Source organism: Prescottella subtropica (genome assembly GCF_005434945.1).
In the GTDB taxonomy this organism is placed as follows: Bacteria; Actinomycetota; Actinomycetes; order Mycobacteriales; family Mycobacteriaceae; genus Prescottella; species Prescottella subtropica.
This window is the reverse complement of sequence record NZ_SKCH01000003.1, coordinates 1-57,671: the sequence shown is the minus strand read 5'-3', so window position 1 is coordinate 57,671 and position 57,671 is coordinate 1. Positions and strand designations below refer to the sequence as shown.

Sequence of the window (57,671 nt, the reverse complement as noted above, 5' to 3'; positions counted from 1 at the left end):
CGACGCGACGATCGACGGCGGCGTCGACGCCGCGGTACCGGCCGGCCGCACCTCGTAGGCGATGGTGAAGTCGACGGCCCGGATCTGCTCGATCCACATCAGCACGTCGAGGGGGCTGTCACTGTGCCGCAGCTGGCCGCGGTAGCGCACGTGCAGGTCGGCGATCACCGCACCGTCCCGCAACGTCACCGTCGGGGCGTCGTCCTCGAACAGCCACGGGATCCGCGCCTCCTCGAGGAGCGTCACCATCCGTGCGTGGTTGACGTGCTGGAACGCGTCCATGTCGGACCAGCGGACCACCACCGTGGTGTGGAACCCGACCGGCTCCGCCGCGGCCGGTCCCCCGACCTCGACTCCGTTGTGCGCGACGTCCTGCGCTGTCACCTTCCGACCTCCGATCTGGTGCCCACACCCCGCACCATGCTGCGAACCTGACGCGCCGCCACCGAGAGCGTCGCGAGGTCCAGCGTCCCAGACTCGGAGATCTCCGCGAGCGCGGACCTCGCCCGGGCGAGCCGCGACGCATTCGTCGACTCCCAGTAGTCGATCTTCTCCTGCGACGTCTCGGTCGGTTCACCGCCCGCGAGGACCTCGAGGGTCAGGGATCGCAGCGACCCGTACAGGTCGTCGCGCAACGCCAGCCGCGCCAGAGAATGCCAGCGGTCACCGCGCGCCAGATCGGAGACCGCGGTGAGCAGCCAGTCGATCCCGAGGTGCGCGTCGAGCGCGAAGTACAGTTCGGCGACCTCGTCCCCGTCGCGTTCGCAGATGTCGGCGACGTCGACGATGTCGAGCAGGCTGTACAGGTCGAGCAGCCCGTACACCTCGCGTGCCAGCTCCCGCGGCACCCCCCGGTCGACGACGGCCTGTGTCCGCCACTCCAGTTCGGTCGACCGGTGCCCGCGCAGCCACCCCGGCACGTGCGGTGCCAGTTTACGGAACTCGGCCGAGTACCGGCTGATCTCGGCGCCCACCGCGACCGGCTGCGGCCGGTTCGACAGGAACCAGCGCGACGACCGGTCCAGGACCCGCCGGGACTGCAACATCAGCGTGTACGCGACGTCGGCCGGGATGTCGGCGGTGTCGATCCGCTCCCACACCGCCGGGAGCTCGAAGATCTCGGTGACGGCCGCGTACGCGCGGATCGCGTCGGAACTGGACGCGCCGGTGTGCTCGGACAACCGGTAGACGTAGGTGATGCCGCCGTTGTCGACCGCCTCGTTGGCGAGCATCGTGGCGACGATCTCGCGGCGCAGCGGATGCGCCCGGATCGACGAACGGAACCGGGACCGCAGCTGCACCGGGAAGTAGCCGGGCAGCCGGGCCGCGAAGACCTCGGTGTCCGGCAGGTCGGTGGCGAGGAGATCCTTCGCGAACGCGAGTTTGACGTGCGCCATCACCGTCGCCAACTCGGGTGAGGTGAGACCGATCCCGGCCTGGACGCGTTTGGTGAACTCGCCCTCGGTCGGCAGCGCCTCGATCTTGCGGTCGAGCCCGTACTGCGCGATGAGCATCGCGATCAACCGGCGGTGCACCCCGAGCATCTGCGCCGCACTCGCCCGCGACATGCCCAGCTGGATGTTCTGGGAGACGTTGTCCGCCAACACCAGCCGGGCGACCTCGTCGGTCATGGAGGCGAGCAACGGGTCCCGGTCGGCGACGGCCAGCTCACCGCTGCTCACCAGCGCGTCGAGCAGGATCTTGATGTTCACCTCGTGGTCGGAGCAGTCCACGCCGGCCGAGTTGTCGATGGCATCGGTGTTGATCTTGCCGCCGTGCAGCGCGTACTCGATCCGGCCGAGCTGGGTGACGCCCAGGTTGCCGCCCTCACCGATCACCCGGGCCCGCACGTCGGCGCCACGCACCCGCACCGCGTCGTTGCTCTTGTCACCGACCGCGGCGTCGGACTCGGTCGACGCCTTCACGTACGTGCCGATGCCGCCGTTCCACAACAGGTCGACGGGTGCGGTGAGAATCGCCTTCATCAGATCGGGCGGGGTCATCTCGGTGACGTCGTCGCCGAGGCCGAGCGCGGCGCGCACCTGCGGGCTGATCGGCACCGCCTTCACCGTCCGCGCGTACACGCCGCCGCCCTCGCCGATCAGGGCCGTGTCGTAGTCCGCCCACGACGAACGCGGGAGTGCGTACAGGCGCCGGCGTTCGGTGAACGAGCGGGCCGCATCCGGGTTCGGATCGAGGAAGATGTGCCGGTGGTCGAACGCGGCGACGATGCGGATGTGCTCGCTGAGCAGCATCCCGTTGCCGAACACGTCACCGCTCATGTCACCGATCCCGACGGCTGTGAAATCGTCTGCGGAGACGTCGATTCCGAGTTCCCGGAAATGCACCTTGACGCTCTCCCACGCGCCGCGGGCCGTGATCCCCATCTCCTTGTGGTCGTAGCCGGCCGACCCGCCGGACGCGAACGCGTCCCCGAGCCAGAACCCGTACCCGGCGGCGACGTCGTTGGCGATGTCGGAGAACGTGGCGGTGCCCTTGTCCGCGGCCACCACCAGGTAGGAGTCGTCCGCGTCGCGCCGCACCACCCGATCCGGGTGCACGATCGCCCCGGTGCCGCGGTCCACGTTGTCGGTGACATCGAGGAGCCCGGAGATGAATTCGCGGTAGCAGGCGACACCCTGGTCCCGGACCGCCTGCCGGTCCACGCCCGCATCCCCGGTGGGCGGGACGGGCCGTTTGACGACGAATCCGCCCTTCGCACCCACCGGGACGATGACAGCGTTCTTGACCGCCTGCGCCTTCGCCAGCCCGAGGATCTCGGTACGGAAGTCCTCCCGACGGTCCGACCAGCGCAGCCCGCCGCGGGCGACCGCACCGAACCGCAGATGGACCCCCTCGACCTCGGGCGAATACACGAACACCTCGAACCGCGGCCGCGGCTTGGGCAACTCCGGGATACGGCCCGGCTCGAACTTCAGGGACAGGAAACCGCGCGGGTTCCCGTACCCGTCACGCACGAAATGGTTGGTACGCAACGTCGCCCGCACCAGACCGAACAGCGCCCGCAGGATCCGGTCCACGTCGAGGCTCACCACCTCACCGATCGCGACGCCGAGCGCCCGCTCGAGTCCGTGCGGATCCGGGCGTGCCCCACCGTGTCCGGCATCGGGATCGAACAGCGCCTCGAACAGTTCGACGAGCCCCCGCGCGATCTCCGGGTGCCCGAGCAGCACCGTCTCGATGTGCACCTGGCTGTACGCGAACCCGGCCTGCCGCAGGAACTTCACGTACGCCCGCAGCACCGTCACCTGCCGCCAGTCCAGCCCGGCCCGCAGCACCAACTCGTTGAACCGGTCCGCCTCGCACCGGCCGTGCCACGCCGCGGTGAACGCCTCCGTGAACCGGCCGCGCAACTGCTCGTCCGGCCCCCCACCGCGCAGGTCGGCGACCGCGTCCCGCAGAACCGACGCCGGCACCTCGAGACCGAAATCATAGATCCAGCAATGCATTCCGTCGGGACGCACGATCTGGTAGGGGCGCTCGTCGAGAACCTCGACGCCGAGACTGTGCAGCACCGGCAGCACGTGGGACAGCGAGATCCCCTCACCCGCGAAGTACAGGGCGAACTGCCACCGCCCGGCCACCTCCGACGGGTCGTGGTAGAGGCTCAGATCGATCGAATCCACCTGTAGCGCAGCGAGCCGGGCGATGTCAGCGAGAGCACGTTCGGGTGCGAAATCCTCCTTGTACCCGTCCGGGAACGCCGGAACGTACGGTGCGACCACCGCCGGATCCGTCGACGGGTCCACGGCCGCGGCGTCCGCGAACCGGTCGTCCCAACTGCGGCTCGCGGCGGCCAGCCGGCTCTGGAGACGCAGCCGGTTCGCCTCGGAAGTGTCGACGTGCACGTCCTGCCGGCCGGCCGGTTTCCGGATCGTCACGTGCAGCATCGCGAGATCACCCTCGCTCACCCGCACCGTGTAGTCGAGCGAACCACCGCCGAGCTCGGCGAGCAGGATCTTCTGCATCCGCAGCCGCACCAGCGTCGTGTACCGGTCCCGCGGCAGGTACACCAGGCACGAGACGAACCGCCCGAACGTGTCTTCCCGCATGAACAGCCGCACCTGCCGACGCAGACCGATGTTGAGGACCGCCGTCATCGTGCCGACGAGGGCATCGGTGTCGATCGAGAAGAGTTCGGTCCGCGGGAACGACTGCACCACCTCGAGCATCGCCTGCCCGGAAAACGAGTCGATATCGAATCCGGCGCGGGCGATCGCCGTACGCACCCGACGCTCGATCACCGGGATGTCGAGGACGTTCTCGTGCAGCGCGGTCACCGTGAACACTCCGAGGAACCGGTGCTCGCCGACGATGGTGCCGTCGTCGGCGACGATGCTCACCCCCACGAAGTACGGGTACACCGACCGGTGCACGGTCGCCGGCGCGGACCCCTGCGTCAACACCAGCAGCGGCTGTTCGGGCAGCCCTGCCGCGCAAGGGATCTGGATGCCCTGATCGGTGGGGCCGTCGGTACGGAGCACACCGAGACCGCTCGCCGCGACGGGCACCGCGTGACAGCCCCCGCCGCACTCGTAGCGTCGGTAGCCGAGCACCGTGTAGTGCCCGTCCGCGAGCCACCGCAGCAGGTTCGCACAGTCCCGGATCTCGTCGGCGGTCCGTCCCGGGGGCGGGGTCGCGGCACGCGTCTCGAACTCGGTGGCCAGGGACCGCTGCAGCGTGCGCATCGTCTCGGTGTCCTCGACCACCTGCGCCACATCCGTCAGGACGCCGACGAGGGCACCCTCGAGCGAGTCGAGGACCGCGGTCTCGGTCGCGGGATGCAACTGGACGTGCATCCACGACTCGGCGGCCACCCCGTCCGGCAGATCCCGGACCGCCGTCTCGGGCAGAACCCGGTGGAGTGTGCCGTCCGGGCCGCGGTCGACACCGAGGATCGGATGCACCACCTCGCTGATCGACGCGTCGAGGCGACCGAGGAGTGCGGTGACCGACTCGACGAGCAGCGGCATGTCGTCGGTGACGATCTGCAGTGCCGCGCCGACCCCGGTGGAATCCGCGGGCCGGTGGACGCGGGTGACGGCGGCGCCGGGCGGGCGCTGCAGCGCCAGACGGAGATGTTCGCGGAGGATGGCGTCCGCACGCTCGTGCAGGACACTGTCGGGTTCGTCGGCCGACGTGTGCCGGAAGTAGGCGGCCCGCAGCAGCGGCAGTTCGGCCCGCACCTGCGCGGGCAGGTCGACCGCCCGGCCGGAATCGAGTGAATCCGTCATCGCGACACTCCGTCCTGTTCCAGGTCACCGCGGATGGCTCTGCAGCGAGCCTAACCGCGGTGACCTCGAATCGCGTGCGAGACGGAGACGTCGCGACCGATTCCTACCGTTACGCGAGAGCGGTGGCCGGCAGATACCGGCCCAGAACCTCACGTTCGACGTCGGACAGCGGACGGGATGTCTCGGTGCGGACGTCGAACGCCACCAGCAGAGCGTCCCCGGCTGCGCAGACGTTGCCGTCGACGTCCTCGACGACGTGCCGCATCGTGAACGACGACGTGCCCACGTGCACGATCGACACCTCGACCCGGACCGGGCCGGACGCATCCGTGATCGGGCGGAGGAACTCGGCGTCCATCTTGCGGACGACGACCGCCCCGGCCCGGCCACCGCCGGCACGCACCTGCTCCTTCAGGAACAGGGCACGCGCTTCCTGCATGAACTCGACGACGCGGGCGTTGTTGACGTGCCCGAGCCGGTCGGAGTCACCCCACCGGATCTGGACGTCGCAGCTGTAGATCTTCGCTTCGGACACGACGATCAGTCGCGCGTCAGCTTGCGGTGCGTGACGCGGTGCGGGCGGGCGGCATCGGGGCCGAGGCGCTCGACCTTGTTCGCCTCGTAGCCCTCGAAGTTGCCCTCGTACCAGTACCAGGCCGCCTCGTTGTCGCCGAAGCCGCCTTCCCACGCCAGGATGTGGGTGCAGGTGCGGTCCAGGAACCAGCGGTCGTGCGAGATGACCACGGCGCAGCCGGGGAACTGCTCGAGCGCGTTCTCCAGCGAACCGAGGGTCTCGACGTCCAGGTCGTTGGTCGGCTCGTCGAGCAGGATCAGGTTGCCGCCCTGCTTGAGCGTCATCGCCAGGTTGAGACGGTTGCGCTCACCACCGGAGAGCACCCCGGACGGCTTCTGCTGGTCGTGGCCCTTGAAGCCGAACGAGCTGATGTAGGCGCGCGAGGGCATCTCGGTCTGGCCGACCACGATGTGGTCGAGGCCGTCGGAGACGACCTCCCACACTGTCTTGGCCGGGTCGATTCCGGCGCGGTTCTGGTCGACGTAGCTCAGCTGGACCGTCTGACCGACCTTGACCTCGCCGGCATCCGGATCCTCGAGCCCGACGATGGTCTTGAACAGCGTCGTCTTACCGACACCGTTGGGGCCGATGACGCCGACGATGCCGTTGCGCGGCAACGTGAACGACAGGTCCTTGATCAGGACGCGGCCGTCGAAGCCCTTGTCGAGGTTCGAGACCTCGACGACCACGTCGCCGAGGCGCGGCGGCGCCGGGATCTGAATCTCGTCGAAGTCGAGCTTGCGGGTCTTCTCGGCCTCGGCGACCATCTCGTCGTAACGGTCGAGTCGGGCCTTGTTCTTGGCCTGACGGGCCTTGGCACCCGAGCGGACCCAGGCGAGCTCCTCCTTGAGGCGCTTCTGCAGCTTCTGGTCCTTCTTGCCGGACACCTCGAGGCGCGCGGCCTTCTGCTCCAGGTACGTGGAGTAGTTGCCCTCGTACGGGTACAGGCGGCCGCGGTCGACCTCGCAGATCCACTGCGCGACGTGGTCGAGGAAGTAGCGATCGTGGGTGACCGCGAGGATGGCGCCCTGGTAGGCCGCCAGGTGCTGCTCGAGCCACAGCACCGACTCGGCATCGAGGTGGTTGGTGGGCTCGTCGAGCAGCAGCAGGTCAGGCTTGCTCAGCAGCAGCTTGCACAGTGCCACACGACGCTTCTCGCCACCGGACAGGTGGGTGACCATCTCCTCCGGCGGCGGGCAGCGCAGCGCGTCCATCGCCTGCTCGAGCTGCGAGTCGATCTCCCAGGCATCCGCGTGGTCGAGCTTCTCCTGGAGCGTGCCCATCTCCTCCATGAGCTCGTCGGAGTAGTCGGTGGCCATCAGCTCGGCGATCTCGTTGTAGCGCTTGAGCTGCACCATCGTCTCGCCGAGGCCTTCTTCGACGTTCTCGCGAACAGTCTTGGTCTCGTCGAGCAGCGGCTCCTGCATCAGGATGCCGACCGAGGCGCCGGGAGCGAGGAACGCCTCACCGTTGCCCGGCTGATCCAGCCCGGCCATGATCTTCAGGATGCTCGACTTACCGGCGCCGTTCGGGCCCACCACACCGATCTTGGCGCCCGGATAGAAGCTCATGGTGACGTCATCGAGGATGACCTTGTCGCCATGCGCCTTGCGCACCTTCTTCATCGTGTAAATGAACTCAGCCACCCAAAGGCTCCCATCTGGACCGGAAAATGTGCAGCTCACGGGCTGCGAGAATGCACGACTCGGGTGCCAGCCTACCGCGCCCGGACCGGTGCCTCCGCCCGCGCTCGACGCTCCCTCCCCCTTGGCTGAAGGGACCCTTCGGTCGCTACGAGCGCACGAAGGGCACCTTCAGCCGGAAGCCGGGATCAGCCCAGCAGCCGCTGGACGAAGGGGGTGGTGTCGGGCAGGGAAGCGGCCATGGTCTCGCTGTGTCCGGTCGGGTAGGTGCGGTAGGTCGCGTCGACGGCCGCGATGGCGAAGTCGACGGCCAGCTTGAACGAGAACGGTGCCGGGACGACGGTGTCGAACAGTCCCTGTGCGACGAACAGCGGCCTGTCGTAGCCGTTGGACGGGACACCGAGGTATGCAGTCATCGCGTCCCGGAACGCCGGTTCGGCGAGCGGTCGGGCGAGGAGTTCACCGACCGAGACGCCCGCGACCGCCTCGTCCTGTGTGTCGTAGCAGTTGACTTCGGCGGCGTCGACGAGTTCCCGGCCGCGCGGCGTCAGATAGCTGTCGACGTCGACCTGCGGCATGGTTTCGCGCATACCCGCCAGGATGTAGGTGGTGAACGATGTGAGGCCGTCGAATCCGAGGTTCGGGATCCAGGGTCCACCGATCACGAAGCCGTGCTCGAGGTTGGACGGGGCGCCGGTGGTGACCGCGCCGCGGTAGTCGAGGTCGGGTGCGTACGTCGTGGCCTTGTGGGCGGCGGCGAGGGCCGCGTGCCCGCCCTGGGACTGGCCGATCACCGTCCAGCGCGGCGACAGTTCCGGGACGGCCGCGCGGCCGGCGCGAACCATGTCGATGACGGCGTTCGCCTCGGATTCGGATTCGAGGTACGGATGCACGCCCGGGGTGCCGAGCCCGATGTAGTCGGTGGCGACGATCGCGTAGCCCTGCGCCAGCCAGTGGCCCAGGTAGGTGGCGTCCCGTTCCGTCCGCGCATTGCGCGACGGCGCGCACGAGTCGCCCAGACCGACGGTGCCGTGCGCCCACGACACCACCGGCCAGCCGCCCTCGGGCGGGGTGCCCGACGGCACGAACACCACGCCGGTGCTCGACGCGGGACGCCCGGCGGCGTCCCGCGTCGTGTACTCGATCCGGTACTGCCGGGCCGCGCCGGCCAGCCCGAGTTCGGCGGGTAGCTGCTGCACCGATTCGACGTGACCGGGTGCGGCCGGTACCGCGTCGGCCGAGGCGGTGGCCGGGGCGAGGGCGGCGAGCGCGAGTGCCGCTCCTACTGCGGTGGAACGGCGCAGTGCTCCCGCGGCGGAACCGCGCAGTGTCTTCGAACGTGATCGACGCATACCAACTCCCGAGTGTTGTGAATGTCCGGATCGGATGTCGATCACTGTGTCAGACCGTCGCACCGGCGTGGACCGGATCCGTTCAGCCGACGAGTGCGGGCTCCACGTCGACGAGTCCCGCACCGTCTGTCACATCGTCCGATCCAGATCCCGGTTCCTGGGCCGGCGCTTCCTCCGACGGGGCCGCGGGACGCGCCCGTCCGGTGCGGTCGAGTTTGACGCTGCACCGGGACAGGTCGGGGCCGACGGCGGTGGCCCGCATCTCGAGTCCGCTGCGCGGTTCGCCGTCGCGGGTGATGTATTCGTTGGTGCGCAGTTCCCCGTACGCGATGATCGGGTCGCCCTTCATGAGGGATGCGGCGACGCCCGAGACGAGCCGGCGCCAGCAGCTGACGGTCAGGTACAGGGTGCCGCCGTCGACCCATTCCCCGGAGTCACGGTCTCGGCGGCGGATGTTGCTGGCCATCCGGAAGCTCAGCACCTCCTCTCCCGACACGGTTTCGCGTTTGACCGGATCGGTGATCACGGTGCCGACGACAGCGGCGTGGGTCTCGTACATGGTGTCCCCCTCGAACTGTGTGCGGCGTCCCCGCTGAATGCGGCGAACGCACCGCCCGGATGGGGCGGTGCGTTCGACGATGCCGGGGATGCGGCGGCGGGGACAGGGGTTCACCGGATCTGTGGATGAACAGAAGTCGTATCCACAGCCCACCCCGAAACGGCCGGTTTCGGGGTGTTCCCGTCGGAGCCGTGTGCTACAGGCCGGCTTCCCGGTCGCGGCGGGCGAGTTCGGCGAACATCGCGTTGTGGGCGGCGAGGTCGGCGCCGTCGTCGCGTTCGGCGGCCCGGTCGACGCGTTTCGCGGTCCGCTGGTCGCTGCGCGACCACTGCACCAGCAGCGCCAGCATGATGATCACGAGCGGCATCTCACCGGTGGCCCAGGCGATGGAGCCGCCGAGCTGCTGGTCACGCAGCAGGTCGTCGTTCCAGCCGAGCCCGAGGGACCGGTAGAAGGTGGCACCCATGACCTCGCCCATGCTCATCAGCGCGATGCCGAAGAACGCGTGGAACGGCAGCGACCCGAACACCACGCCGAGTTTCGTCACGGGCTGCAGGTTCCGCGGGGCCGGGTCGACGCCGATGATCACCCAGTAGAAGAGGTAGCCGCTGAGGATGAAGTGCAGGTTCATCACCAGGTGCGCGGCGTGGCTGTCGACGGCGGCGCTGAAGATACCGCCGAGATACAGCGCGTAGAACCCGCCGACGAACAGCACGGCCGCAACCAGCGGTTGCGTCAGGAACCGCGAGATGGGGCTGTGCAGGAAACTGAGCAGCCATTCACGCGGGCCGGGGACACCGTCCTTCCCGGCGGGCCGCAGCGCCCGCAGCGCGAGTGTGAACGGGCCGCCGAGTGCGAGCAGGACGGGCGCGAGCATCGACAGCGCCATGTGGGCGCCCATGTGGACGCTGAACACGGCCGGTGCGTACCGTCCGACACCCGACGACGTCGCGAGGAGCAGGACGAGGCAGCCGAGCAGCCACGAGATCGTCCGGCCGACCGGCCAGGAGTCGCCGCGTTTGCGGAGGGTGCGCAGGCCGACGATGTAGAGCACGGCGAGCACGATCGCCGCGGTGCCGAACATGAGGTCGAAGCGCCAGTCGAACATCAGGCGCGCGAGGGTCGGCGGTCCGTCGAGGTTGTAGCCGAGTTCGACCTCGCTGAGGGTGGGGATCGACGACGGCGGCGGGGGCGGGGTGCGGCCGAGTCCGACGGCGAGGCCGATGGTGGCGGCGAACACGAGGACCTCGGCGCCGGCGAACCGGACGAGCGCGCCCCGGGACTGCGGGTCGGCGACGAGCGCCGGCAGCGACCTGCGACGCTGCAGGAAGCCGAAGACGCCGAGAAGAACGAGGGCGACGGTCTTCGCGACGACCAGACGGCCGTACGTGGTGGAGAACACCTCGTCGAGCGGCATCCGGACGAGGGCGTTGACGATGCCGCTGACGGCCATGGCGACGAAGCAGATCGTCGCGACGAACGAGAAGCGGCGGGCCGCGACGTCGGTGTGGGCGCCGCCGCGGCGGGCGTGCGCGAGCAGCGCGAACAGGCCACCGGCCCAGAACGCGGCCCCGACGAGATGCCAGATGAGGCTGTTGGTGGCGATGTCGTGGGAGCCGCCGGACGACGAGTGCCCGGTCAGAGCGAGCGGCATCATCGCGGCGATGCTCAGTAGTAGCAGGAACGGTGTCCACGACCAGCGCAGTGCGATGCGGGTCAGGACGGTGAGGACGAGTGCGAGTCCCGCGGTCCACACCCAGGCGACCGCGTTCTCGACCTGTCCGATCGCCGACCACAGGTTGTCCGGCTGGATCGCCACCGAGAACGGCTGCCCGGACGTGTCCGACAGGGTCAGCGGCACGAGGATCACCGCGCACAGCGCCCACGCGAGGGCGGCGTGCGACGCGGTGCGGACCGCGCGGTAGCCGTCGACGTCGAGGACCCCACTCTTCTGCGGCGGCACCATGAACGCCGCGAACAGCAGGGAGCCGACGGTGACGACGGCCGCGATCTCGCTGACGGCGCGGATCGCGGGCAGCCCGTAGGTGGTGAACGGGCCGGGGTCGGGGATGCCCATGAGGACGAGCGCCTGCGACGCCGACAGGGCGACGACCAGCGCGGCGACCACTCCCGCGAGGACACCGCTGACGGCGTAGACGGGCCCGGAACCGGTGTGGGGAGGGGAAACGGGAGCGCGATCGGACTGCTCTCGCAGGGGTGTTGCCATAGCCACCAGGGTAGGACCTACGACGATGCGTCGGACTCAGGCCTCGACCGGTCCGGGTACCGACCGGTTCGTGGTGGCGGCATCGACGGCGCCTCCGGCGATGTCGCAGACCGGATCGGACAAGCCGTCACGCATCGGAACACTCCACCCCTTTCGGCCGTCGCCGCAGGTAGGACGGCCGATTCCCGGATGTCGATCTCGCGTGGGACGTAAACTCGGCGGTGTGACACCCGCTCAGCTGCGAGCCTATTCCGCGGTGGTGCGGCTCGGCTCGGTCCGGGCGGCGGCACGGGAATTGGGCATGACGGATTCGGGTGTCTCGATGCACATCGCGCAGCTCCGCAAGGAACTCGGCGACCCCCTGTACAGTCGTGGACCGTCCGGTCTGGTGTTCACGCCGGGCGGGTTGTGTCTCGCCGGGCGGGCAGTGGAGATCCTCGGCCTGCAACGGCAGACGGCACTCGAGGTGGGGCAGGCCGGGCACGGGCGGCGCATGCTGCGGATCGCGGCGTCACCCCTGTTCGCCGAGCATGCCGCCCCCGGACTGGTCGACCTGTTCGCGTCGGCCGCGACGGACCTGTCGGTGGAGATCAGTGTCCATCCGGCGCGCCGGTTCGCCGACCTCGTCGCCTCCCGGACCGTCGACGTCGCGCTCGGCCCCCGCGCCTCCGACCATCGCGGCCAACTGTCGGTGTGCCCGTTCCTGCACTACGAGGTGCTGACGGTGTGCGCGTCCGACCATCCCCTCGCCCGTACCGGTCCCCCACTGTCGCGGCTACAGGAACAGCAGTGGTTCCTCGGCCCGTCCGCCGCCGCGGGCGACGGGCCGATGCGGCGGATGCTGCGCGACCTCGCCGTCCCGGACACCCGTAAACGCGTCTTCCCCAGCGACGCCGCCGCGATCGAAGCCGTCCGGCAGTCGACGGCACTGACCCTCGCCCTCCGCTACGCCGTCGGCGACGACCTGTTCGACGACAGCCTCGCCGTCCTCGACGGACCGGACCTGCACGCCGACGACGACTGGTGTGCCACCACCCTTGCACCCCGGCACCTCCAACCGGCCACCGTCGAACTGCTGCACGTCATCACCACCCCGCACTGCCGGCAGGCCATGACCCGCCCCGCCGGCGCCGACATCACCCACTACGCACCCCACACCCACGTCACCCGATGGAGCTGACGACCGGGTTCGCGGAAGCGCCCCCGTCTGCAGGTATGCTTCTGCCCGCGCCTCCGTAGCTCAGTTGGATAGAGCAAGAGCCTTCTAATCTCTAGGTCGCAGGTTCGATTCCTGCCGGGGGCACCATCTGACCTGCGGCTATGGGTCAAACTCCCCACTCGAGTGGATACATATCGCCGCCGATCGAATACTCGCGAGGCCCTGTTCTCGGCCTGAACGTGGGTTTCGAAACAGAGGTGATCGACACCGTCGCTCAGACACACCGACGGCCCGCCCCCGAAACCCGGGGACGGGCCGTCGCGTCACGAGAACCGAACTGCTACTTCACGTTCAGCTGCAGGGTCTCGCCGGATTCCGGGGTCTCCACGCCGAGCAGCTTCTGCTCGCCGGTGACACCCGGGTCCGGGGCGTCGCCGGTGCCGCGCGACATGAGTCCGGCACCGAGGTCGGTGCGCATGTAGATGACGTTGTAGCGGTCCCACGTGGTGAGGACGAAGTGCAGGTCCTTGCCCTGCGACCACGGGTGCATCAGTCCGCCGTACAGCGACGGCAGCGCGACCGAGCTGACGATCGTCTGCTTACCGCTCCACGGGCCGATCGGCGAATCGGACTGACGCATCACCAGGCCGTTCACGTCGGTGTACATCGCGATGTACTTGCCGAGATAGTCGTTCCACTGCACCGACAGCTCGCTGACCTTGCCGTTGATCACCGGCTTCGCGGCACTGATGTCGGCCGACCACGTCGATCCGGTCCAGTACTCGTACTTGGTCAGGTCCACCATGTCGGCCGACGTCGCCAGAACCCGCGCCAGGCGGGCCTCACCGGAGCGGCCGGACGGGGTACCGAACTCGTAGACGTACTTGTCGTCCGCACCTCGTCCGGGGACGAACGCGCTCATCTGCCAGTTCTTGTTGGCCGAGGCCAGCGCGGGAACCCCCGGGAGGTCGATGCCGTCGAACACGCCCTCACGGTTGAGCCGCACCGTCTGCGGCAGCGTCTTCCACGTGTCGCCGTTGTCCGAGGACTCCGCCAGACCGGAGTAGTTCGTCGTCCACTCGCCCGGGGTGTCCCAGGAGCGCACCGACATCCAGCGCACGTACTGCTTGCCGTCGACGGCGACACCACCGGTGGGGATGACGGTGAACTCGGGGAAACTCCCCGGATTCTGGCCCAGCAGCCCCTGGATCACCTGCCGGGAGAAGTTCGGCGGCGGCGGGGTCGCCAGCGGCGAGTTGTCCAGTCGCATGCCGTCGGCAAGGTTCCGGTCGCTGCTGCGGAACAGCACGTTGCTGCGCCACTGGTCGCCGGGCTCGTCGCAGTCGCCGACGGTGTCTCCGAACGCCATCAGCACCTGGCCGGCCCCGTTGTCCCACATGATGCCGAGGTCGGTGCCGGAGACGCTGAACCGTTCGATCGTCTTGTTGGGGCTGCCGGGCCCGGTGACCATCTCGATGGCCTTGGTCTTGCCGGACAGGATCGGCAGCGCGCCGTCGGGCGCACCGGTGATCCACGGCAGCGAGTTGGCGAGCGACCCCGTCGCACTGCCCAGGCTTCCCGCACCGAGACTGCCCATGAGGCTGCCGGTCAGCCCGGAACTGCCGAGGCTGCCGCTGCTCCCCGAACTACCCCCGCTGCCAGAGCTGCCGCTGCTCTGCCCGCACGGGCCACCGACCGCACCCGCCGGCGTCGCCATCGCAACCGACAGACCGACCGTGACCGCGGTCGCCGACAAGGCGGCCGCCCATCTCCGTGTCCCTGCACTCACTGACTGTGTCCTTCCCACCCATTTGAGGGGAAGACGATCCGCACATGTCCACCCGACCGGATGTTTCCCCCGAAGCATGTATCGAGCCATGATCGAACCACGGCCACCCGACATCGATGGGCGTTACGCGCCGGAAACACGGAATCACCGACGTTCGACCCCCTCCACACGGCTCCTGATCGGTACAGATACGACATTTCCGCGCCGGACCCGACCTCCGAACCCACCCGTTGGTATGCAGATCTTCGCAACCGTGTAACACGATGTTTACACGTGGCTAATCTCACTTTCCCCTGGTAACCGTCGGAACCGACACTCTGCCCGGCTTACGCTGTGACGGCAAGGTTTCAAACTTCTCACGGAAATCAGGTAGGTGAACGTGTCTGTACGCGACCGCGTCGAGGAGATCTACAAGCAGGTCCTCCTTCGCAATGCTGGCGAGCCCGAATTCCACCAGGCGGTCGCCGAGGTCTTCGAATCGCTCACCGTCGTGCTCGATCGGCATCCCAACTACGCCGACAGCGCGCTGATCGAGCGTCTGTGCGAGCCCGAGCGGCAGATCATCTTCCGCGTGCCGTGGCAGGACGACAACGGAAACGTCCACGTCAACCGCGGTTTCCGCGTGCAGTACAACAGTGTGCTCGGCCCCTACAAGGGCGGCCTGCGCTTCCACCCGAGCGTCAACCTCGGCATCGTGAAGTTCCTCGGCTTCGAGCAGATCTTCAAGAACTCCCTCACCGGTCTGCCCATCGGCGGCGGCAAGGGCGGCTCGGACTTCGATCCCAAGGGTCGTTCCGAGGCCGAGATCATGCGTTTCTGCCAGTCGTTCATGACCGAGCTGCACCGCCACATCGGTGAGTACACCGACGTGCCGGCCGGTGACATCGGCGTCGGAGGCCGCGAGATCGGCTACCTGTTCGGCCAGTACAAGCGCCTCACCAACTCGTACGAGTCGGGCGTCCTCACCGGCAAGGGCCTCACGTGGGGCGGCTCGATGGTCCGCAAGGAGGCCACCGGCTACGGTGCCGCCTACTTCGTCGCCGAGATGCTGGCCGCCAAGGGCGACTCCATCGAGGGCAAGAAGGCCGTCGTGTCCGGCTCCGGCAACGTCGCCATCTACGCGATCGAGAAGATCCACCAGCTCGGTGGCACCGCCATCGCATGCTCGGATTCGTCGGGCTACATCCTCGACAAGAACGGCCTCGACCTCGATCTACTCAAGGAGATCAAGGAGGTCCGCCGCGGCCGTATCTCCGAGTACGTCGACGAGCGCGCCGACGCCGAGTTCTACCCGGGCGGCAACATCTGGAACGTGCCGTGTGACATCGCCCTGCCGTGTGCCACGCAGAACGAACTGGACGACGTGTCCGCGAAGACGCTGGTCAACCACGGTGTCAAGGCTGTCGCCGAGGGCGCGAACATGCCCACCACCCCGGGCGGTATCACGGTGTTCCGTGAGGCCGGTGTCGCGTTCGCTCCGGGCAAGGCCGCCAACGCCGGCGGTGTCGCCACCTCCGCACTGGAGATGCAGCAGAACGCGTCGCGTGATTCCTGGAGCTTCGAGTACACGGACGAGCGCCTGTCGAAGATCATGCGTGACATCCACAGCCGCTGCTCCACCACGGCCGAGGAGTACGGCAAGCCGGGCGATTACGTCCTGGGCGCCAACATCGCCGGCTTCGTGAAGGTCGCCGACGCGATGTTCGCCCTCGGCGTCATCTGATCGATCCCACTACGACATCGGCCCCGGCACCTCATCGGAGGTGCCGGGGCCGATCTCGTTCGCCCGCACCCCGATTCGGCTACCGTGACGCCATGACCACCGATTCCCGGATCGACCGCATTCCCGTGGGCGCGTGGACGTTCGACGTCACCGTCACCGGCCCCGACGACGGCACCCCGATCGTGTTGCTGCACGGGTTCCCGGAGAGTTCCGCGTCGTGGCGTCCGGTCACGCCGCGTCTGGCCGCCGCGGGACTGCGGGTCCTCGCACCGGATCAGCGCGGCTACTCGCCCGGCGCCCGACCCGGGAGCGTCGAGGACTACCGGTCGGACCGTCTCGTCGGCGACGTCGTCGGCCTGCTCGACGCGTACGGTCTGGGCTCGGCGCATCTCGTCGGCCACGACTGGGGCGCCGCGGTCGCGTGGCAGGTCGCCGGGCAGCACCCGGAGCGGGTGCGCAGCCTCACTGCGGTGTCGGTGCCGCATCCGTCGGCGTTCGGGTGGGCGCTGCGCACGGACGCCGACCAGCAGCGCCGCTCCGGATACTTCGGCCTGTTCCGTGAGGACGGGAAAGCGGAAGCGGTTCTCCTCGAGGACGATTCGCGCCGCCTGCGGGCGATGTTCGGCGGTATCCCCGATCCGGGTCTCGTCGACGAGCACGTGCGGTTGCTGTCGCAGCCGGGTGCCCTGACCGCCGCTCTGAACTGGTATCGGGCCATGACCCACGGGTTCGGGGAACTCGCGCCGGTGACGGTGCCCACCACCTACGTGTGGAGCACCGCCGACCCCGCGCTCGGACCGGCCGGGGCGCAGCGGTGCGGCGAGTTCGTCGACGCCCCGTACCGGTTCGTCGTCCTCGACGGGGCGAGCCACTGGATCCCGGAGGAACGCCCGGACGCGTTGGCCGACGCGGTCCTCGCCCGCGTCGCGCAGTCCTGACCCCACTGTGGCCGAATGTCACATGCGTTCAGTCGAACTGAACCGGTGTGACATTCGGCCGCACGTCCGGCGCCTGTATCACCAGCAGGGCGGCGAGTCCGACGGCGAGGACGACGAGCAGTCCGACGATGCCGGCGCGGTCGGCGTCGAACCACCAGGCGAAGAATCCGAACAGGGTGGGGGCGAGGAACGAGACGGCGCGGCCGGTGGTGGCGTAGAGCCCGAACAGTTGGCCTTCGCGGCCGGGTGGGGTGAGCCGGGCGAGGAAGGTGCGGGACGACGACTGGGCGGGGCCGACGAACAGGCACAGCAGCAGTCCGAACACCCAGAACATGGCGGGCCCGGACACGGCCAGCAGCACGACGCCGACGACCAGCATCGCGGTCAGGGACACCACGATGACGGCCTTGGGTCCGGCGCGGTCGTCGAAGCGTCCGGCGACGATCGCACCGAGCGCGGCCACGACGTTGGCGGCGACACCGAACAGTAGGACGTCGTCGGCGGCGAGTCCGTAGACGGTGACGGCGAGGACGGCGCCGAACGTGAACACGCCGGCCAGTCCGTCGCGGAACAGGGCGCTGGCGATCAGGAATCCGACGGTGCGCCGGTCCTGGTGCCACAGGTCGCGGACGTCGCGGCCCAGCACCCGGTAGGAGTCGAGGAATCCGGCTTTCGCGGCGCCGGGGTCGGCGGCGGTGCGCGGCGCCTCGGGGACGGCGACGAGGACGGGGATCGCGAACACTGCGAGCCACACCGCTGCGAGCAGTGCCACGAGTCGGATGTTCAGGCCGCCGTCGGTGGTGATGCCGAGCAGTCCGCGGGTGTCGCCGTCGCCCGCGATGAACCCGAGGTAGCAGATCAGCAGCAGCACGATGCCACCGAAATAGCCCATGGCCCAGCCGAATCCGGAGACCCGGCCGATGGCCTCCGGGGTGGACACCTGCCGGAGCATCGCGTTGTAGGGGACGCCGGCGAGTTCGAAGATCACCGATGCGACGCCGAGCAGGGCGAGCCCGAGCCACAGGTAGTGGTAGTCGTCGACGACGAAGAACATGCCGGCCATCGCGGCGACGGTGAGGAACGTGAGCACCGCGAGGGAGCGTTTGCGGCGGCCGGTGGCGTCGAATCGTTGCCCGCTCACGGGGGCGAGGACGGCAATGAAGAAGCCGGCGATGCCGAGGGACCAGCCGAGCCACGTGCTCGCCGAGATCGAGCCGGGCAGGTCGTCGCCGACCGCGTCGGTGAGGTAGACGGAGAACACGAACGTGAGGACGACGGCGTTGAATGCCGCCCCGCCCCAGTCCCACAGTCCCCATGCCGCGACCTGACGCCGTGTCGCCGCCTGCCCGATACCCGCTTCGCCCGCCACGCCGGTGCTCATGGCGGGGAGCCTAATCGGACGGACCCCTCGATTCGCGGTGACAGCACACCGATCGGTCTATTCAACTGGTTGCATATTCTATGCAGTGCATAGAGACTGTGGGTGTGGCACTCGAACACGCGATCCTCGTGTCCCTCTCCGAACAGTCCGGTTCGGGGTACGAGCTCGCGCGCCGGTTCGATCGGTCGATCGGGTTCTTCTGGAGCGCCACCCACCAGCAGATCTACCGCGTACTCAAGCGGATGGACGACGCCGGCTGGGTCGTGGGTGAGGCCGTCGCACAGGACGGCCGTCCCGACAAGACGGTGTACCGGGTGTCGAGTGCGGGGCGGGCCGAGTTGTCCCGCTGGATCGCCGAACCCACCGAACCCGGGCATCTGCGCAACGAGCTCGCCGTGAAGATCCGCGGCGCGTCGTCCGGCGATCTGACGCCACTGCTCGCCGAGGTGCGCCGGCACCGCGACGAGCACGCCGCCCGCCTCGCGGTGTACCACCGCATCGAGGCGCACGATTTTCCGCCGACCCGCCGCCGCACCGGCCGCACCCTGCACCAGTACCTCGTCCTGCGCGGTGGGATCCGCGTCGAGGAGGGGTTCGTCGCATGGTGCGACGAGGTGCTGGCCGCGCTCACCGCCGCCGACTGACGAAAGAGTCCGCCATGATGCCCCCGTTCCCGCACCTGCTGTCCCCGCTCGACGTCGGCCCCACGACACTGAAGAACCGCGTGATCATGGGGTCGATGCACACCGGTCTCGAGGACCGGGCGAAGCACACCGGCCGGCTGGCCGCGTTCTACGCCGAACGCGCCCGCGGCGGTGTCGGCCTGATCGTCACCGGCGGATACGCGCCCAACCGGACGGGGTGGCTGCTGCCGTTCGGCGCCAAGCTCACCCACCGGCTCGAGGCGCGACGGCACCGCCGGATCACGGCCGCCGTGCACGACGCGGGCGGGAAGATCGCGTTGCAGATCCTGCACGCGGGCCGCTACAGCTATCAGCCGCTGAGTGTGAGCGCGTCGTCGATCAAGGCGCCCATCAATCCGTTCCGGCCGCGCCGGCTCACCGATCGCGGGGTGCGGTGGCAGATCCGCAACTTCGTCCGCTGCGCGACCCTCGCCCGGTCGGCCGGGTACGACGGCGTCGAGATCATGGGCGGCGAGGGCTATTTCGTCAACCAGTTCCTGTGCGAGCGCACCAACAAACGATCGGACGCGTGGGGCGGCACCCCGGAGAAGCGGCGCCGCCTGGCCGTCGAGATCGTCCGCCGCACCCGGGCTGCGGTGGGGCCGGACCTCCTGATCCTGTTCCGGCTGTCGATGGCCGACCTCGTCGAGGGCGGGCAGAGTTGGGACGACATCGTCACGCTCGCACGGGAAGTCGAGTCCGCGGGCGCGAACGTGATCAACACCGACATCGGCTGGCACGAGTCGCGGGTGCCGACCATCGTGACGTCGGTGCCGCGGGCCGCGTTCGCCGACGTCACCGAGAAACTCGCGAAGCACGTGAGCATCCCGGTCGTGGCGTCGAACCGGATCAACATGCCCGAGGTGGCCGAGGAGATCCTGGACCGCGGCGGCGCGCAGTTGATCTCGATGGCCCGGCCGATGCTCGCCGACCCCGACTGGGTCCGCAAGGCCGCGGCCGGCATGTCCGACGAGATCGCCACGTGCATCGCCTGCAACCAGGCGTGCCTCGATCACGCGTTCGCGAACAAGCACGTCTCGTGCCTGCTCAACCCGCGGGCCGGACGCGAGACCGAATTGACGCTGCTACCGACCCGCCGGACGAAGAACGTGGCCGTCGTCGGGGCCGGGCCGGCCGGGCTGTCCGCGGCACTGAACCTGGCCGAACGCGGGCACACCGTCACCCTGTTCGAGGCGCGCGACGACCTCGGCGGGCAGTTCGCGATCGCCCGGAGGATTCCCGGCAAGGAGGAGTTCGCCGAGACGATCCGCTACTACCGGCGCCGACTCGACCGCACCGGCGTGGACGTCCGGCTCGGAACCCGGGTCACCGCAACCGAACTGGTCGACGCCCGATTCGACGAGGTGGTCGTCGCCACCGGCGTCGTCCCGCGGATCCCGGCCATTCCCGGTATCGACCATCCGTCGGTGCGCTCGTACGCCGACGTGGTGCGCGACGGCGCCCCGGTGGGGCGTCGGGTCGCGGTGATCGGGGCGGGCGGGATCGGCGTCGACGTCAGCGAGTTCCTCACCCACGACCACTCCCCCACCCTGGACCTCGCGGCGTGGAAGCGGGAGTGGGGCGTCACCGACCCCGAGAGCGCGCCCGGTGCGCTGACCACCCCGCAGCCGGCGCCGTCGCCGCGGGAGGTGTACCTGCTGCAGCGCAGCCCGGGACGGATCGGTGCGGGCCTCGCGAAGACCACCGGCTGGGTGCACCGGGCGGCCCTGAAAGCCAAGGGTGTTCATCAGCTGTCCGGTGTCACCTACGACCGTATCGACGACGAGGGCCTGCACATCACCGTCGACGGCAGGCCGCGCCTGCTGACGGTGGACAGCGTCGTGATCTGCGCGGGCCAGGAGTCGGTGCGCGACCTCGTCGACGAGTTGACCGCCGCGGGTGTGACCACCCATGTGATCGGCGGCGCCGACGTGGCCGCCGAACTCGATGCGAAGCGGGCCATCGAGCAGGGCACCCGGCTCGCGGCCCGGATCTGAACACGACATACCTGCCGACCCGCTACGCTGGCCTGTCGTGAGCCTGCCGCATCCCCGCCCTGACGCCCGCGCCGTCGTGACCGGTGCCTCCTCCGGTATCGGTGAGGCCCTCGCCGCCGAACTGGCCGCGCGTGGGCACTCGCTGATCCTCGTCGCCCGCCGCGGCGACGTCCTGGAGACGACCGCCGCCGACCTGCGCGACAGGCACGGTGTCGAGGTCGAGGTCCGCGCCGTGGACCTGTCCGACCGGGACGGCCGCGCCCCGCTGGTCGCCGAACTGGCGGAGCGGGAGATCTCGATCCTGTGCAACAACGCGGGCATCGCGACGTTCGGTCCGGTCGTCGACCTCGATCCGTCGTACGAACGTGACCAGGTGGAACTGAACTCCGTCGCCGTGCACGATCTGACGCTCGCGGTGCTGCCCGGTATGGTCGAGCGCCGCTCCGGCGCGATCCTCATGGTCGGGTCGGCGGCCGGCAACATGCCGATCCCCAACAACGCCACCTACGCGGCGACCAAGGCGTTCGTGAACACGTTCTCCGAGTCGCTGCGCGGTGAACTCAAGGGCAGCGGCGTGAACGTCACGCTGCTCGCCCCGGGTCCGGTCCGCACCGAGATCCCGGACCCCGCGGAGGCGTCGATCGTCGACAAGCTGGTCCCCGATTTCCTGTGGATCTCCAGCGAGTACGTGGCGAAGGTGTCGCTCGACGCGCTCGCCGACAACAAGATGCGGATCGTGCCCGGCATCCTCAGCAAGGGCATGTCGATGGCCGGCCAGTACAGCCCGCGCGCGGTGATCGCCCCGATCGTCGGCACCTTCTACAAGAAGCTCGGCGGCTGACCGGAGCGTCAACCCCGCGTCAGATCCGGCGGCGACGGCGTCAAACAGCCGTCAAGACGCCGTCCGGACGTCGCGCACCGGCGTACGCCTGACAGGGAACCCACACCCCCAGGAGTACGCCGGTGACCCTGCTCGATCTCTTCCCGTCCCTGCGCGCCGCGATGGTGCCGCGACTCGATCCCGCACTGTGGCCCGTCACCACCGGCCACGACGACCGCGGCCGCATCACCGTCGGCGGCGTCGCCCTCGACGACATCGCCGACGAGTACGGCACGCCGACGTACGTGCTGGACGAGGACGACGTCCGGCACCGCTGCCGCACCTACCGCAGCGCGTTCCCGGACGGCGAGATCGCCTACGCGGCACAAGCACTGATGACCCGCGGCGTCGCGGACTGGGTGACCGGTGAGGGCCTGGCCCTCGCCGTGGGCTCGGTGGGCGACCTCGCGATCGCGCGCGCGGCCGGCATCGATCCGCGGCGGATCGTCTTCCGCGGCAACGCGACGACGGCGTCCGACCTACGCACCGCCGTCGCCGCCGGAGTGGGACGCATCGTGGTCGGCACCCACACCGAGATCCGGCTCCTCGCGTCGGTCGTGCCCGGACGCCGGCAGGTTCTCGTCCGCGCCACCCCCGACACCGACGTCGCCGCCGCGGCCCGGCTCGTCGTCGAGCAACCGCGACTCGACCCGGTGGGCCTGCACTGCCGTCTCGGTTCCCGGATCACCGACAGCGACGTCTACGCCACCGCGGTCGCCGACCTGATCGGGCAGATGGAGCAGATCCGCCGCGACCACGGCATCGTCCTCACCCGTCTCGATCTCGGTGGCGGGCACGCGGTCCCGTACCGCAGCGGCGACCCGCACCTCGATCCCGCCGACCTCGCCCGCGCCGTCGACGACGCCCTCGACGACGCGTGCGCCCGCAACCGGTTCCCCCGTCCGACTCTCATCCTCGAGCCCGGGCGCGGTGTCGTCGCCCGCGCCGGCGTCACCCTGTACCGGGTGGTGTCGGTCGAAACCGGTCGCGACGGAACGACGTTCGTCACCGTCGACGGCGGCGTGGGCGACCACCCGCAGGTCTCGATGTCCGACGCCCGCTACGACGTCGTCGTGGCCAACCGGCATCCTGTCGCCGTCGGGATCCCCGCCACGGTGCTCGGACGGCACGGGGACGCCGGCGACGTCCTGGCCCGCGACGTGCCGTTGCCCGAGGATCTGCACCCCGGTGACGTGCTGGCGGTGCCGTGCACCGGCGCCTACCACCACGCTCTCGCGTCGTCGTACGGCGGTTTCGGGCGGCCGCCGATCGTGGCGGTGCGCGGCGGCGTGTCCCGTCCGCTGATCCGCAGGGAGACCGCCGCCGATCTGTTGGCCCGAGAGGTCGGCGTCCGACACCCGTTCCGGTGAGTGAGATCACCGTCACATTTTCTGGCCTACCGGACGAATAGTGATGCGGAGCACATCGTTCCGCATCATCAGGAGGATCCCCCGTGAAGACCCGCGCCGCCGTGATCACCGAAGCCCCCGGCACCTACAAGGTGGTCGACCTCGAACTCGAGGGCCCCCGTCAGGGTGAGATCACCGTCAAGATGGTCGCGTCCGGACTGTGCCACTCGGACGACCACATCGCCAAGGGCGATCACGGGGTGGGTCGCTACCCGATCTGCGGCGGCCACGAGGGTGCGGGGATCGTCGTCGAGGTGGGCCCGCACACCCTCGGCTGGGAGGTCGGTGATCACGTCGTGTTCTCGTTCCTCGCCGGGTGCGGCCGCTGCCGCTGGTGCGCCAAGGGCCTGCAGAACCTGTGCGATCGCGGCGCCGCGATCATGACCGGGGGACGACCCGACGACCCCGACAGCTACCGTCTCACGCTCGACGGCGCACCCGTCGCACAGACGTGCGGCCTCGGCACGTTCAGCGAATACACCACTGTCAGCACCGATTCCGCCGTCAAGGTCGACAAGGACCTGCCGCTCGACAAGCTGTGCCTGCTCGGCTGCGGCGTCGGCACCGGCTGGGGTGCGGCCGTGAACTCCGCCCAGGTGTATCCGGGGCACACCGTCATCGTCATGGGTGTCGGCGGCATCGGCATCAACGCCGTGCAGGGCGCCGCGCACGCCGGCGCGGCACACGTCATCGCCGTCGACCCGGTCGAGTTCAAGCGCACCACCGCCCTCGACTTCGGCGCCACCCACGCGGTCGCCACGATGGAGGAGGCCACCGAGATCGCCCGCTCGTTCACCAACGGGCAGGGCGCGGACTCCGCGATCGTCACCGTCGGCGTCACCACCGGCGAGCATGTCGCGCAGGCATTCTCGTCGATCCGTAAGGCCGGGACGTGCGTGGTGACCGGCCTCGGGAAGATGGAGGACATGGGTCTGCCGATCAGCCTGCTGGAGCTGACGCTCTACCAGAAGCGCATCCAGGGTTCCCTGTTCGGCTCGTCCGCCCCGAGCGCCGACATCCCGTGGATGATCGAGCTGTACCGCAGCGGCAAGCTCGAACTCGACCGGCTCGTCACCGCCACCTACACACTCGACGACATCGCGCAGGGCTTCGTCGACATGCACGACGGCAAGAACATCCGCGGCGTCGTCCTGTTCGACTGACACACCCGACAGCGGCCCGGTCCCGGTCGGCGACACCGCCCGTGACCGGGCCTGACTACTGTGTTTCCTGTGCAGGACAAATTGGTATGGATCGATTGTGAAATGACGGGGCTGCAGCTCGGGTCGGACAAGCTCATCGAGATCGCCGCTCTGGTGACCGACAGCGACCTGAACATCCTCGGAGAGGGCGTGGACATCGTCATCCACGCCGACGACGCCGCGCTGGCCGCGATGCCCGACGTCGTCACCGAGATGCACGCCCGCTCGGGGCTCACCGAGGAGGTGCGGGCGTCGACGGTGACCCTCGCGGAGGCCGAGCAGCAGGTGCTCGCCTACATCCGGCAGCACGTGCCCGTGCCCGGGACGGTGCCGCTGGCCGGTAACTCGATCGCCACCGACCGTGGCTTCATCACCCGGGACATGCCCGCGCTGGACGCGCACCTGCACTACCGGATGATCGACGTCAGCTCGATCAAGGAACTGTGCCGACGCTGGTACCCGCGCATCTACTTCGGCCAGCCGGAGAAGGGTCTCGCGCACCGTGCGCTCGCCGACATCAAGGAATCCATCCGGGAACTGAAGTACTACCGGCAGACCGCGTTCGTCGCGGATCCGGGCCCGTCGACCAACGACATCGCCGCCGTCGTGAAGGACCTGGGACCGGCCTGACCAGCGGATTGGCACTTTCGCCGATCGTCAGGCTAATATTTGACTCGCTGCAGCAACCGGTACCGCCGGAAGCGACAGTGATGGTGACTGTAGTTCAGTTGGTAGAGCACCAGGTTGTGATCCTGGCTGTCGCGGGTTCGAGTCCCGTCAGTCACCCCGAACAAACGCCCTCCGGCATTGCCGGAGGGCGTTTTTCGTTGTGCCGGCCAGAGCCCTCCCGCGTTTCGCGCACTTGTCGCGACGCCGAGCCCCCGACACCCGCGTTTCGCGCACTTGTCGCGCGGTTTCGGCCGCTCCGGGCGCGACAAGTGCGCGAAACGCGAGGCCACAGGGCGCGTGGGGCAGATCACAATTTTGACACTCAGTGTCACGGCAAATCGCCCTGAGCAGGAAAAATACGCAAAGTCCCGCTGAGTGGGACTGGCAATTAACTGTTTGTTCATCGCGAATCTACTGTGACGCACAGCATCTTCGATGCACCGGCATGACACATGTCACTGCCGCTGTTTCCCTTACTAAGGAGATCCGACATGGGTTCTATCGACGCTGACACCATGGGCCTCATCAAGCAGATCCAGCCGGTCGTCCAGGGCGTCGGCGGCGTCCTCTCCGGCGCTGCTGCGATCCTCGGGCTCGTCGGTGCGGTGAGCACCCTCAGCACCGCTCTCTGAGACTTCGCACTCCGGCGGGCATCTCCACCGGAAACGACTGAAGCCCCCGCCTCGGCGGGGGCTTCAGTCGTTTCACGAACGATCTCAGTCGAACAGCGTCGGCGCCTCGCCGGCGTCGTCGGCGGCCGGTGTGACGCGGGCGCCGGGTTCGGCCTTGCGGACGACGGTCAGCGTCGTGGTGCGACGTGACAGCCGGTGGCCGTCCGCGTGTTCGAGCAGTGCCATGCCGTGGCGTACTTCGAGTACCGTCCACGGTCCGGCGTGCCCGACTGTCTGAACGAGATCTCCGACTTTCACCGCTCCCACGTTGCGCTCCCGTTCATCCGGTCGATTCGGTCACATTCAGCGTAGACGGCTCCTACGCGTTTCCGGCGCTCCAGGTCTCCCACGGAATGTTCCAGTCGCCGAGGCCGTCGGTGCCGGACAGGGTGCCGCCGACGGTGTTCTCGACGACGACGACGTCACCGCGTTTGGTGTTGTCGAAGATCCATTTGGCGTTCGACGGGCTGAGGTTGAGGCAGCCGTGGCTGGTGTTGGTGTTGCCCTGTTCGGCGATCGACCACGGTGCGGAGTGGAAGAAGATGCCGCTGTACGACATCCGCGTGGCCCAGTCGACGGGGGTGCGGTAGCCGTCGGACGAGTTGATCGGCACACCGTACGTGGACGAGTCCATGATCATGTGGTCGAAGCGGTCGCCGATGATGTAGACGCCGTTGTCGGTGGGGGTCGCGTTCTTGCCCATCGAGGTGGGCATGGTCTTGACGGCCTTGCCGGCCACGTCGACGGTCACCTGCTTGGTGTCGTCGTCGACCCGGATGATCACCGCGTCGCCGATCGTGAACGACGAGTGCACGTCCTCCTGCCCGAACAGGCCCTTGCCGAGGTCGCGGCCGTACGCCTCGACGTCGACGGTCACGGTGGTGCCGGGCGTCCAGTAGTTCTGCGGACGCCAGCGCACCTCCCGGTTGTTCAGCCAGTAGAAGGCGCCGTCGACGGGCGGATTCGTGGTGACCGTGATGGCGTCCTCCGCGGCCTTCCGGTCGGGAATGTTCTCGTCGAACTGGACGGCGACCGGCTGTCCGATGCCGACGACGCTGCCGTCACCCGGCATGACGTACGGCTTGGTGAGGTTGCCGGGGGCGCTGGTCGTGAACGACATCGTCGTGGTGGTGGCACCGCCGAGCCCGTACGCCTCGGCCTGCAGCGTGTAGGTGCGGTTGTAGCCGAGTTGTTCGGTGGTGGCCCACGACAGCCCGTCGGGGGCGACGGCACCGTCGACGACCTTGCCGTCGGGATTGGTCAGCGTCACCTCCGTCAGGCGTCCGTCGACGACGCCGACGGTGACCGGGTCGCCGGGGGACGCGCCGACCGCGCCGTCGACGACGGACGTCGTCAGCTTCGGTTGGATGAGGGCGACGAGCGGATTCGAGTCGACGGGGTCGGAGGAAGTGGACGCCCCGGCCGCCCCGGTCGAGATCGTGCAGCCCGTGACGAGCATCACCGCCCCCAGTGCCGCGGCACCGGCCGCGAGTACCGCCGGTAACCGTCGTCTCGCCGTCCCGGTGTCGCTCCGACGCGGACCGCCGCCCCTGATACCCATGAAAACCCCACTTCGCACTGCATGAACCACTTCGACACACCACGGAGGACCGGCCCTGCCGATCACCCACGTCACTGCATGATGCCAGTTTTGTCCGACCTTGCCGACCGACGTGCCGGGCCGGTGAATAACGGTCGAATACCGATCGCCACCTGGGGCGGAAGGGTTGCAGGGAGGCGGATTTGCTTTCGCTCGAAGCCGTCCGCTAATGTTCTCTTCGCACCGAGCGAGGGACACCTCGCGACGAGCAATGCGCCTATAGCTCAGTTGGTAGAGCAAGTGACTCTTAATCACTGGGTCCGGGGTTCGAGTCCCTGTGGGCGCACGCTGGTTCACTGGCAGCTGGTTCGCCAGCGGTCGGTGAGCAGCATATGGGCATGCGCCTATAGCTCAGTTGGTAGAGCAAGTGACTCTTAATCACTGGGTCCGGGGTTCGAGTCCCTGTGGGCGCACCGAGAAAGCCCCCGCACGCATCGCGTGCGGGGGCTTTCGCCGTCTCCGGGTAGACCCGTGAACGCCGAACGAGACACCACGGCACGTTCCCGCGAGGAAAACGTGCCGTGGTGTCCCGTTCGGCGGACGAACCCGCTTCTAGCGGAAGATCTTGCGCAGCACCACAAGCCCGACGACCGCGCCGACACCGACGAGGGCGGCCTTCACCTTCGGATCCCCCAGCTTGACGAGGACGCTCGCCTTGGTGGTCTCCACCAGACGCTTGGGGTTGGTGCGGACAGCGAGCACGTCGAGCGTCTGTGCGAGCTGGTTGCGGGCGCTCTCGATGTCCCGCTCGATGGCCTCGGTGTCCCTGGGCACGTGTCCTCCAATAAGTGAATCGGTGCTGCTGTCGCCGGTCACGCTACCGGCAAGCTCGGTCCAACCGTAGAACAGAAGACACCCGGCGGTTTCGGTAGCCTCACTGGCTGTGACCGACAACAAGCTCGCCGCCGGCGAGGACAACAGGCTCGTCCCCGGCGACACCGCCCCCGACTTCACGCTGCCCGACGCCGACGGCACCGAGGTGTCGCTCGCCGACTACCGGGGCCGCAAGGTGATCGTGTACTTCTACCCCGCCGCGAGCACACCGGGCTGCACCAAGCAGGCGTGCGATTTCCGCGACAACCTCGCCGAGTTGAGCGGCGCCGGTCTCGACGTCGTCGGTATCTCCCCCGACAAGCCGGCCAAGCTCGCGAAGTTCCGGGATGCGGAGGCGCTGACGTTCCCGCTGCTGTCGGATCCGGAGAAGACGACGCTGGCCGCGTGGGGCGCGTTCGGGGAGAAGAAGCTGTACGGCAAGGTCGTCCAGGGCGTCATCCGGTCGACGTTCCTGATCGACGAGAACGGCCGGGTCGAGGTGGCGCAGTACAACGTGCGCGCCACCGGTCACGTCGCGAAGCTGCGCCGCGACCTGTCCGTCTGACCGGTCAGCCTGCCCGACCACCGAGGCCCCGCAGGAACAGTGCCTCGGCGACGGCGAGGTTCTCGATCTCCGACGGGTCCACGCTCTCGTCGGGTGCGTGGATCAGTGCCCGCGGTTCCTCGGCGCCCATGAGCACGATCTCGGCGTCGGGGAACTGCTCGGCCAGCACGGTGCACAGCGGGATCGTGCCGCCCTGCCCGGCGACCACCACATCGGTGCCGTACGCGGCCGCCAGAGCCGCGGTCAGCGCCGTGTAGCCGGGCCCCGACGTCCGGGCCCGGAACGGCGCCCCCACCGCTTCCCGGTCGACGGTCACCCGGGCACCCCACGGGGCCGCCTTCTCGAGATGCGCGACGAGCGCGTCCTGCGCCCGGACCGGGTCCATGCCGGTGGGCACCCGCAGGTTCAGCCGGGCCGACGCGCGCGGCTGGATCGCGGCCGCGGACCCGACCACGGGCGGTGCGTCGATACCGAGGATCGTCAGCGCGGGCCGCGCCCACACCGCGTCGGCCACCGAATCCGATCCGGTGAGCCGGACCCCGTCGAGCACACCGGCGTCGGCCCGGAACTGCGCCTCCGGGTACTGCACGCCGTCCCAGATCTGCGCGGTGTCGAGTCCGTCGACGACGGTGTTGCCGCCGAGGTCGCGCAGCGTCGACAGCATCTGCACGAGGGCGGCGAGCGCGTCCGGCGCCGATCCCCCGTACATCCCCGAATGCAGTTCGCCCGTCAGGGTTTCCACATGGACGACGACGTTCGCGATGCCACGCAGGCTGGTGGTGAGCGTCGGGGCGCCGACCGCGACGTTGCCGGTGTCGGCGATGACCACGACGTCGGCGGCGAACAGGTCGGGCCGGTCCCGCACGAGCTGTTCGAGCCCACCTCCCCCGGTCTCCTCGCTGCCCTCGGACACGATCCGGATCCCGACCGGCAGCGGCTCACCGCCCGCAGTGAGCGCCCGCAACGCCAGCAGGTGCATGACGAGGTTGCCCTTGCAGTCGGCGGCGCCGCGCCCGTACCAGCGGCCGTCCCGCTCGGTGAGCGTGAACGGCGGCGACGCCCACAGCGCCTCGTCACCGGCGGGCTGGACGTCGTAGTGGCTGTACAGCAGGACGGTCGGCGCGCCGTCGGGTCCGGGCCGGTGCCCGACGACTGCGGTGGATCCGTCGGACGTCTCGATCAGCTCCACCGCTCCGATGCCGGCGCCGCGGAACGCGTCGGCCACCCATCCGGCGGCACCGGCGCATTCCTCCGGCGGGGCCTGCCGCGGGTCGGCGATGGACCGGAACGCCACCAGCTGCGCCAGTTCGGCGCGGGCCGCGGGCATCTGCGCCCGCACCCGCGACCGGATCTCGCCCGTCTGTTCCGCCGCCTGCTCCACCATCACAGCCACCTCCGGCACTGTCGACACGTCCCCTCGAGACTACGAGCACCCGCCCGGCAGCGGGCGTCCGAGACCGACTTTCCGGTACCGCGAGAAACACCAGAACGGGAACTTCGTCGAATCCTGTCCGAATCCCCGATAACCTGTGCTCGTGGAGTCCACTACCAGCCGCCGTCCGCCCCGCCGGGTGGACCCCGCGTTGGAGGTCCAGAGCGACCCCCAGGAGCTGGTGCCTCGGCGGCGCCCGACCCAGGAACGCAGCCGACGCAAATTCGACGCCCTGCTGACCTCGTCCCGTGAACTGCTCGTCGACGTCGGATTCGAGTCGTTCACGTGTGAAGAGGTCGCGGCGCGCGCCGAGGTGCCGATCGGCACCCTGTACCAGTTCTTCGCCAACAAGTACGTCATCGTGTGCGAACTGAACCGGCAGGACCTCGTCGGCGTCCAGCAGGAACTCGAGACGTTCAGCGGCGAGGTGCCGTCCATCGACTGGCTGCGGTTCCTCGGCAAGTTCGTCGACCACATGGCCGGACTGTGGACGTCGGATCCGTCGCGGCGCGAGGTGTGGCTGGCGATGCAGTCGACGCCGTCGACCCGCACCACCGGCATGATCCACGAGAAGGCGTTCGCCGAACAGGTGTCCCGGATGCTGGCGCCGCTCACCCCGCACACCCCGTGGGAGCGGCGCACCATGATGGCCGAGGTGCTCGTGCACGTCGTGTACTCGATGCTCAACTTCTCGGTGCAGGACGGGCAGAGCCACGCCGATGCCGTCGCCGAACTCAAACGACTCATGGGCGCCTACCTGATGGTGGCGGAGAAGGAAGCCCGCTCGACGGAGTAGCCCCCGGGGTGGAAGAAACGACGAGGCCGGCCGACGGATTGTGTCCGTCGACCGGCCTCGGTTCTTTTCCGTGCTCGATCAGCCGTTGGGCGCGATCGGGTCAGGTTCTTCGATCACCACCATCGCGCCCGCGACGTCGCCGTCGTGGGTGAGCGACAGGTGGATCTTGGCGCTGGGCAGGAACTCTGCGGCCTCCCCGTGCAGCTTGATGGTGGGCCGGCCCCACGCGTCGTTGACGACTTCCACCAGTTCGTAGGCGTTGTCGCCGACGGCGGGGGGCCGCGCGAACCGCGAGGCCGCCCACGCCTTGATGACCGCTTCCTTCGCGGCCCAGCGGACCGCGTAGTGCCGGGCCGGGTCGGTACTACGGGATTCGCAGTACCGACGCTCGGCCGGGCGGAAGCTCGACTTCATCGCGGTGCCGGGCATTTTCAGCTGCTCGGCGAACTCCGAGATCGTGACGACGTCGAAGCCGATGCCCAGGATCGCCACTACCGGCACCCGGGCTTTCCGGTGCGGTACACGCTGTCGGCGCCGAGACGCGCATCCTCGTCGAGGAGCATGTCGGCCTCGAGCTGACGCGACACCTTCGCCGGCACCGAGTCGCCGCCGAGGCGACGGTCGGCGGGACGCTCGTACAGGTCGGTGCCACCGCACATCGCGGACGCCAGGCGGCGCTGTCCGTCGACGGTGCGCTGCTGCGCCTGCGCGAGGTAGGTCGCCCGCCGCTCCGCCGGGATCGACTCGACGAACGCCTGCGGGTGCACGACCGCGATCAGGCCCGACACGTGACCGAAGCCGAGGCTGGTCAGCAGGCCGGCCTTGAGCGGCAACCGGTCACCGAACCGCAGCGGGGTCCGCGGCCACACCAGGTGCGAGAACTCGGCCATCTTGTCGTCGACGCAGTCGAGGCTGCGGTTCGGCGGGACGATGCCCTGGCCGAGGACCTGGCACAGGCCGATCAGCTGGAACGCTGCCGCGCCACCCTTGGCGTGACCGGTGAGCGTCTTCTGCGAGACGACGAACAGCGGGGCACCCTCGCTGCGGCCCAGGGCCGCCGCCAGACGCTCGTGCAGTTCGGCCTCGTTCGGATCGTTCGCCGCGGTCGAGGTGTCGTGCTTGGAGATCACCGAGATGTCGTCCGCGGTGACCCCGAGCGCCGCCAGCGACAGCGCCAGCTGCGAATCCTGGCCGCCGCGACCGGCGCCGAGCGCACCGATACCGGGGGCCGGGATCGACGTGTGGACGCCGTCCGCGAACGAACCGGCCCACGCGACCACACCGAGCACCGGCAGACCCATCTCGAGCGCCACGTCGCCGCGGGCCAGCAGGATCGTGCCGCCACCGGCGGACTCGACGAAGCCGCCGCGTCGACGGTCGTTGGCCCGCGAGAAGCGCTTGTCGTCGATGCCCTTGGCGGCCATGTCCTCCGACTTGGCGGTCGCCGACATGTCACCGAAGCCGACGATGCCCTCGATGCCGAGGTCGTCGAAGCCGCCGGCGACGACGAGCTGCGCCTTGCCGAGCTTGATCTTGTCGACGCCCTCCTCGACGGAGACCGCGGCCGTGGCGCACGCCGCGACCGGGTGCACCATCGCGCCGTAGCCGCCGACGTACGACTGGACGACGTGCGCCGCAATGACGTTCGGCAGGGCTTCCTGCAGGATGTCGTTCGCGCGGGACTCGCCGAGCAGCGTGTCGATGTACAGCGAGCGCATCGACATCATGCCGCCCATGCCGGTGCCCTGCGTGTTGGCGACCAGCGACGGGTGCACCCAGCGCAGCAGCTCCGACGGGGTGAAGCCGCCGGTGAGGAACGCGTCGACGGTGGTGACGATGTTCCACAGGCCCACCCGGTCCACGGAGCCGGCCATGTCGGCGGGGATGCCCCACTTGGTGACGTCGAACCCGGTGGGGATCTGGCCACCGACCGTGCGGGTCAGCTTCACCTTGCGCGGCACCCGGATCTCGGTGCCGGCCTTGCGGGTGACGGTCCAGTCGCCGGACTCCGGATCGCAGGCGGCGACCGTGTTCTCCGGGTCGGAGTCGACGAACGCGCGGGCCTCGGCCTCGGAGCCGACGACGAACGACAGGTCGTTGTCGAGGAACACCGACGTCAGCAGCGGCGCCGTGTTGTCGACCATCGCGCCCTCGTCGACGTACGTGCGGATGCCGCAGCGTTCGACGACGGTGTCGTGGTAGCGGTCGGCGATCTCCGCCTCCGGGACCAGGTCACCGGATGCGACGTCGTACCAGCCGGGGGTGGGATCGTTCTCCCACGCGACCAGCCCGGTGTTCCACGCCAGTTCGAGGACGCCGGCCGCCGACAGCTGCTCGTCGACCTCCATCTCGAAGCGGGTGCGCGACGATCCGTAGGGGCCGAGCTCACCGGCGCCGACGATGACGACCAGCTCGGACGGGTCGACGTCCAGCTCGGTCCACGCCGGGACGGGGGCGTCCACCGCGCGCGGCGGGGACGGCAGGGCCGCAACGGTATTCGCGTCCTTCTCGGAAGACTGTGCCTCACCGGCCTGCTCGGCGGCCTCTGCGGCCTCCTTCGCCAGCGCGGGCAGATCCAGGTCGACCTCGGCGAGACCACCGGTGAGGTCCACCAGTCGCGGCGCCTGCGCGGCGGCCGCCTTGGCGTCCGGCGTGCACGAGCTCAGCAGTTCGGTGGCCATCTCGTCGGTGGACCAGGTGCGCACACCCTTGGCCTCGACGGCCTCGACCATCGGGTCGTTGCCGCCCATCAGCCCGGTGCCGCGCACCCAGCCGATCAGGGCGTGGACGAGGGTGACCCGCTCGGCCCACGTGCGCTCCGCCGACCAGCGGCCGACGACCGCGTCGAGTGCGGCCTTCGACTCGCCGTAGGCGCCGTCGCCGCCGAACAGGCCACGGTTCGGGGAACCGGGCAGCACGACGTGCAGGTGGGTGTCGACGTCACGGTCGTAGCCGATCTGCGACAGGCCGCCGATGAGGCGTTCGACCGACCACAGCAGGACCCGCATCTCCATCTCGGCGCGGGCACCCGCGTCGGACAGCTCGCCGGCCACGCGCGGCGCGGCGAACGGGAACAGCATCGTCGGCGTCATCGCCTCCTTGACGAGCTTCTTCGCGCCACCGGCCGATTCGGTCTGCACGCCCCCGACCCACTCGACGAGCGCGTCGACGTCGGTGTACGACGCCATGTTCGCGGGCACCACCCACAGGGCGGCACCGGCGCGAGCGTGCGCGGCGTACAGCTTGCGGTAGAAGCCGAGACGGCCACTGTCGAGACGCGACGTGGTGACCACGACCGTGGCACCGCCGGCGAGGAGCTTGCCGGCGACCGAGGCCGCGATCGAGCCCTTGCTGGCGCCCGTGACGACCGCGATCTCACCGGTGTACTGCCCGGTCTCGTCGGCCGGGGCGATCGCGAGTTGCGCGATGCGGCCGTAGATCTCGGCCAGGTCGGTCCGGGACTCGGCGGCGGCACGCTGCTGCCACCACTGGGCGTGGGCGGCGACAGCGGCACCGGCACCGTCGAAACGGTCCGCGGTCAGCTCGGTCTCGCCGGTCCAGGCGCGGGCCAGGTCCTCGCGGGCGGTGGCCCAGCGGTCGTCGACGAGGACGGCCTTCTTGGCATCGAACGCGGGGGCGACCAGACGCGGCCAGTCGGAGCCGAGCTCCGCCGACACCAGGTCGACGAGCGCGGTGTCGTCCGCGGCGACCGCGGCGGCGGCCGACTCGCTGAACCCGAGCTGCTCGAGCACGAGACGGGCAGCCGACGCCAGCACACCGTTACGGCCGGTGATGGCCTCGGTGAACTCGCCGAGGGCGGCGGCGTCGACGGTGCCGCCCGCTCCCCCACCGGCAGCCGGCATCGAGACCGCCACACCACGACGGCTCGCGACGGACTGCACGGCGGCGTCGATGACCGCGTCGACGGCGCTGCCGTCGGCGATCGCGCCCTCGTGCAGGCCACCCATCGCGCCACCGCGGACGGACGAGCCGTCACGGGTGCCGAGCGCGACCTCCGCGGTCACGTGGTGGGCCCAGCCGTCGCCGAGCTGCCACACCTTGGTGACACGGTCCGCGATCGCGGCCGGACGCTTGCCGGACGGACCGAACACCTTGCGCAGGTGATCGCCCACCGAATCGGACAGCACCGGGCCGAACGGCTTGTAGGTGCGGGCCATACGGTCGACGGTGACGGCCAGCGAACCCATGTCGGCGTCCGCGGCACCGTCGATCGCGCCGAGCGCCAACTCGGAGCCGAGGTCGACGAGCAGCTGGTTGCGACGCGAGGACACGCCGTCGCACAGCGCCTCGATCGTGTCGGCCGGACCGATCTGGTCCGGGCGCAGCTTCGTCCACAGCGCGATGAGCACCTTGGTGGCGTCGGCCGCCTTGAACACGATGTCGTCGGGTCGAGAAGTAGCAGCCCCACCGGCCGGCGCGGCCGGAGCGGCCGGAGCGGCAGCCACCGGAGCGGCGGCAGGTGCTGCGGCCTCGGCAACGGAGTCGTCCGCCGGTTCATCGTCCACGGGCGCCGGGTCGACGTCGGTGCTGTAGACGACCGCCGCCTCCCGCTCGATGTTGAGGACCTCGAGGACGGTGTGGGCGTGCTCGGGCAGCTTCATCGTCTGCGATGCCAGGTTCGCGACGGTCGGGGTGGCACCCAGACCGATCTCGACGAACCGTTCGACACCCAGACCGCCCTCGGTCTCCGCGGTGAACAGCAGGTCCTGCGTCTCGATCCAGCGGACCGGGGACGCGAACTGCCAGGCCAGTAGCTCGATGAGCAGCGTGCGGGTCAGCGCGACCGGGCGTGCCGCCCAGGAGTCGAAGTCGGCGAGGACGTCGGCCAGCTGCTGCGACGGCACCAGGTCGGCGATCTCCTGGACGAAGTCGCGGCCCAGGTTGAACAGCTTGGGCACCAGGTTCGGGATGTAGCGGCCGATGAGCACCGACGGGTCGATGTCGTGGGGCAGCAGCTCGTCGAGCTTGGCGCGGAAGTCGTCGACGCCGCCGCGGAGCACCGTCGAGTGGAACGGCACGTCGATGCCGGGCACCAGGATGAACGCACGCTTGCCGCCGAAAGCCTCACGGCGGATGTCGATCTCGCGTTCGAGCGCCTTCAGGCCCTTGACGGTGCCGGCGATCGCGTACTGCGAACCCTTGAGGTTCAGGTTCACGATCTGCAGGAATTCGTCGGTCGCGTCGGCGACCGACGCGACGAACGCCTGCAGTTCGTCGTCGGCGACACCGATCTGCGACGGGCGGATCGCGGCCATGCGGTAGCTGCTGCGGCCGGCACCGTCACGCGGCACCAGCTCGTGCATCGCCGAACCACGCTGGAACACGACCTCGAGCAGCGCCTCGAGCGGCAGCACTCCGGCGACCGCGGCGAGCGCGTTGTACTCGCCGACCGAGTGACCGGCCAGGAACGAGCCCTCCACGTACGCACCGGATTCGCGGAGTTCCGCGACCTGGGCGACACCGAGGGTGGCCATCGCGACCTGCGTGAACTGGGTCAGGTGCAGGACACCGTCCGGGTGCCGGTGCTCGACACCACGGGCCTTGACCAGGGTCGGGTTGTCGCGGACGACGGCGAGGATCGAGAAGCCGAGGGCCTCACGGGTGTGCTTGTCGGCACGCTCCCACACCTCACGGGCGGCCTTGGACCGGGAGCGGGCGTCGAGGCCCATGCCCGGACGCTGGATGCCCTGACCGGGGAACGCGTACACGGTCTTCGGGGCGGCGGTGCGGCCGGTGGCGACCATGACCAGGTCGCCGTCGACTCGGCAGCCGACCTCGACGATCTCGTCACCGCGGTCGGTGGCGACCCGGTCGACGCGGACGTCGATCTCGGCTCCAGGGCGGACCATGCCGAGGAAGCGGGCGGTCCACGCGGTCAGGCGGCGGGCCGGCGTCTTCGACGTCGGATCGAGCGCGATGACGGCCTGCTGCGCGGCAGCCGACAGCCACATGCCGTGCACGATCGGGCTGCCCAGACCCGCGAGCAGGGCCGCGGCGTCGGACGTGTGGATCGGGTTGTGGTCACCGGAGACCCGGGCGAACGCGGCCATGTTGCGCGGCGCGACCATCGTCAGGTCGCGGCGACGGCGACGCGGGGTCTCCGCGACGTCGGCGGACAGCGATCCGCCGGCGCGGGCCGGGTCGGCCAGTTCGCCGCGGCCGGTGCGGCCGCGGATCGCGAACCGCTCGGTGAGGGTGGCGACGGCGGGGGCGTCGAGGCCCTCGCCGAGCATCGCACCGAGCTCGACACGCACCTCGACGACCCGACCCATGTCGGTGTCGACGACCTCGCCGGCCTCCGCGCGGACCACGAGAATGCTGGTCTCCGACGGCAGTTCGCCGACGAGGTCGACGGCGTGGTCGAGGTGGACCAGGTCGAGCATGCCCTCGATGACGTGGACACCCTCGGTCGTGGTCGCGGCGCCCAGGGTGGCGAACACGGCGGGCCAGCAGGCGCCGACGACGACGTCGGGCACGGCCGTGCCGCTGGTGCTCACGGTGGCGGGCAGGCCGACGCCGGTGACACCGGCGTGGTCGGCGATCAGGTCCGGCGTCCACGCCAGGTTGATGTGCGCGACACCGCCCTTGACGGCCGGCAGGTCCTGGCCGGCGGCGACACCGAGCAGCGCCGACATCGACGCCTCGGCGTCGGCCGCGGTGACGACGGGGGCACCGCCGTCGTGGACGCTGGCGGGCACGGTGATCCGGATCTCGACGGCCTTGCCGAGCGCCAGCGGCACCGTCAGGTCGACGTGCTCGGCGTCGGCGACGACGAGACGGGCACCGGTCTCGTCGTGGCTGGCGACCGTGTCGGACTCGATGGTCCACTCGGCGACCTCGCCGAGCCGGCGGACCGGGTTCTGGGTCAGGCGCGCCGCCCACAGCACGTCGGGTGCGGTGAGGACGGCGTCGAGCAGACCGGTGCCGAAGCCGCCGTGGCGACGACCGGCGACCAGGGCCGGGACGGCACCGGCGGCGAGCAACTCGTCGGCGGTGGCCTTCTCGAAACGGTCGAGGAGGTCACCGACGGGCTCGTCGGCGCGGGTGATACCGGCAACCGCGACGGTGCCCGGAATGATGCACACCTGGTCGGCGGTGTAGCGCGGATCGTGGGCCTGCCACAGCGAATCCGAACGCCACCAGCGGCGCACGTCACCGTCGACGACGGGCACGAAATTGACCGGCTTGCCGGGCGTCTTGCACAGCGCGACGAAGAACGGGACGTCGGCCGGGTGCAGGACGGTGGTGGCGTAGTCGGGGTAGGCGGCCTCGAGCGCGCACAGCGCCGCGAACGGCTGGTCGAGCGTCTCGGTCTCGGCGAACAGGGTCGCGATCGGGCCGCGGTCGTTGCGGTGCAGACGGGCCTCGGCGCGCTGCAGCATCTCACCGAAGCGGTCCCGCCAGGAGACGTCGAGCCACACCGACGTGGTGGCGTCGGCGATCGCATCCTGCAGGTCGCCGCCGCAGTCGAACGCCTGCGGAGAGTCGACACCCACCGCGAGCTCGAGGTAGCGGCGCAGCCACTGCTGGTAGGTCATGGCGGCGACGTCACCGAAGTACGGCTTGGCGGTCACGTCGAGCGCGGCGATGATCTCGTCGCGACGCTTCGCGACGGCGTCGGCGTCACCGGCGACCTCGTCGAGCAGACGGCCCGTGCGCGAGGCAGCGTTGTCGATCTCGTGGATGTCGGCGCCCAGCTGGCTGCGGCCCGACGCCATGCCGCCCTCGGCGGTGCCCGCACCGACCCAGTCCGGGGTGCCGGGGGTGTCGACGAGCATCTGCTTGACGTCGGCGGAGGTGGTGGCCTCGAGCGTCGCCATCGCGGCGGTACCGACGAGGATGCCGTCGAGCGGCATCGCCGGGAAGCCGTAGTCGGTGGCCCAGCGGCCGGTCAGGTAGTCGGCGGCCCGCTCCGGGGTGCCGATGCCACCGCCGACGCACAGCACCAGGTTGTCGCGGGTGCGCAGCTCGGCGTACGTGTCGAGCAGCAGGTCGTCGAGGTCCTCCCACGAGTGGTGGCCACCGGCGCGGCCGCCCTCGATGTGGACGATGACCGGGAAGTCCGGCACCTCGTTCGCGATGCGGATGACCGAGCGGATCTGCGCGACGGTACCCGGCTTGAACGCGACGTAGCTGAACCCGGCCTCGGTCAGCTCGTCGATGATCGTGACGGCTTCCTCGAGTTCGGGGATGCCGGCGGTGACGACGACACCGTCGAACGGGGCACCGGCGGCGCGGGCGCGCGGCACCAGGCGCTTGCCGCCCACGTGCAGCTTCCACAGGTACGGGTCGAGGAACATCGAGTTGAACTGGACGGCGCGGCCCGGCTCGAGCAGGCTCTTCAGGCCCTCGACGTTCTCGGCGAAGATCGCCTCGGTGACCTGTCCGCCGCCGGCGAGCTCGGCCCAGTGGCCGGCGTTCGCGGCGGCCGCGACGATCGCCGGGTCGACGGTCGTCGGGGTCATACCGGCGAGCAGGATCGGCGAACGGCCCGTCAGTCGGGTGAACGCGGTCTCGACGGCGACACGACCGTTCGGGAGCGCAATTGCCTTGGGTGCGAACTCGGTCCACGCGCGCGGCACCTCGGGGGTGGCGCCCGGCGTGAGCAGGTTGCGGTGGCCGCCGCGGGTGGAGGCGGCGACGATGCCGACGCCCTGACCGCGCAGGCCCGCGGACGTCATGCGGGTGAGCAGGTCACCGGGACCCAGGTCCAGGATCCACGCGGCACCGGCAGCGGTCGCACCGTCGACGGCGTCGACCCAGTCGACCGGGTCGACGAGCACGGCCTGCGCGAGCGTGCGCACCTGATCGGCGTCCAGGCCGCAACGGGTGGCCCAGCCGCCGATGATGTCGACGGCCTCGTTCAGCGCCGGATGGTGGAAGCCGACCTCGACCGGCAGCGACTCGAAGACCGGGGCGAACACTGCGCCGCCACGGGTCTTGGCGTCCCGCGCACGGGTCTCGTCGGCGGCGATCTGCTCGCACCGCTGCTGCACGCGCGCCAGCTGTGCGGGCGGGCCGGCCAGCACGACGCGGCGGCGGCCGTTGCGGATCGCCAGAACCGCGGCCCGGTCCTCGTCGACGTTCTCGGACAGTTCGGCGACGATCGCGGCGAGACGCTCCGGGTCGACGTTCGACACGGCGAGCATCGGGGTGCGGTCGGCGGTCGCGATGATGCCGCGACGACGACCGACGAGACCGGAGGCGGCACCGATCAACTGCGCGGTCGCGAGCAGTGCGGCGTCCGCGGCACCCTCACCGGAGACGGCGGCCGCGGCGATCAGGCCCTGCGAGTGTCCGATCGTGGCGACCGGCGCGTTGACGGCCGGGTCCAGGCCCTGCTGCTGCAGCGCGCGCAGCGCGGCGAGCTGGGTGAGGAAGACACCGGGCAGCGAGACCGCGGCGGACGTCAGCGCGGCAGCCGACGGCACAGCAGCGCCGGCAACGCTCTCATCGTCCGCGAGTTCCTGCTCGAGGATCCACGCGATCGGATCGAAACCGACCGGCCGCACGACGAGAAGATCCTGCGCGACGGGCTCGAGGATCGTGGCGGCCTCGTTCACCAGGTCGGTGAGGGCCGGCTCGAGCGCGCTGTCGCGGGTCAGTTCGGCGAGGGCACTCAGCCACGGGGCGCCCTGGCCACCGAAGGCGAGCGCGTAGGGCTCACCGGCACACAGCCGGTCCACGAGCGGGGACTGCGCGGCGGACCGGACGGGCGTCCGATCGGTGCGGTCGTTCGAGGGTCGTCGATTTCCTGCAGTGTCGTCGATCGTCACTGAAGTGAGTCCTCTCCTGGCTCCCCGATGGGAGGTAGGTCGTGTGCGGCCGCCCTCGAGACAGAGCGAATCCGGGCACGTAGAGGTTGGCACAGAATCATGAGGGAAGCCTCACGTTTGACCGGGGGTGCGTTTCCTACCAGCGAGTACCGAGTGACTTTGCGCACAGGCCCGTCGCGAAGTGACCCGTCGGTAGGCCGGGTAACCGCGGGTCAGGTGGCATGCGTGGACGACCTCGAACCTGAGGAAACCCTCACGTTGATTGTTATCAATTCGTTACCACTTGACTCGGGGGTGTCGGCGTGCGCCGGAGGGTTTGTCGGGGGCTCGGTCTACGGTTCGCCGCACGACCGAACACATGGGGGGAACCATGGATACAGACAAGGTCCGGGCACTCGTCGACGACACGCTGCCCGGCGCACCTGCGGGGTGGCCGACGGGATGGCCCGGTGAGATCGAGGCCGCACTGCTCGACGCCGTCTTCTCCGCCCGCGCCACGTACGGCGGTCCGGCGACCGGGGTACGGCGGGTGATCGGGCGGTGGCGGGAGCACCGCGGCGACGCCCTGAACTCGGTGTCGACGCTCGACTCGCTCCCGGCACTCGCGGCGTTCACCGACGACCCGGAGGCACTGGCCGAGATCCTCGGCAACCGGCAGCGGGTGCCCGGCAACTACACCACCAAGGCCGAGGCCGTCGCACTCGCGGCGCGGGTGCTGGCGTCGGCCGGAGTCACGTCGGCGTCGGACATCGGCGACGGGCGTGTCGCGTGGGACGCGGTGACCTCCGTGCCCGGCCTCGGCGCGCTCACCTGGGAGACGTTCGTCCTGCAACTCGGCCTGCTCGGACCCCGCGCCCTCGCAACGATGTCCGGGTTCGTGTCCGACGCGGTCGGATCGCCGGTGTCCGACGACGATGCGCTCCAAGTTTTGGCGGCGGTGTCCGAGACGCTCGGAGTGGAGTCGTCGGCCCTGCTCGGCGCGGTGTGGCGGCACGGGCGCTGACCAGGGATTCCCGTCGGCCGGTCCGGTGATTCGGGGACCGGCCGACGGTGGCGTAGGCTGTTGACCGCTCGCGCGAGTGGCGGAATTGGCAGACGCGCTGGATTTAGGTTCCAGTGTCTCAGGACGTGGGGGTTCAAGTCCCCCCTCGCGCACCACGAATGTTCGACCTGCACGCCGGAGTCTGCGGCACTGTCGCAGGACGAGTCGCACCGTCGCAGGGCGAATCCGCACCGAGAACCCCTGTGACACTGGCAGACGCCCTGCGACAACCGCTCAGTCGCGGTCGGTCTGGAGTTCCGCGATGCGACTCCGCAGCCGGTCGATCGTCATGCGGATGTGCACGATGAGCCCGGCATTGCTCTCCTGTATCGAGGGAATACCCGACGCGTCGTACAGTTCCCGCCGCGTCACACATCTTTTCCCGGGATCACACACGCAATCAGTGCGGAGAACGTGTGTGATGCCGGCAGAACGTGTGTGACGCCGACGGGTGCTGCCGCAGGGCGAGTCGCACTGTCGCAGGGCGAATCCGCACCCACAACCCCTGCGACGGTCACACAGGCCTTGCGGCAACCGTCAGGCGAAGGCTCCGCGTGCGACGACGACCTCGCCGCCGACGACGACCAGCGACGGCTGTGACAGGATCTCGGGCCCGGTGCGCGGATCATCCTCGTACACAACGACATCGGCGCGAGCACCGACCGAGAGTCCCCCGCCACCGAGCCAGTCCTGGGCGTTCCAGCAGGCGGCGCCGAGGGCCTCGGTGGGGGTCATGCCGGTCTTGCCGAGCGCGGCGACCTCGTCGGCGATGCGGCCGTGCTGCACGTGTCCGCCGGCGTCGGTGCCCGCGTAGACGGGGATGCCGGCGTCGCGGGCGGCGCCGACGGTGTCGTTCACGCGGGCGTGCAGGTCCCGCATGTGCGCGGCGTAGACGGGGAATCGGGTGGCGCCGTCGGCGATCTCGGGGAAGTTCGCGATGTTCACCAGCGTCGGAACCAGGGCGGTGCCGTGCTCGGCCATCATCGCGATGGTGGTGTCGGTGAGCCCGGTGCCGTGTTCGATGCAGTCGATGCCCGCCGCGATGAGCCCGGGCAGGGCGTCCTCCCCGAACACGTGCGCGGTGACGCGGGCGCCGACGGCGTGCGCGGCCGCGATCGCGTCGACCAGCACCGCGTCGCTCCACAGCGGTGTCAGGTCGCCGACCTCACGGTCGATCCAGTCCCCCACCAGTTTGACCCAGCCGTCACCGGCGCGGGCCTGACGGACCACCTCGTCGGGCAGCTGCGACTCGTCCTCGAGGTCGACGGGCAGCCCGCGGATGTACCGCTTGGGGGCGGCGATGTGCCGTCCGGCACGAATGATCCGCGGCAGCCCGGGCACGTCGTCGAGCCCGCGGGTGTCCACCGGCGAACCGGCGTCCCGCACCAGCAGTACCCCACGGTCCCGCTCGACAAGAGCCTGCGCGAGCGCGCCGTCGAAGTCCTCGGCGCCGCCGCCGTAGCGGATCCCGATGTGGCAGTGGGCGTCCACGAGCCCGGGCAGGATCCACCCGGACGTGGACACCGTCTGCGCACCCGGCACCGGCTCGTCGACGAACACCCCGCCGGCGACCCACAGTTCGACCGGCTGCTCGTCGGGCAGGCCGACACCGCGCAGGTGCAGCACGCTACTTCTTGGGCAGCTTGAGCTGCGACAGGTCGAAGCCGTCGAGTCCCGGGGGCAGTTCGTCGAGGCCCTTGGGCATGTTCGACAGGTCCGGGAATCCGGCCGGCATCCCACCGGGCATGCCGGGGAAACCGCCGGGCAGGCCACCGGGGAAGCCGCCCTTGATCTTCGGCTGCGTCGGGCCCTTGCCGCCCTTCTTCCCCTTCTTGCCCTTCTTGCCCTTGATCTGCTTGCGGGAGCCGGGCATGCCGAGGCGTCCGGCCATCGCGGCCATCATCTTGCGGGCCTCGAAGAAGCGGTCGACGAGCTGGTTGACGTCGGAGACCTTGACGCCGGAGCCGTTCGCGATCCGCAGCCGGCGCGACGCGTTGATGATCTTCGGGTTCTCGCGTTCGGCCGGGGTCATGCCGCGGATGATCGCCTGGATGCGGTCGAGCTGGCGCTCGTCGACGTTGGCGAGGGCGTCCTTCATCTGGCCGGCGCCGGGCAGCATGCCGAGCAGGTTGCCGATGGGGCCCATCTTGCGGACGGCCATCATCTGTTCGAGGAAGTCCTCGAGGGTCAGTTCGCCGGAGCCGATCTTGGCGGCGGTGGCCTCGGCCTGCTGGGCGTCGAACACCTGCTCGGCCTGCTCGATGAGCGTGAGCACGTCGCCCATGCCGAGGATGCGGCTGGCCATGCGGTCCGGGTGGAAGACGTCGAAGTCCTCGAGCTTCTCACCGGTGGACGCGAACAGGATCGGCTCGCCGGTGACCTCGCGGACGCTGAGCGCGGCACCACCGCGGGCGTCGCCGTCGAGCTTGGTGAGCACGACACCGGTGAAGCCGACACCGGTCTTGAACGACTCGGCGGTGTGGACGGCGTCCTGGCCGATCATGGCGTCGAGCACGAAGATCGTCTCATCGGGCTGGACGGCGTCGCGGATGCCCGCGGCCTGCGCCATGAGCTCCTCGTCGATGCCAAGACGGCCGGCGGTGTCGACGATGACCACGTCGTACTGCTTGGTGCGGGCTTCTTCGACACCGGCGCGGGCGACCTCGACGGGGTCTGCCGCGGAGATGCCGAGCGGGTTGTCGCCGCCGCCGATCGAGGTGCCGGGGTGCGGCGCGAACACGGCCGCGCCGGCACGTTCACCGACGATCTGCAGCTGACTGACGGCGCCGGGACGCTGCAGGTCACACGCGACGAGCAGCGGCGTGTGGTCCTGATCCTTGAGCCACTTGGCGAGCTTGCCGGCGAGGGTGGTCTTACCGGAACCCTGCAGGCCGGCCAGCATGATGACGGTCGGCGCGGTCTTCGCGAACTGCAGCCGACGGGTCTCGCCGCCGAGGATGCCGACGAGTTCCTCGTTGACGATCTTGACGACCTGCTGCGCCGGGTTCAGGGCGGCCGAGACCTCGACACCCTTCGCGCGCTCCTTGATCTTCGCGATGAAGGCGCGGACGACGGGGAGCGCGACGTCGGCCTCGAGGAGTGCGAGACGGATCTCGCGGCACGTGGCGTCGATGTCGGCTCCGGAGAGTCGACCCTTGCCACGCAGATCCTTGAGGGCTCCGGTCAACCGGTCGGAAAGGGATTCGAACACCGAATGCGCTCCTGAGCTCTGTTCTGGTCTGGGTGCAGGCCGTTACTGGTCACCGCCCAGGGTAGCGGCTGGGGGTGCCGGCACCACGGACAGCACGGCTTTCTCGAGGCGGTCGCGGGTGTCGCCGTCGGCGAGACGGAGGCAGAACGTGTCGACGACGGACGCGCCGAGGGTACTGACCGTGGCCCAGCGCACGTCCGCGCCGTGCCGTTCGAACACGCGCGCGAGACGTCCGAGCAGCCCGAGCCGGTCCTCGGCACGCACCTCGACGACGACGTCCCCGCCGTCGCGGTCGAACCACAGCACCTTCGGCGGGGCCAGCGCGTACTGGACGGGTACCGCGGTCCCGGTCCGGTCGCCGAGCGTCCGGTTCGCGAGGCTCTGCCGTTCCTTCTCGTCCAGTTGCGCGACGACGTCGACGTCCCCGGCGATCGCCCGCAGCAGGTCCTGGCGCAGCAGCACCGCGTCCGGTGGCGACCCGAAGCGTGGGGCGACGACGAACCGGTTGATCGCCGCCGGACCGTGGTGGCCGAGGGACGCCGACAGCACCCGTAGCGACGCCGACGCCAGCACCCCAGCCTCGTGGGCGAGGAGTCCGGGCGTGTCGGGGGCGACGATCGTCACGATGTGGGTGTGGGCGGCGGTGCCCGCCTCGAACGTCACGTGGATGCCGCCGTGGGCGGCGACGTCGACGAGTGCCGGGTCGATCGGGTGCGGTGCCGGTGCCGGTTCCCCGGCCATCGCGAGCCGGCACCGGCGCACCAGTTCCCCGACGAGCGACGCCTTCCATTCCCCCCACACGCCGGGCCCGGTGGCGAGCGAGTCGGCCTCGGCGAGGGCGTGCAGCAGTTCGAGCAGGATCGGGTCGCCGCCGAGCGTGTCGACCACCAGGTGCGCGGTCGCCGGGTCGTCGAGGTCGCGGCGTGTCGCGGTCTGCACCAGCAGCAGGTGGTGGCGCACCATCGCGGTGAGCACTGTGATGTCCGACGGCCACAGCCCGAGCCGGGCCCCGATCCGGGCGGCCAGTTCGGCCCCGACCTCGGAGTGGTCGCCGCCGCGGCCCTTCCCGATGTCGTGGAGCAGGGCGCCGAGCAGCAGCAGGTCCGGGCGGGTGACGCGGGTGGTCAGGGCCGCGGCCTGCGCGACGGTTTCGACGAGGTGCCGGTCGACGGTCCAGGTGTGGACGGCGTCGCGCGGCGGCAGGTCCCGCACCGCCCCCCATTCGGGCAGCAGGCGTCCCCACAGCCCGGTCCGGTCGAGGGCCTCGATCGTGGCGGCCACGCGCGGGCCGGATCCGAGCAGGACGAGGAAGTCGGCGAGCGCCCCGGCCGGCCACGGCTCCCGCAGCTCGGGTGCGTGGTCGGACAGCCGGGCCAGGGTCGACGCCGAGATCGGCAGTCCGGCCGACGCGGACGCCGCCGCGACCCGCACCAGCAGCCCGGGATCGCGTCGGGGGCGGGCGTCGCGGGCGAGCACCACCTCCCCCGCCTGGTCGACGACACCCTCGTCGAGCGGCCGGCGCAGCGGTCCGCGGCGCAGCGCCGACAGCCCGCGTCGGGGCAGCGCGTTCCCGGCGGTGCGCAGGCCGACGTCGACGGCATAGCCGACGGTGCGGGCGCTGTCGCTGAGGGTGCGGGCCAGGTCGAAGCGGTCCCCGATGCGCAGGGCCGCGCCGATCTCGTCGGCGTCCTGCGCCCGCACCTGTTCGCGGGGACGTCCGGCGACCCGGTGCAGTTCGGTGCGGACGTCGAGCAGTCGCCGGTGCGCGAGCGCGAGCCCGCCGCCGGGGGCGTCGGGGCCGGGACCGGGCAACCCGTCGGTGAGCTGCGCGAGGGACAACGCACCCAGCAGTTGGATGTCGCGCAGCCCGCCGCGGCCGTTCTTGAGGTCGGGTTCGGCGCGGTGCGCGATCTGCCCGGACCGCTCCCAGCGGTCATGGGCCTGCGCGACGAGTTCGTCGAAGCGGGAACGGATTCCGGTCCGCCACTGCCGGCGCACGCCGCCGATCAGCAGGGCACTGAGGTCGGCGTCTCCGACGATGTGCCGGGCCTCGAGCATGCCGAGGCCGGCGGTGAGGTCGGATGCGGCGACGCGCAGCGCCTGCGGCACCGTCCGCACACTGTGGTCGAGTCCGATGTGCCCGTCCCACAACGGATACCAGAGCTTGTCGGCGATCGACGACAACTGTTCGGGGTCGACGTCGTCGTGCAGCAGGATCAGATCCAGATCCGAGTACGGCAGCATCTCGCGGCGTCCGAGACCGCCGACGGCGACGATCGCGAGACCGGAGTCGGGGCGGATACCGAGATTGTGTCCCTGTGTGGTGAGCCAGAATTCGTGCAGGTCGACGAGTGCGTGCCGCAGGTCGGCGGCGTCGAGGCGGTGGCCGCGGGTGGCCCCGGAAAGCAGGCGGTCACGAGCGCGTGCGAGATCGCACGCGTCGTGACCGGCCCGGGACCCGGAAGGGTCAGATCGCATCCACTCCCCGCTCCCCGGTGCGCACCCTCACGATCGACTCGACCGGGGTGATCCACACCTTCCCGTCGCCGATCTTGCCGGTGCGGGCGGCCTCGACGACGATCTCGACGACCTTCTCGGCGACGGAATCGTCGACGACGACCTCGACACGCACCTTCGGGACGAAGTCGACGGAATACTCGGCCCCGCGGTACACCTCGGTGTGCCCCTTCTGCCGCCCGTAGCCCTGGACCTCGCTGACCGTCATTCCGAGGACACCGGCCTGTTCGAGTCCGGTCTTCACGTCCTCGAGCGTGAACGGCTTGACGATTGCGGTGATGAGCTTCATATCCCTCATGCCTCCCTGACGGCAACAGTGGCGGGCGCAGGCGTTGTGCGACCCGGGATCGGGCTTCCGGCGAGTGCGACGAAGTCGTAGGCGTTCTCGGCGTGTTCGCTCTCGTCCACCCCGCGAGCCTCCGCCTCGGTACTGACCCGCAGTCCGATCGTGGCCTTCACGATAAGCGCGATCACGGTGGTTGCAACGGCTGAGTAGAGCAACACGGCACCTGCACCCACGATCTGACGCCACATCTGGTCGAATCCGCCGCCGTAGAACAGCCCGTCGACGCCGGCCGGTGCGGTGTCGGTGGCGACGAGGCCGATCAGCAGGGTGCCGAGCAGACCACCGACGAGGTGGACGCCGACGACGTCGAGGGAGTCGTCGAATCCGAAGCGGTACTTCAGTCCGACCGCGAGCGCACACACCGCGCCGGCGACGACACCGATCACGAGCGCGCCGAGCACGTCCACCGACGAGCAGGCCGGGGTGATCGCGACCAGGCCGGCGACGATGCCGGACGCGCCACCGAGGGTGGTGGCGTGCCCGTCCCGCATCTTCTCCACCAGCAGCCACGCCAGCATCGCGGCACACGTGGCGACGACGGTGGTGACGAACGCGGCACCGGCGACACCGTTGGCGGCGAGCGACGATCCGGCATTGAACCCGAACCAGCCGAACCACAGCAGTGCCGCACCGAGCATCACGAACGGCAGGTTGTGCGGACGGAACGGGGTCCGCGGCCAGCCGCGACGCTTGCCGAGCACAATCGCCAGCACGAGTCCGGCGACACCGGCGTTGATGTGGACGGCGGTACCGCCCGCGAAGTCGATCGCCTTGACCTGGTTGGCGATCCAGCCGCCGGTCGCCGCGGTGACCCCGTCGAACGAGAACACCCAGTGCGCGACCGGGAAGTACACGACCGTCGCCCAGATTCCGGCGAACAGCAGCCACGCCCCGAACTTCATGCGATCCGCGACCGCACCCGAGATGAGCGCGACCGTGAGGATCGCGAACATCGCCTGGAACGCCACGAACACCAGCGCCGGGATCGTACCGACCAGCGGAATCGACGCGGCCGCACCGGTTTCCGCGTCGACCAGATACTGCCCGCCGAACAGCCCGCGCAGACCGAAGAACTCGGTCGGGTCGCCGATCACCCCACCCTTGTCGTCCCCGAACGCCATCGAGTAGCCGAACAGCACCCACAGGACGCCGACCACACCCATCGCGCCGACACTCATCATGATCATGTTCAGGACGTTCTTGGCGCGCACCATGCCGCCGTAGAAGAACGCCACCCCGGGCGTCATCAGCAGCACCAGTGCGGCACTGATCAACATCCACGCCGTATCCCCGGTGTCCGGGGTTCCGAGAACGGGAAAGTCCACCGTGAGCCTCCTCGTCAGTCTTGTCGGTCTGTTCCGAAAGACTGCTCACGTGGTGTTTCCGCCGTGGTGTCGGCGCGTTTCGGCTGCGTGAACGGATCAGCGGGGTGTGTTGCGATCGGGTTTCACGCGTCGCACGCGGTGTCCCGGCTGGGGTGACCGGCGACGAGTTCGGTGTCGGCCGGGACGGGCCCGAGTTTCGCCGATCCGCCAGGCGAACCGAGCGCCGCATCCGCACCGGGCAGCGGTTCGTGGAAGAACCGGGCGTTGTCGTCCACGTACTCGCTCCACTGCGCCGGGACGTCGGCCTCGTAGAAGATGGCCTCGACGGGGCAGACCGGTTCACAGGCCCCGCAGTCGACGCACTCGTCGGGGTGGATGTAGAGGGCCCGGCCACCCTCGTAGATGCAGTCGACCGGGCATTCCTCGACGCACGACCGGTCCATCACGTCGATACAGGGTTCGGCGATCACATAGGCCATCGGTTCCTCCTGATGTTCGATTGCATCCGAGACACTTTCACCGGCATATCACCGAGTCGACCGTTCCGACTCGGAAACGGTCTGCACGGCAGCCCGATGCCACCCGACGTGCTTCTCCGCCCGGAGCCGATCGACCATGTGCGGATAGTGCAACTCGAACGCCGGACGCTCCGACCGGATCCGGGGCAGTTCGGTGAAGTTGTGTCGCGGCGGCGGGCAGCTGGTGGCCCATTCCAGGGAGTTGCCGTAGCCCCACGGGTCGTCGACGGTGACGACCTGCCCGTACCGGTAGCTCGTGAAGACGTTCCACACGAACGGGATCAACGACGCCCCGAGCACGAACGAGCCGATCGTCGAGAACGTGTTCAGGAACGTGAACCCGTCGGACGGTAGATAGTCGGCATACCGGCGGGGCATGCCCTCGTTGCCGAGCCAGTGCTGGACGAGGAACGTGGCGTGGAAGCCGAGGAACGTCAACCAGAAGTGCCATTTGCCGAGGCGTTCGTCCATCATCCGGCCGGTCATCTTGGGGAACCAGAAGTAGATGCCGGCGTAGGTGGCGAACACGATCGTGCCGAACAGCACGTAGTGGAAGTGGGCGACAAGGAAATACGAGTCGGTGACGTGGAAGTCCAGTGCCGGGCTGGCGAGCATCACCCCGGTCAGGCCGCCGAACAGGAACGTCACGACGAAGCCGAGGGAGAACAGCATCGGCGTCTCGAACGTCAACTGTCCGCGCCACATGGTGCCGATCCAGTTGAAGAACTTCACCCCGGTCGGCACCGCGATGAGGAAGCTCATGAACGAGAAGAACGGCAGCAGCACGGCTCCGGTGGCGAACATGTGGTGCGCCCACACCGCCGACGACAGGGCCGCGATCCCGACCGTCGCGTAGACGAGTCCGAGGTACCCGAACACCGGTTTGCGGGAGAACACCGGGAAGATCTCGGAGACGATGCCGAAGAACGGCAACGCCACGATGTACACCTCGGGGTGGCCGAAGAACCAGAACAGGTGTTGCCACAGGATCGCACCGCCGGTGGCGGGATCGAACAGGTGCGCGCCGAGGTGTCGGTCCACGAGCAGGCCGGCCAGTGCGGCCGCGAGCAGCGGGAACACCATGAGCACGAGGATCATCGTGACGAGGATGTTCCAGGTGAAGATCGGCATCCGGAACATCGTCATGCCGGGGGCGCGCAGGCACACGACGGTGGTGATCATGTTGACCGCACCGAGAATGGTGCCGACCCCGGAGAGCAGCAGTCCGGTGACCCACATGTCGGCGCCGAGTCCCGGTGAATGCAGGGCGCTGCTCAGCGGCGCGTACGCGGTCCAGCCGAAGTCTGCGGCACCGCTGGGGGTGAGAAAGCCGCCGACCGCGATGGTCGCCCCGAACAGGTACATCCAGTAGCTCAACGCGTTGAGACGAGGGAACGCGACGTCGGGGGCGCCGATCTGCAGCGGCAGAATGTAATTCGCGAAACCGAACACGATCGGGGTCGCATACAGCAGCAGCATGATCGTGCCGTGCATCGTGAACAACTGGTTGTACTGTTCGTTGGACAGGAACTGCAGTCCCGGACGGGCCAACTCGACGCGCATCAGCAGCGCGAGCAGGCCACCGAACATGAAGAACCCGATCGACGTGACCATGTACATGATTCCGAGCATCTTCGGGTCGGTGGTCGTGATCGCCTTGTAGGCGAACGAACCCTTGATACCGGTCCGGGCAGGGTACGGGCGGACGGCCTGGCGGGGTGCGGCTGTGGATGTCATGGCACATCCGGCCCCGGGATCACGTCGATCATGGTTCACCTCCGGCAAGCGACAGCTTTTTTAGAGGAACGCGTTCCTCTAAAGTCTTACCGTATGCGGGAGCAGATGGGAACCGGTTCCTCCGACGGCACGGCCGAGGGCGCGACGCCGAATCGACGCGCGCAGTTGCTGCAGGATCTGCGGACCCGATCGGAACCGGTGACAGCGCAAGAGCTGGCGCAGGCCCACGGCCTGCACGTGACGACGGTCCGTTTCCATGTGGACGCATTGATCGCGGCGGGGCTGGTTGCAGCGGCATCGGAGAGCCATCCGCGGCGCGGACGCCCACGGATGCTGTATCGGGCGGTGACAGCGTTGAGGCCGGACGTCTCCCCCGGCGCCGGGTATGAACTGTTGGCGCGGGTACTCGCGGAGCATTGGTCGGGGCCGGCCGACGCCGATCCGACGCAACGCGCAGAAGCGGCCGGGGCGGCGTGGGCCGCGGAGAATCTGGCGGACGGGGTGGACGGCGATCCTGCCGTGGTCGTCGCGGCATTGTTTGCCGAAATGGGGTTCTCGCCCGTACTCGAATCGAGCGCTGACGACGCACGCATCGTGCTGCACGCCTGCCCGTTCGAAGCGGTAGCACGAGCGAATCCGACAGTCGTGTGCGCTCTGCACCGCGGTCTTGTCCGCGGGGCACTCGACAAGCTCGGCGCCGGCGACACCGACAGTCGGCTGATCGCGTGGGACACGGAGCGGACGTGCGTGGTGGAGCTGATGCGGGTGAATCATCACACGCCACCGATGCCGGGATCCGCCAAGCGCTCTACCCGGATTCATGATCGGGGTGAACGAGCACAATGAGGCCGTGCACACCGGCACGGACGAGGAGCGAGGAACGGGATATTGCGGGCGTGAAGCAGCCGCCTCAATGAGGCCGTGCCGCTTGGGCACGGACGAGTCCCGGCGTCGCGGGTACGCCTGCCAGAACTCATCGCCTCAATGAGGCCGTGCCGCTTGGGCACGGACGAGATGTTCTTGAGCAGGTTCCAGGGGGCGTCCTTGCCGCCTCAATGAGGCCGTGCCGCTTGGGCACGGACGAGCCGCACCTCCCCACGCCTGCCTCAGCAACTCCGTGCCTCAATGAGGCCGTGCCGCTTGGGCACGGACGAGCGGACGGGGTTGAGGCTCACGTCTCCCTCGACGAGGTGCCTCAATGAGGCCGTGCCGCTTGGGCACGGACGAGCCGTCGTTGCGGTATGCGACCGCGAAGCCACAGAAGCCTCAATGAGGCCGTGCCGCTTGGGCACGGACGAGCCGGGCGAGTTCATGCGCGCAGTCCAGGACTCCCTCGCCTCAATGAGGCCGTGCCGCTTGGGCACGGACGAGGTCGCCCTCGTGACCCGGCGCCCGCAACGGTGCGGGGCCTCAATGAGGCCGTGCCGCTTGGGCACGGACGAGGCCACGGGCGGCGGCGGCCAGGTTCGAGGGGGGTCGAGCCTCAATGAGGCCGTGCCGCTTGGGCACGGACGAGGGGTCCGCGGCGAGTTCCCGCACGTCCCAGCGGTCGCCTCAATGAGGCCGTGCCGCTTGGGCACGGACGAGATGTTCGCGGACGGGTAGTAGGTGTTGTTGCTCGTGCCTCAATGAGGCCGTGCCGCTTGGGCACGGACGAGGGCACAATCCCCTTCGCGCTCAACGCGTTACACAGGGCCTCAATGAGGCCGTGCCGCTTGGGCACGGACGAGGGCGTTGCTACATCTGCCAGAGGGCGAACGGTGCAACGGCCTCAATGAGGCCGTGCCGATTGGGCACGGACGAGCGAGATCAGCCCGCGGCCACCCCGTCGACGGCTTCTGCCTCAATGAGGCCGTGCCGCTTGGGCACGGACGAGCGCCGCTACATCGAGGCCAACCCGCAGGCCGTCTCGCCTCAATGAGGCCGTGCCGCTTGGGCACGGACGAGCGCGGCCTGCACCATCTGGCAGAACACGTCGTACGGGCCTCAATGAGGCCGTGCCGCTTGGGCACGGACGAGCTTTCCAGGCTCAGGACCGCAAGAAGGTCGTCCGAAAGCCTCAATGAGGCCGTGCCGCTTGGGCACGGACGAGCAGCTTGCGGAGGGCGGGCCGCCACGCCTTGTTGTGGCCTCAATGAGGCCGTGCCGCTTGGGCACGGACGAGCGGTGAGGTCCACGGCCCCGTCGCGGGTGAACACGCCGCCTCAATGAGGCCGTGCCGCTTGGGCACGGACGAGCCGTCACCGACTGCGACGGGCCCTCACTGAGAGCGCCTCAATGAGGCCGTGCCGCTTGGGCACGGACGAGAGGTACCCGTGTGACTCATTCCGCTGCCCCCTCGAGGCCTCAATGAGGCCGTGCCGCTTGGGCACGGACGAGATGTTCGACCAGGGTGGAACGACGAGGAGGAACGATGGGCCTCAATGAGGCCGTGCCGCTTGGGCACGGACGAGCACGGCACGGACTACCGAGCCGCGCAGGGCGCCGCCGCCTCAATGAGGCCGTGCCGCTTGGGCACGGACGAGCCCCTCCGGATCGGGCCGGGAGGGAATCGGGGGCCAGAGCCTCAATGAGGCCGTGCCGCTTGGGCACGGACGAGGCCGTCGACCTTCGTGCTGAACGAGGGTGTGATCGCGCCTCAATGAGGCCGTGCCGCTTGGGCACGGACGAGCCCGCGTCGACGACGCCCTCGAGTCCTCCCTCGGCCGGCCTCAATGAGGCCGTGCCGCTTGGGCACGGACGAGCCGCAGCCCGGACAGCGGGCGCGGCCCGCCGAAGTCGCCTCAATGAGGCCGTGCCGCTTGGGCACGGACGAGGGCCGCGAGCGGCTGGCCGGATACCTGGGCATGACGCCTCAATGAGGCCGTGCCGCTTGGGCACGGACGAGGAGAACGCGATCAAGAGCGCGACCAGCCGGATCGAGCCTCAATGAGGCCGTGCCGCTTGGGCACGGACGAGCCGGTCAGGATCTCGCGTACACGGCTGATGGAGAGTGGGGCCTCAATGAGGCCGTGCCGCTTGGGCACGGACGAGCAGGGATGATATTGGACAGATCTGTCCAAGTGCAAGGCCTCAATGAGGCCGTGCCGCTTGGGCACGGACGAGAGCGGCCATCGGACGGCCCCCTCCTGTGAGCGAAGCGCCTCAATGAGGCCGTGCCGCTTGGGCACGGACGAGGGTCGTCATCGTGGCGGACGGCCACCCACGGATGGTTCTCGCCTCAATGAGGCCGTGCCGCTTGGGCACGGACGAGTCCGCATCCGACAGCATCGACTCGGCGCACTCGTGGCCTCAATGAGGCCGTGCCGCTTGGGCACGGACGAGCTGAGACGCCCGGACGACGTAAGCGCACGGCCCGCGCCTCAATGAGGCCGTGCCGCTTGGGCACGGACGAGCTCGGCGGCCGGCAGGCCGTCGTCGATCCCGGAGGAGCCTCAATGAGGCCGTGCCGCTTGGGCACGGACGAGACGTTCGGCCTTGGTTGCGCTCGCTGCGGCCTTCTTGCCTCAATGAGGCCGTGCCGCTTGGGCACGGACGAGAGCTCCCGAAATTTGGGGTGTTTGACCTGCAGAAACAGGCCCTCTCGCGAGAGGCATCCGATACACAGTGTCACATGCATCCGAGATTTCACTATCGACTTGTCAATGTGCGTGCTGAGCTGGGCGCGAGCGGTCCCCAGGGATTCCGTACCGCACGGACCGCTCGCGTTCATACGATCACGGCCCCGGATGGCGGCATGAGCCTCGGGACACCGATGGTTTCGATGGTGGTAGCCCCTTCGACTGCACCGAGGTTGACGTGCACTACGGAGTCCATGCCCAAATCCATCTGGGAGTGAATCTCGGCCCGCCAGCGCGCAAACTCGATGCCCGACAGGTCGCACAGGAACACCGAGTACTGGATCCGAACCCCGTAGGCCTCCATAACCTTGCAGACTCGCCTGAGCCGCTTCGGATCCCGGATGTCGTACGCGATCAGGTACCGTCGCCGCGCCATCTCGTCACCTCGTCGTCATCGGTACGTACTGGTCGATCTCGCCGATCATGACGCCCGCCAATATCCTCGCCTGCACATCCAAGACCCTTCGGTAGCTGATCTTGTACTTGAACACCGGATGCGTGACTACCGTGTCCATCCGACGTTCGTAGGCGCGAAGCACCGACTTACGCCCGTTCGGAGTCAGCCAGGCTGCATCTCCCTTCCTGGTGAAGTCGCTCTCGGAGATTTCCCCGTTGTTGAGCACGTTGATCACCACGGAGTCCGCGATCAGCGGCCGAAACTCCTCCATCAGATCCAACGCCAGCGCCGGACGACCGTAGCGGGGACGGTGGTACACGCCGAGATACGGGTCCAAGCCTACTGCCAGGCAGGTGGCCACGATGTCCTTCACCAGCAGCGCATACGTGAATCCGAGTAGAGCGTTGACGGGGTCTGGAGCGGGCCGGCGACGTCTGCCGTTCTCGTCGAAAGTGGCCGCCATCGCCTCCGAGGTCGACAGCATCGACGAAAACCTCGAGAAGTAGATCCGCGCAGCTGTCCCTTCGATCCCCAAGAGCGATGCTGCGGATTCTGCCTGTTCAGCACCCTTCACAAGTGCACCCAACTGCGCCACCTCTGCGGCCACGTCCCCACGGGCATTACGGCGCAACAAAGTCCGGGAGTTCTTGATCTTGCCGACGATCAGCTGTTTCGCGACATCGAATCCGCCTTGCGCGTGCACGATCAACTGCCGTCGCCGCAACTCGACGTACTTCGACATCTCTCCCTGAGCCCATCCGCGCAGCCAACCGCCGTACGAGAACCAGAGAACCGGCGCTCCCGCCGACCACAACTCCGCCAGTGCTTGCGAACTGACCTGAACATTGCCGTACACGCACAGCTGCGACACATCGATCAATCGGGTCTCTACCAGCACACGATCATCCTTGGTGACCCGCAACCGTCCACCTCGGATCCCCACTGCCGCTCCAGCTTCGGTGACGTAGACCGGACGCGTATCCGGATCTCGCGGCAAGATCGTTCGTGCCGGTCCGTCCTCGCGGGCGAGGAGCGCATTCGTCTCGTCGGGTAAGCAGAGTCCGACCAGTGAGCATTTCGGGCACTTCCGGCTACCGACGAGCGGCAACGGCGGGCGCGGCTCTGCGGCGACGCGACGCGCCTCGTCGAGGACCTGCCGAACCTCGTCGAGCGCTTCATCGTCGACGTCCACAGATACTCGTTGATGCGTCTCCGCGTAGTAGAGAACTGCCTCGTCGACGAGGTAGCCGTTGTCACGCAACAGCGCAGACTGGGCGAGAACCTGGATGCGGTCGGCGGGCCAGGGACGCCCGTCTTTGCCTGGCCGGCCTTTCTTGACATCGACCGGAACCACGGTCCCGCCTCTGCCCTCGATCCGGTCGACGACCGCGACCAGTCCGAGGCGGCTGGATTCCAGCCGAACCGACGTCGCCCGACCGAGGAACTCGACATCGTCGGGTGACGGTAGAACGCCAGCTTTGCGGTCGACCTTTCGGTGAGTCCAATCCCCCTGCACCGTGTCTTCGCTGTCCGCCCACCGAGAGTCGACCCACTCCAAGTAGAACAGCCTCGGGCAGTAGACGAACTCGTTGAGCATTCGCGCCGGCAACAGATCCGGCTGTTCGACCATGTCCTCCACGTGAAGTACCCCCTCCGTAAATCTGATCAATCAGACAAACGCGCACACGATCATCATGAACGAACCCCCACCGCCCGGTATTGGGCCTTACCCCCGGATAGTGGACACAGGGGTGGATTACGCTGCGTCGCCGATGCTATCGGAGAAGTGGCGTTCGTAGGCGTTCGGGGATGTGTTGTCGCAGTAGGAATGCCGACGTCGCGTG

39 protein-coding genes, 5 tRNA genes and 1 CRISPR repeat array (1 of these 45 running past the window's edge) are annotated in these 57,671 nt (G+C 69.2%); of the genes, 19 read left to right on the top strand and 25 right to left on the bottom strand.

Annotation, left to right across the window (positions count from 1 at the left end):
- The 7 genes from E0497_RS04595 to E0497_RS04565 all read right to left on the bottom strand — a co-directional run.
- Positions 1-303 carry the 5' portion of an acyl-CoA thioesterase gene (locus tag E0497_RS04595; protein ID WP_277751666.1) on the bottom strand. Its footprint begins 93 nt before the window's first position, so the window shows 303 of its 396 coding nt (coding positions 1-303); it begins with the start codon at positions 301-303; its stop codon lies off the left edge, out of view.
- A gap of 77 nt (positions 304-380) precedes the next feature.
- Entirely contained in the window at positions 381-5,255 is a 4,875-nt protein-coding gene (locus E0497_RS04590) for an NAD-glutamate dehydrogenase (protein ID WP_137723610.1), read from the bottom strand.
- A 109-nt stretch (positions 5,256-5,364) separates the two neighbouring features.
- A complete protein-coding gene (locus E0497_RS04585) occupies positions 5,365-5,790 on the bottom strand; it encodes an acyl-CoA thioesterase (protein WP_137723609.1) in 426 nt (141 codons plus the stop codon).
- Between the two features lie 5 nt (positions 5,791-5,795).
- Complete coding sequence (ettA, locus tag E0497_RS04580; protein WP_137723608.1) at positions 5,796-7,475, bottom strand: energy-dependent translational throttle protein EttA; 1,680 nt, start codon at positions 7,473-7,475, stop codon at positions 5,796-5,798.
- A gap of 185 nt (positions 7,476-7,660) precedes the next feature.
- Positions 7,661-8,824 (bottom strand): lipase family protein, encoded by a 1,164-nt coding sequence (locus E0497_RS04575; protein ID WP_137723607.1) that lies wholly within the window; start codon positions 8,822-8,824, stop codon positions 7,661-7,663.
- An 82-nt stretch (positions 8,825-8,906) separates the two neighbouring features.
- Positions 8,907-9,383 carry a single-stranded DNA-binding protein gene (locus tag E0497_RS04570; protein ID WP_137723606.1) on the bottom strand — a complete coding sequence of 159 codons (477 nt, stop codon included), beginning with the start codon at positions 9,381-9,383 and terminating at the stop codon, positions 8,907-8,909.
- 196 nt (positions 9,384-9,579) lie between these two features.
- On the bottom strand, positions 9,580-11,610 hold the full coding sequence (locus E0497_RS04565) for a bifunctional copper resistance protein CopD/cytochrome c oxidase assembly protein (protein WP_137723605.1): 2,031 nt from the start codon (positions 11,608-11,610) through the stop codon (positions 9,580-9,582).
- Between the two features lie 223 nt (positions 11,611-11,833).
- Here E0497_RS04565 and E0497_RS04560 point away from each other — a divergent pair, with 223 nt between their 5' ends.
- Positions 11,834-12,790: a LysR family transcriptional regulator gene (locus tag E0497_RS04560; RefSeq protein WP_137723604.1), complete on the top strand. Its 957-nt coding sequence runs from the start codon at positions 11,834-11,836 to the stop codon at positions 12,788-12,790.
- A 49-nt stretch (positions 12,791-12,839) separates the two neighbouring features.
- Positions 12,840-12,916, top strand: a tRNA-Arg gene (locus tag E0497_RS04555).
- Between the two features lie 193 nt (positions 12,917-13,109).
- On the opposite strand, the gene E0497_RS04550 is transcribed toward E0497_RS04555, so the two are convergent.
- Entirely contained in the window at positions 13,110-14,558 is a 1,449-nt protein-coding gene (locus tag E0497_RS04550) for a DUF4185 domain-containing protein (RefSeq protein ID WP_338325456.1), read from the bottom strand.
- A 379-nt stretch (positions 14,559-14,937) separates the two neighbouring features.
- Between E0497_RS04550 and gdhA the strand changes: the two genes are divergently transcribed.
- Entirely contained in the window at positions 14,938-16,281 is a 1,344-nt protein-coding gene (gene gdhA / locus E0497_RS04545) for an NADP-specific glutamate dehydrogenase (RefSeq protein ID WP_137723603.1), read from the top strand.
- 92 nt (positions 16,282-16,373) lie between these two features.
- A complete protein-coding gene (locus tag E0497_RS04540) occupies positions 16,374-17,219 on the top strand; it encodes an alpha/beta fold hydrolase (RefSeq protein ID WP_137723602.1) in 846 nt (281 codons plus the stop codon).
- A gap of 28 nt (positions 17,220-17,247) precedes the next feature.
- Here the strand turns inward: E0497_RS04540 and E0497_RS04535 are convergent, their stop codons facing one another.
- On the bottom strand, positions 17,248-18,600 hold the full coding sequence (locus E0497_RS04535; RefSeq protein ID WP_137723601.1) for an MFS transporter: 1,353 nt from the start codon (positions 18,598-18,600) through the stop codon (positions 17,248-17,250).
- A gap of 104 nt (positions 18,601-18,704) precedes the next feature.
- Between E0497_RS04535 and E0497_RS04530 the strand changes: the two genes are divergently transcribed.
- From E0497_RS04530 to E0497_RS20595, 8 genes are all read left to right on the top strand, one after another.
- Positions 18,705-19,244 carry a PadR family transcriptional regulator gene (locus E0497_RS04530; protein WP_137723600.1) on the top strand — a complete coding sequence of 180 codons (540 nt, stop codon included), beginning with the start codon at positions 18,705-18,707 and terminating at the stop codon, positions 19,242-19,244.
- 17 nt (positions 19,245-19,261) lie between these two features.
- Entirely contained in the window at positions 19,262-21,280 is a 2,019-nt protein-coding gene (locus E0497_RS04525; RefSeq protein WP_170312883.1) for an NADPH-dependent 2,4-dienoyl-CoA reductase, read from the top strand.
- Between the two features lie 37 nt (positions 21,281-21,317).
- Complete coding sequence (gene cmrA / locus E0497_RS04520) at positions 21,318-22,121, top strand: mycolate reductase (protein WP_137723598.1); 804 nt, start codon at positions 21,318-21,320, stop codon at positions 22,119-22,121.
- A 122-nt stretch (positions 22,122-22,243) separates the two neighbouring features.
- Positions 22,244-23,530, top strand: a complete 1,287-nt coding sequence (locus tag E0497_RS04515; protein WP_137723597.1) for a diaminopimelate decarboxylase family protein — start codon at positions 22,244-22,246, stop codon at positions 23,528-23,530.
- Between the two features lie 83 nt (positions 23,531-23,613).
- Complete coding sequence (locus tag E0497_RS04510; protein ID WP_137723596.1) at positions 23,614-24,732, top strand: NDMA-dependent alcohol dehydrogenase; 1,119 nt, start codon at positions 23,614-23,616, stop codon at positions 24,730-24,732.
- 69 nt (positions 24,733-24,801) lie between these two features.
- Positions 24,802-25,401 (top strand): oligoribonuclease, encoded by a 600-nt coding sequence (gene orn, locus E0497_RS04505; RefSeq protein ID WP_137723595.1) that lies wholly within the window; start codon positions 24,802-24,804, stop codon positions 25,399-25,401.
- An 83-nt stretch (positions 25,402-25,484) separates the two neighbouring features.
- A tRNA-His gene (locus E0497_RS04500) sits at positions 25,485-25,557 on the top strand.
- A 374-nt stretch (positions 25,558-25,931) separates the two neighbouring features.
- Positions 25,932-26,072: a hypothetical protein gene (locus E0497_RS20595; protein WP_170312869.1), complete on the top strand. Its 141-nt coding sequence runs from the start codon at positions 25,932-25,934 to the stop codon at positions 26,070-26,072.
- An 84-nt stretch (positions 26,073-26,156) separates the two neighbouring features.
- Here E0497_RS20595 and E0497_RS04495 read toward each other — a convergent pair whose 3' ends face one another.
- Both E0497_RS04495 and E0497_RS04490 read right to left on the bottom strand, forming a co-directional pair.
- Positions 26,157-26,378, bottom strand: a complete 222-nt coding sequence (locus E0497_RS04495) for a hypothetical protein (RefSeq protein WP_137723594.1) — start codon at positions 26,376-26,378, stop codon at positions 26,157-26,159.
- A 52-nt stretch (positions 26,379-26,430) separates the two neighbouring features.
- Positions 26,431-27,672: a L,D-transpeptidase gene (locus E0497_RS04490; protein ID WP_137723593.1), complete on the bottom strand. Its 1,242-nt coding sequence runs from the start codon at positions 27,670-27,672 to the stop codon at positions 26,431-26,433.
- Positions 27,673-27,924: 252 nt separating this feature from the next.
- Between E0497_RS04490 and E0497_RS04485 the strand changes: the two genes are divergently transcribed.
- Together E0497_RS04485 and E0497_RS04480 are read left to right on the top strand one after the other, a co-directional pair.
- Positions 27,925-27,997, top strand: a tRNA-Lys gene (locus E0497_RS04485).
- A gap of 54 nt (positions 27,998-28,051) precedes the next feature.
- Positions 28,052-28,124, top strand: a tRNA-Lys gene (locus tag E0497_RS04480).
- A gap of 139 nt (positions 28,125-28,263) precedes the next feature.
- On the opposite strand, the gene E0497_RS04475 is transcribed toward E0497_RS04480, so the two are convergent.
- Positions 28,264-28,485, bottom strand: a complete 222-nt coding sequence (locus E0497_RS04475) for a DUF3618 domain-containing protein (RefSeq protein ID WP_137723592.1) — start codon at positions 28,483-28,485, stop codon at positions 28,264-28,266.
- Positions 28,486-28,594: 109 nt separating this feature from the next.
- Here E0497_RS04475 and bcp point away from each other — a divergent pair, with 109 nt between their 5' ends.
- Entirely contained in the window at positions 28,595-29,089 is a 495-nt protein-coding gene (gene bcp, locus E0497_RS04470; RefSeq protein WP_137723591.1) for a thioredoxin-dependent thiol peroxidase, read from the top strand.
- A gap of 4 nt (positions 29,090-29,093) precedes the next feature.
- On the opposite strand, the gene E0497_RS04465 is transcribed toward bcp, so the two are convergent.
- Positions 29,094-30,473: a dipeptidase gene (locus E0497_RS04465; RefSeq protein WP_137723838.1), complete on the bottom strand. Its 1,380-nt coding sequence runs from the start codon at positions 30,471-30,473 to the stop codon at positions 29,094-29,096.
- A gap of 187 nt (positions 30,474-30,660) precedes the next feature.
- On the opposite strand from E0497_RS04465, the gene E0497_RS04460 reads away from it, so the two are divergent.
- Positions 30,661-31,317, top strand: coding sequence for a TetR/AcrR family transcriptional regulator (locus E0497_RS04460; RefSeq protein WP_421958308.1), 657 nt, complete (start codon positions 30,661-30,663; stop codon positions 31,315-31,317).
- Between the two features lie 78 nt (positions 31,318-31,395).
- Here E0497_RS04460 and acpS read toward each other — a convergent pair whose 3' ends face one another.
- Together acpS and E0497_RS04450 are read right to left on the bottom strand one after the other, a co-directional pair.
- Positions 31,396-31,809, bottom strand: coding sequence for a holo-ACP synthase AcpS (gene acpS / locus E0497_RS04455; protein ID WP_137723589.1), 414 nt, complete (start codon positions 31,807-31,809; stop codon positions 31,396-31,398).
- Positions 31,809-41,114 (bottom strand): type I polyketide synthase, encoded by a 9,306-nt coding sequence (locus tag E0497_RS04450; RefSeq protein WP_137723588.1) that lies wholly within the window; start codon positions 41,112-41,114, stop codon positions 31,809-31,811. Before E0497_RS04450 ends, acpS begins: the two co-directional genes overlap by 1 nt.
- Positions 41,115-41,484: 370 nt before the next feature.
- On the opposite strand from E0497_RS04450, the gene E0497_RS04445 reads away from it, so the two are divergent.
- Positions 41,485-42,117 carry a hypothetical protein gene (locus E0497_RS04445; RefSeq protein WP_137723587.1) on the top strand — a complete coding sequence of 211 codons (633 nt, stop codon included), beginning with the start codon at positions 41,485-41,487 and terminating at the stop codon, positions 42,115-42,117.
- A gap of 70 nt (positions 42,118-42,187) precedes the next feature.
- Positions 42,188-42,272 (top strand) — tRNA-Leu (locus tag E0497_RS04440).
- A gap of 118 nt (positions 42,273-42,390) precedes the next feature.
- On the opposite strand, the gene E0497_RS20390 is transcribed toward E0497_RS04440, so the two are convergent.
- The 8 genes from E0497_RS20390 to ctaD form a co-directional block, all read right to left on the bottom strand.
- The gene (locus E0497_RS20390) at positions 42,391-42,528 is read right to left on the bottom strand and encodes a hypothetical protein (RefSeq protein WP_161987386.1); all 138 of its coding nucleotides are present in this window, start codon (positions 42,526-42,528) and stop codon (positions 42,391-42,393) included.
- Positions 42,529-42,693: 165 nt separating this feature from the next.
- Positions 42,694-43,782: an amidohydrolase family protein gene (locus tag E0497_RS04435; RefSeq protein ID WP_137723586.1), complete on the bottom strand. Its 1,089-nt coding sequence runs from the start codon at positions 43,780-43,782 to the stop codon at positions 42,694-42,696.
- A 1-nt stretch (position 43,783) separates the two neighbouring features.
- The gene (gene ffh, locus E0497_RS04430; RefSeq protein WP_137723585.1) at positions 43,784-45,367 is read right to left on the bottom strand and encodes a signal recognition particle protein; all 1,584 of its coding nucleotides are present in this window, start codon (positions 45,365-45,367) and stop codon (positions 43,784-43,786) included.
- A 42-nt stretch (positions 45,368-45,409) separates the two neighbouring features.
- Positions 45,410-47,845: a [protein-PII] uridylyltransferase gene (locus E0497_RS04425; protein WP_137723584.1), complete on the bottom strand. Its 2,436-nt coding sequence runs from the start codon at positions 47,843-47,845 to the stop codon at positions 45,410-45,412.
- On the bottom strand, positions 47,835-48,173 hold the full coding sequence (locus E0497_RS04420; protein WP_137723836.1) for a P-II family nitrogen regulator: 339 nt from the start codon (positions 48,171-48,173) through the stop codon (positions 47,835-47,837). The genes E0497_RS04425 and E0497_RS04420 overlap by 11 nt, the downstream gene beginning before the upstream one ends.
- Positions 48,174-48,178: 5 nt before the next feature.
- The gene (locus tag E0497_RS04415; RefSeq protein ID WP_137723837.1) at positions 48,179-49,507 is read right to left on the bottom strand and encodes an ammonium transporter; all 1,329 of its coding nucleotides are present in this window, start codon (positions 49,505-49,507) and stop codon (positions 48,179-48,181) included.
- Positions 49,508-49,677: 170 nt separating this feature from the next.
- Positions 49,678-50,034 (bottom strand): ferredoxin, encoded by a 357-nt coding sequence (fdxA, locus tag E0497_RS04410; protein WP_137723583.1) that lies wholly within the window; start codon positions 50,032-50,034, stop codon positions 49,678-49,680.
- Positions 50,035-50,082: 48 nt separating this feature from the next.
- Positions 50,083-51,810 (bottom strand): aa3-type cytochrome oxidase subunit I, encoded by a 1,728-nt coding sequence (gene ctaD, locus E0497_RS04405; RefSeq protein WP_137723582.1) that lies wholly within the window; start codon positions 51,808-51,810, stop codon positions 50,083-50,085.
- A 30-nt stretch (positions 51,811-51,840) separates the two neighbouring features.
- Between ctaD and E0497_RS21070 the strand changes: the two genes are divergently transcribed.
- Positions 51,841-52,656, top strand: a complete 816-nt coding sequence (locus E0497_RS21070; protein WP_421958303.1) for a helix-turn-helix transcriptional regulator — start codon at positions 51,841-51,843, stop codon at positions 52,654-52,656.
- A 61-nt stretch (positions 52,657-52,717) separates the two neighbouring features.
- Positions 52,718-55,349: direct repeats of the CRISPR family, unit length 36 nt; unit sequence GCCTCAATGAGGCCGTGCCGCTTGGGCACGGACGAG.
- Between the two features lie 169 nt (positions 55,350-55,518).
- On the opposite strand, the gene cas2 is transcribed toward E0497_RS21070, so the two are convergent.
- Positions 55,519-55,806, bottom strand: a complete 288-nt coding sequence (gene cas2, locus E0497_RS04395) for a CRISPR-associated endonuclease Cas2 (RefSeq protein WP_137723581.1) — start codon at positions 55,804-55,806, stop codon at positions 55,519-55,521.
- Between the two features lie 4 nt (positions 55,807-55,810).
- Positions 55,811-57,457: a CRISPR-associated endonuclease Cas4g/Cas1g gene (gene cas4g/cas1g, locus E0497_RS04390; protein WP_206663624.1), complete on the bottom strand. Its 1,647-nt coding sequence runs from the start codon at positions 57,455-57,457 to the stop codon at positions 55,811-55,813.
- Positions 57,458-57,671 lie beyond the last annotated feature (214 nt).

What these genes read in the sequence shown, in the direction of transcription:
- E0497_RS21070 (WP_421958303.1), top strand. Translation starts at nt 51,841, where the DNA reads ATGGTTCACCTCCGGCAAGCGACAGCTTTTTTAGAGGAACGCGTTCCT.
- E0497_RS04570 (WP_137723606.1), bottom strand. Translation starts at nt 9,383, where the DNA reads ATGTACGAGACCCACGCCGCTGTCGTCGGCACCGTGATCACCGATCCG.
- ctaD (WP_137723582.1), bottom strand. Translation starts at nt 51,810, where the DNA reads ATGACATCCACAGCCGCACCCCGCCAGGCCGTCCGCCCGTACCCTGCC.
- cas2 (WP_137723581.1), bottom strand. Translation starts at nt 55,806, where the DNA reads ATGGCGCGGCGACGGTACCTGATCGCGTACGACATCCGGGATCCGAAG.
- cas4g/cas1g (WP_206663624.1), bottom strand. Translation starts at nt 57,457, where the DNA reads ATGGTCGAACAGCCGGATCTGTTGCCGGCGCGAATGCTCAACGAGTTC.
- E0497_RS04490 (WP_137723593.1), bottom strand. Translation starts at nt 27,672, where the DNA reads ATGGGTATCAGGGGCGGCGGTCCGCGTCGGAGCGACACCGGGACGGCG.
- E0497_RS04415 (WP_137723837.1), bottom strand. Translation starts at nt 49,507, where the DNA reads ATGTTGATCAGTGCCGCACTGGTGCTGCTGATGACGCCCGGGGTGGCG.
- E0497_RS04575 (WP_137723607.1), bottom strand. Translation starts at nt 8,824, where the DNA reads ATGCGTCGATCACGTTCGAAGACACTGCGCGGTTCCGCCGCGGGAGCA.
- E0497_RS04540 (WP_137723602.1), top strand. Translation starts at nt 16,374, where the DNA reads ATGACCACCGATTCCCGGATCGACCGCATTCCCGTGGGCGCGTGGACG.
- E0497_RS04565 (WP_137723605.1), bottom strand. Translation starts at nt 11,610, where the DNA reads ATGGCAACACCCCTGCGAGAGCAGTCCGATCGCGCTCCCGTTTCCCCT.
- E0497_RS04445 (WP_137723587.1), top strand. Translation starts at nt 41,485, where the DNA reads ATGGATACAGACAAGGTCCGGGCACTCGTCGACGACACGCTGCCCGGC.
- E0497_RS04425 (WP_137723584.1), bottom strand. Translation starts at nt 47,845, where the DNA reads ATGCGATCTGACCCTTCCGGGTCCCGGGCCGGTCACGACGCGTGCGAT.
- E0497_RS04465 (WP_137723838.1), bottom strand. Translation starts at nt 30,473, where the DNA reads ATGGTGGAGCAGGCGGCGGAACAGACGGGCGAGATCCGGTCGCGGGTG.
- E0497_RS04590 (WP_137723610.1), bottom strand. Translation starts at nt 5,255, where the DNA reads ATGACGGATTCACTCGATTCCGGCCGGGCGGTCGACCTGCCCGCGCAG.
- E0497_RS20595 (WP_170312869.1), top strand. Translation starts at nt 25,932, where the DNA reads ATGGGTTCTATCGACGCTGACACCATGGGCCTCATCAAGCAGATCCAG.
- E0497_RS04535 (WP_137723601.1), bottom strand. Translation starts at nt 18,600, where the DNA reads ATGAGCACCGGCGTGGCGGGCGAAGCGGGTATCGGGCAGGCGGCGACA.
- E0497_RS04525 (WP_170312883.1), top strand. Translation starts at nt 19,262, where the DNA reads ATGCCCCCGTTCCCGCACCTGCTGTCCCCGCTCGACGTCGGCCCCACG.
- E0497_RS04420 (WP_137723836.1), bottom strand. Translation starts at nt 48,173, where the DNA reads ATGAAGCTCATCACCGCAATCGTCAAGCCGTTCACGCTCGAGGACGTG.
- fdxA (WP_137723583.1), bottom strand. Translation starts at nt 50,034, where the DNA reads ATGGCCTATGTGATCGCCGAACCCTGTATCGACGTGATGGACCGGTCG.